We start from the raw sequence: 55,840 nt of genomic DNA, 5'->3' as shown, positions 1-55,840 counted from the left end.
CGGCGGACCGATGTGGTGGACCATCACCGGCGCCAGCGGCCCCGCGCCCACCATCACCACAGGCGACGGTGACGGCGACGGGAGCGTGGAGGTGCCGGACCTGACGGGCTCGTCGGTTCCAGTGGCCCTCGTCGAGCAGGGCCTGGTCGCCTCCGCCGTCGCGGCCGACGACCCGGCCGGCGGGGTCGTGCGCGTCGACCGGTACAGCACGCGCCCGGACCCGCCCGCGGTGCGCTACGGCGCGACGCTGGAGTGCCGCGACGGCTGGAAGTTCTTCCTGTCCTGCTACGGCACCGCCCGCTCCGGCCACACCCGCCCCGAGCAGCCCTACCAGCCCCTCAGCCACATCTGAACACCCCCGGGCCGGCCACACAGCACACCGGCCGGCCCCGGCGGCTCGACCCGATCCGAACCCTCGAAGGAGACGCCTCCCGTGGCCAGCCCGACCCAGACGCTGGAATTCCAGGCGGAGACCCGCCAGCTGCTGCAGCTGGTGATCCACTCGATCTACTCCAACAAGGACATCTTCCTGCGCGAGCTGATCTCCAACGCCTCCGACGCCCTCGACAAGCTCCGCCTGGAATCCCTCACCGACACCACCCTTGAGGCCCCCGACCCGCACATCGTCCTGGAGGCCGACAAGGACGCCCGCACCCTGACCGTGCGGGACAACGGCATCGGCATGACCCACGACGATGTCGTCGACCTGATCGGCACCATCGCCAAGTCCGGCACCGCCGGCCTGCTGGCGAAGATCAAGGAGGCCAAGGACGCGGACGCCGCGCAGCACCTGATCGGGCAGTTCGGCGTCGGCTTCTACTCCGCGTTCATGGTCGCCGACAAGGTCACCCTCCACACGCGTCGCGCCGGCACCGAGCAGGGAACCGTGTGGGAGTCCGACGGCGAGGGCACCTACACCATCGCGCCGGCCGACGGCCTGCCGGTCGGCACCTCGGTCACCCTGCACCTCAAGACCGAGGACAGCGAGGACGGGCTGGGCGACTACCTGGCCCCGTGGAAGATCCGGCAGATCGTCAAGCAGTACTCCGACTTCATCCGCTGGCCCATCCGCATGGCCACCGAGCCCATCAGTACCACTACCGACGGCGGTGCCGACGCAGGCGCAGGCTCCGACGGTGAGGCCACGGGCGAGCTGGAGACACTGAACTCGATGAAGGCCTTGTGGGCCCGCCCGCGCAGCGAGGTGACCGAGGCCGAGTACAGCGAGTTCTACCAGCAGATCAGCCATGACTGGCAGGCCCCGGCCGAGACGATCCACATGCGCGCGGAGGGTACCTTCGAGTACGAGGCGCTGCTGTTCATCCCCGCCCATGCCCCGTTCGACCTGTTCTCCCGGGACACCAAGCGGGGCGTGCAGCTGTACGTCAAGCGGGTGTTCATCATGGACGACTGCGACGCGCTGATGCCGAACTACCTGCGGTTCGTCAAGGGCGTGGTGGACGCCCACGACCTGTCGCTGAACGTCTCCCGCGAGATCCTGCAGCACGACCGCCAGATCACCGCCGTGCGCCGGCGCCTCGTCAAGAAGGTCCTTGGCGCTCTCAAGGACATGCAGACCAAGAACGGCGAGACCTACGCGAAGGTGTGGGAACAGTTCGGCCGGGTCCTCAAGGAGGGGCTGATCGAGGACCGCGACAACACCGACGCACTGCTGGAACTGGTCAGTGCCGCCTCGACCAATGACGCGGCGAAGCCGACCACGCTGCGCGAGTACGTCGCGCGGATGAAGGACGGCCAGGACACCATCTACTACCTGACCGGCGAGAACCGGGCGATGGTGGAGAACTCGCCGCACATGGAGGCCTTCACCGCCAAGGGCTACGAGGTCCTGATCCTTACCGACCCCGTCGACGAGGTCTGGACCGACCAGGTCCCCGCCTTCGAGGGCCACCGCTTCCAGTCCATCGCCAAGGGCCAGGTCGACCTCGACAACGACGCCGACGGCGAAGGCAGTGACGAGGCGAAGGCGGAGAAGGCCCAGCGCGAAGAGGACTTCGCCGCCCTCCTCGCCTGGCTCCAGACCACCCTGGCCGAGCACGTCAAGCAGGTCCGACTCTCCACCCGCCTGACCACCTCCGCGGCGTGCCTGGTGGGCGATGCCCACGACCTGACCCCCACCCTGGAGAAGATGTACCGGGCCATGGGCCAGGAAGTCCCGGCCGTGAAGCGGATCCTGGAGCTCAACCCCACCCACCCCCTGATCACCGCCCTGCGCCGGGCACACGAGACGAACGCCGACGACCCGGCGCTCGCCGAGATCGCCGAACTCGTCCACGGCAGCGCCCTGCTCGCCGAGGGCGGCGACCTGCCCGATCCGGCCCGTTTCACCCGTCTCCTGACCGACCGCCTCACCCACACCCTCTGACCCCCACCGGGGTGCGGCCCGCCGTACGACCGATCAGCCCGGCCAGCCGCACCCCGCACCGCGCTCGGCCAGCCCCCACCCGGCACACGCCGCAGGGAAGGGGTCGGAAGCGCTGCGCACGAGTCGCACCGAACCGGGCGTCCCGCCGGAGCCGACGCTGGCCCCGGTGGGACACGTGCGCTGCGCCCGGTTCGGCTTCCACGCCCCTGCGGCACCGCCGCCATCACCCGCTTCGGCAGCCGGAAACGGACCCCTGGCCACCCGGCGGCCGACCGACCGAGCAAGGAGACAGAAGCGTGTACCAGTACACCGACCGCAGGAACCGCACCCTGGCCGACCGCGTCAACGAAGCCGCCGAGCGCCGCCTCGGCCAGGGCACCGAGCAGGACAAGGGCGCCGTGACCGCCCTGCTGGCCGACATGCTCAATGCCGCCGCCCAGCACGGCATCACCCTCGATGTCTTCGACTGGGTCGCCGACCTGCCCGGAAACTGTTACGCCGCCGTCGTCTCCCCTCTGCACGCGCGAACCACCCAGTGGGCCACGGCCGGCTGAACTCGACAAGCCGGGCTACGTGTCACCGTCCCCTTTCACCGACGCTTCGCACGGGCTGCTGCGGCGCCGGCTCCTCCTGAAACGGGAGAACACGCAGCGACCCAGGACGAAACCCGTGTGCTGGGGCCCGAACTCCAGCACCCGGCCGACACCCCGCCGCAGTCCGGACGGCCAATCCTGCGCTCTCACGACCGAGGTGGACTCCGGCCCGCTCAATGCGTTCACCGGGGGTCGCCATCGCCCCGTCTGGGATCAGGTGAAATCCCTTGCGGTGAGAACCACCGCGTCAGGCGACTGCCGGAACGCCTGGCCCCCGTTGCACCGGGAAACTGCCCGGGCTGGACGCCGGCCTCCACCGGCCGCGCCCGCCACAGTTTCAGGTGAAGCGCACTGGCTCCCATTCGATCAGTGGAGGTGTTTCGCGATGCTGATGCGCACTGACCCGTTCCGCGAACTGGACCGGCTGACCCAGCAGTTCCTGGGAACCAACGGAACCTGGTCCCGGCCGGCCCCGATGCCGCTGGACGCCTGCCGTGTCGGCGACGAGTACGTGATCTGCTTCGACCTGCCCGGGGTGGACCCGGACGCGATCGACATCGATGTCGAGCGGAACATGCTGACCGTCAAGGCCGAACGCCGACCGCGCCACCAGGGCGACAATGTCAAGTGGGAGCTGTCCGAGCGCCCGCTCGGCGTGTTCTCCCGCCAGGTCATGCTGTCCGACACCCTCGACCCCGCGGGGATCGGCGCCGACTACGACGCCGGCGTGCTCACGCTGAAGATCCCGGTCGCGGAGAAGGCCAAGCCCCGCAAGATCGCCATCAGCCACAGCGGCGACCGCAGGCAGATCCAGGCCTGACCCCCCAGACTGTTCCGCGCCGCTCCTGATCCCCCCGAGAAGCGGCGCGGAACACCCCCCAACCGCCGGCCGCCCACCCGCGGAGACCGGGCAACGCCATGAACGTCCGGAGCAACCAACCCTTCGTAGTGCGGGCCAGCGGCGAGATCGACCTCGACACCGCCCCCGCGCTGCGCGGTGCTCTCACCGCCGCATTCGAGTCGCACCGGGAGGTGGCGCTCGACCTGTCGGAGGTGACGTTCATCGACTGCGCGGGCCTGGGCGCCCTGGTCCGGGCCCGCAACCAGGCCGACCGGTGCGGTGGGCGCCTGGTCCTGCGAGGGGCCGGCCGCCGTGTGGTGCGGCTGCTCGAGCTCACGGGCCCGCACCGGCGGCTGGCCGTCGAGCCCTGACCGGGCGCCGGCCGGGTTCGCACCGGCCCCGACGGAGGGAGACACATCGTGACTCTTCGATGGGAGGCGTTCCTGGAGGAGGTCCGGGAACGCGGTGAGTACGACACGCCCCGGGAGGCCGAGCGGGCGGCGCGCGTCGTCTTGGCCCTGCTCGGCGCCCACCTGGTCGGCGACGTGCGCGCCGAACTGGCCGCCCGCCTGCCCGAGACCCTCGCCCTGATCCTGCTCAACCCGCTGCAGGCCGCCGAGCCCCTCGGCCCCGAGCGGTTCGCACGCGCGACCGCGGCCTGGATCGAGGGCGCCACCGAGACCACCGCCCTGTGGGACATCGGCGCCGTCCTCAGCACGGTGTCCGACGCCGCCGGCGACGACCTCACTGAGCGCGTCCTGCTCCAGCTGCCGCCCGGCTACGACCTCCTGTTCGGCCGGCCCCGGCCCGGCCACCGCCCCTGAAAACCGTCCGCGCCGCCGCACCCGCCCGGCCGGCCCCGTCCCCTGGAAGGCCACCGCCATGACCCGGTACCGCCTCCTTCTCCAGCAGGTCCGCACCCTGGGCCGCTACACCTGCGACGAGGAGGCCGAACGCGTCCTGCACGCCGTCCTGGCCGTCCTCGGCTCCCAGTTCACCGGGGAGGAACGCTGCGACCTCGCCGCGGCCCTGCCCGAGCGCGCCCGGGCCGTCTTCGTCAACCAGATCCCGCTGCCCCAACCCGTCGCCGCACCGGCCTTCGTCGAAGCCGTCGCCCGCGGCCTGAACACCAGCCTCACTGCCGCCCGCTGGGACGTCTCCTCCGTCCTGGCCGCCCTCACCGACCTCGTCGGCGACCACCTCACCGACCGCCTCCTCGCCGACCTGCCCCGTGGCTGCGCGCTCCTGTTCGGCCGCGCCGACCTCACCATCGCGGCCTGACCCGGGACGGCACTGCCGGCGCCGGCCACCCGCCACCCAGCGTGGCAGGGCGGCCGGCGCCGGGCCGTCAATCCGGCCGACGGCGACCGGAGTACAGGCCGACGACGCAGGACCGCCACCGCCGGGCACCGGTTCGAATCCGGCGCCAGGCCGATGTACCCGCGACATCCACCTCGGCCACGTGTGACCGGCCCAGCCCTGCCGAGCAGCTGAGCCATGCTGGAGTTCGCCTCCCGACCGGGCATCAGCTCCCTCGCCCCGGCCAAGCCAGGGCGAGCGCGCTGCGCACCACGACGCCAGGCGCAGGATCGACCTGGACATCTGGTCGGGCAGGTCCGCGAGCGCGGCCCGGCAGGAGTCACCTCTGCCCGTGGGCGCCAGCTGGGCGGGCGGTGTCGAGGGCGTCGCGCAGGGCGTACAGGTCGGCGATGGTGGCCAGTTCGGCGAAGCGGGCCAGCAACCGGCGGATGGTTCGGTCGTCGCCGTCGTGCACGGCCTCGGTGATCGCCTCCACGAGGGCAGACTGCCCGTCCCGGGCGGTCTCCGGTGCTCCGGGCACCAGGTCCTCCACTCCCGCCTCCTGCGCGGTACTGCTTGCTCGTCGGCGGTGCGCGGCGGCGGCACGGGGGGTGCCGCCGCCGCGCACCGGCAGAGTACCTCACTCGCGGCGAACGCAAAATCTATGCGCGCCGGAGTAGACATTGCTCGTGGGCTGGTCTAGCGTTTCTCTCGTAGACAGCAGTCGGCGATACCGGCCAGACACGAACTGCCCGGGGTTGTTGGACAGAGTTCGCGGTGCGGTCCGGCAGTGGAGTTCCGAAGCCAGGCAGGTGCAGGACGGCGACGGGACTGGCTGCCGGACCGGCGGCCCGCAGGTATCAGGGGCCGCCGTCAGCGGTATCCCGCAGTACGCGGTTCAGTGAGTGCGGTACCAGCAGCACGAGACAGGCATGACCACGGTGAAGGCGCCCAGGCTGCGGGCGCGCGCACCGGGAAATCCGGGCAGTGGGGTTCCGAGCCGACGCAAGTGCACGACGGGCGACGGGGCTGGCTGTCGGACCGGGTGGGCCACCACGGCCACCGACCAGCAGGACGCAATACAGTCAGGTGCAGTACCGGCAGTACCAGCAGTACGAAGTGACAGTGCAGTCCAGAGGATGAATGGAGGGCGCAAGCGCCACCAGGATCGCCCGGCCCGTGAACACTCGCCCGGGCGGACACCGCAGACCCCAACGCAAGGACGGTGGTTTCCGGTCACGCATACGCGATCCCCGCACACCCCCTCCCCCGGGGCAGTGCGGAACCCAAGGACCGGCCCAGGCCGGTAGGTGGTGTTGTTCCCCTTCGGGGCCCCGGAGCCGACACGGCGCCGGGGCCCCTCGACGCGTTCTCCCCGAGAACCAGAGAGGTGCAGTGACTACAACGACCAGCCCCGACACACCCGACAAACTCGACGACGACGACTACCCCGCCTACACCATGGGCCGCGCCGCCGAGATGACCGGCACTACTCCCGGCTTCCTACGAGCCCTCGGCGAACACCGCCTCATCACCCCGCTACGCTCGGACGGCGGACACCGCCGCTACTCCCGCTACCAGCTGCGCATCGCCATGCGCGCCCGCGACCTCGTCGACCAGGGCACCCCCATCGAGGCCGCCTGCCGCATCGTCATCCTCGAAGACCAACTCGAAGAAGCCCTGCGCATCAACGAACAGCTCCGCCGCACCCAGCACGGCCAGGAACCCGCCGCCGACACCTGACGGACCGGTAGGGCTCCCGGCCTACAGTCCCCTCCAGCCGTGCGGCCGCCCGCCGCAGGCGCCAGAAAGGTGGGGGCGACCTCGCGCTGTACGCTCTGGTCGCCCCGAACGGTGGCACCGCACGCGGCACAGGACGTGGCGGCCGGAGGGCGCGGCCGGGCCGGACGCCGCCGCGGACAGGTGCTCGGGATGGTCCGCTCCGAGATGGGCCGCCTCGCCCGGGGCGTCGGCGCCTTCCGCCCGCCCGCTGCGCCCGTCGTCTCCCCGGCGGGGCCGCCGAATCTCCACGGCACCCGGACCAGCGGTCTGAACCCCGCTCAACGCGCTCGGCATCTCCTCGTTGCGGGGACGTACGACGCCAAGCCGGGCGGCCACTTGGCCTGCCGTCGCTGTCAGGAGTCGGAGTAGCTGAGGTCGCCGATGGTCCAGCTGCTGATGTCTTCGATGGCGATGCGGTACATGCCGCCGGTGTGGGGCAGCGCGAAGTCGCCCTGAAGGATCTTCGCCCGGTGGAGATGCAGATGGGTCGGCCGTGCGGGCGGGCCGTCGACGGGCGGGGCGAAGAGGGCGGCGAACGGCTTCAGGTGCTCCGAGGTCTGGAGGACCTCCGCCACCCGCTCCCACCACAGGGTCACCGGGGCAAGTCTGCCGGTGATCACCGCTCCGGGGACCACCACGGTCAGGGACATCTGGTTGCTGTGCTCGGACTCGACCATCGCCGCGATGTCGACGAGCAGCCCGTCAGGGTTCGACATGCCCACCAGAATAGGACATTGCCTCCGTGACCCACAGGCCTGGGCAGTGGTCATGGCAGCCACGGACCCCGCACCGGCCGCGCGGCCGGGGGCTACGCGGCGGCGACCTGACGTGCCGGTCGGCTGCGCCGTGGTGCGGGGCAGTTGGGGGCATCCGTGAGGGTCGGGGCATCGCCCGGATCGTGCGGGCCGGCGGTGACGAGCAGGTCGACTCCGAGAGGGGTGACGGTGAAGCCCGCAGCGCCGAGGATCTCCGACAGGGCCAGTATCAGCGCGCTGCGGATGCCGCGGAACTCGGTGCGCCCGGCGGCGTCGGCGGGATGCGGGCAGGCGTGGAGGGTGGGGCCGATCAGGTCCTGGCCCGGACTCCATCCCAATACCAGGCCTGTCTTTGGATGGTGCCGGGCGGAGAGTCCGGCGGCCTGGGGCGGTGCAGGCTCGAACCCTCGGCGGGCGAGCACCGCACAGACGGACTCAAACAGATGTTTGTCATCCACACGCCGAGTTTACTGCCCGCCCGGCCCGGAGCCGGCCATCGATGACGGCTCGTGACGTGCCCTTTCCGGCCATCGCCGGCGCCGTTCCAGAGGCGCAGTGGCGGGTGCCCGTTCGGCTCGGGTCAGAGTTTGAACATCGCGGCGTAGGGCTGGGTGACGCGGGCGCCGACGGCGAAGTGCTTGCGCGGCGCCTCGATCCGGGCCTTGAATGGGCTGGTGGGCAGGATGCGGCGAACCGCTGCAGATTTCGACATTCCCTGCAGTATGCGCCGAAAGTCGCGGGAGCGGGTCTTTTCGGCGCACGCAAGTTCAGAGCCACGACGGGAACTTCGCGTAATCCGTCCACATGGTCGTGGATGGCATCGGCGGGTTCGGTGCGGCGCGCTTTCACGGGTCTGTCTCGGGGAGGCAGGTGCGCGCCGCCCGCACGACTCGCTCTCCCCGGGAGGGCCGGCGGTCGGCGCCGAATGGGCGGGAGCATGCCCAACCAGACCTGTTTCCAGGCATGTTGGCCGCCATGTCGCCTCGTTGTCGGCGGCGCCAGGGGCGGGGTGCCGCAGAGCCGGGGCGAAATATCCGCCCGCGGCGGGCCCGGGCCTGCTAGAGTCGTCCTAGTTGCAGTAGTGGTTCCCATGAACTTTGTGTGCGCCTGCTGATGTATCGCAGGCGCCTTTTTCTTTCCCGGCTCTTCCCCGGGTGGGTGCTCATCGCAGCGACTCGGAGTACGCGCTGTGCGGGCTTCGGACAGCCCCTTGAAGGAGATTTCTTTATGGCTAATGGCACTGTGAAGTGGTTCAACGCGGAAAAGGGCTTCGGCTTCATCGAGCAGGAGGGTGGCGGCCCCGACGTCTTCGCCCACTACTCGAACATCAACGCCAACGGCTTCCGTGAGCTGCTCGAGGGCCAGAAGGTCGAGTTCGACGTCACGCAGGGCCAGAAGGGCCCGCAGGCCGAGAACATTCGTCCGCTGTAGTTTTTCTGCCACGGCACCCGCCTGGTAGCGAGGGGCCCGCACCGCGTACATGATGCCCGGTGCGGGCCCCTCGGCATTGCGCGACGCGCATCCCCGGCCGTTTCCGGCCCCCTGGCTCCGCCACCGGCGGCCATCCCCACGCGAGACGCACAGCGCCGCGTCCGGATCGGCGCCCTGCCGTGACAGTTCACGGTTCGAGGTTCTTCGCTCCCGCTCTCCGCGGTGAGCGCGGTCCTGAGGTGACGTGCCGCACGGTTTCACCGTCCACGCCCCGCCCTCTCCATACTTTCGGCCCGTTCCTCGCGATCTCCTGCCGGCGCCCGGCGCTGCGGAGCCGCCTCGCTGCGTGCCGCCCCAGGAAGGTCTCCCATGAAGCGCTCCAGTCGCTCCCCGTACCAGAACACCAACTCCCGATCCTCGGCCTCCGCCCGCTCCGGCGGTTCCCACGGGTCCCGCTCCGGCGGCAGCTCCTTCTATGGCGACCGGCCCACCGGCGGCCGGAACTCGCGTCAGGGACACTCCCTTCAGGGCGAGTTCGCAATGCCGGTGAGCACCACCCCGGCGCTGCCGGCCGTCGAAGCGTTCGACGAGCTGGACATGCCGAAGGCGCTGCTGTCGGTGCTGACCCGGCAGGGCGTCACCGCGCCGTTCCCGATCCAGGCCGCCACGCTGCCGAACTCGCTGGCCGGGCGTGACGTCCTCGGCCGGGGCCGCACCGGCTCCGGCAAGACCATCGCGTTCGGTCTCGCCGTGCTGGCCCGCACCGCCGGACAGCGTGCCGAACCGCGTCGCCCGCTGGCCCTCGTGCTGGTGCCCACCCGCGAGCTCGCGCAGCAGGTCACCGATGCCCTCACGCCGTTCGCCCACGCGGTGCGGCTGCGCATGGCGGCCGTGGTCGGCGGGATGTCGATCGGACGCCAGGCCCACGCCCTGAACCAGGGGGCCGAGGTCGTGGTCGCCACCCCCGGTCGCCTCAAGGACCTGATCCAGCGCGGTGACTGCCAGTTGGACGGGGTGGGTGTCACGGTCCTCGACGAGGCCGATCAGATGGCCGACATGGGCTTTTTGCCGCAGGTCACCGAGCTGCTCGACCAGGTTGCCGAGGGCGGCCAGACGATGCTGTTCTCCGCCACCCTGGACCGTAACGTCGACCGCCTGGTCCGGCGGTTTCTGAAGGATCCGGTCACCCACTCGGTGGACCCGTCCGCGGGCGCGGTCAGCACGATGGAGCACCACGTGCTGCACGTGCAGAACTACGACAAGGCCGCCACGATCGCGCACATCGCCTCCCGCGACGGCAGGGTGATCATGTTCATCGACACCAAGCACGGCGCTGACCGCCTGGTGGAGGACCTGCTCGCGATCGGGGTGAAGGCCGCCGCCCTGCACGGCGGCAAGTCCCAGCCGCAGCGCACCCGCACCCTGGAGCAGTTCCGCACCGGCCAGGTCACCGCGCTGATCGCGACCAACGTCGCCGCCCGGGGCATCCACGTCGACGGCCTGGACCTGGTCGTCAACCTCGACCCGCCGAGCGACCACAAGGACTACCTCCACCGCGGCGGGCGCACGGCCCGCGCCGGCGAGTCCGGCACCGTCGTCACCCTCGTCCTGCCCAACCAGCGCCGCGAGATGGCCCGCATGATGAACACGGCCGCCATCACCCCCGTCACCACCCGCGTCAGCGCCGGCGGCGACGACCTGGCCCGCATCACCGGCGCCCGCACGCCCACGGGCATACCCACTGTGATCGCCGCCCCCGTCGTCGAACGCCCCCGCCGCAGCGCGTCCACGAGCCGGGGCCGCCGTGGCCGCCCCGCCCACGCGGGAGTCGACACCCGCGCAACCGCCACGGGCCGCGACAACAAGGGCTCCTCCGGCCGCCGCCGGGCACCGCGCCGCGTCGCCCTCGCCGCTTAGCGCGTACGGGGGCTGGGACTGCCGCCGCAGTCCCGGCTCCACCGCTCACCAAGTGAACAGCATTCTCGGCCCGCTCCGGCGCACCCGCCAGCCGTCCCACCGTCAGCGTTCTGCCCACCGCCGGTCCCGGCGGTGGATACGCGAAGGAGTCCGCCCATGACCATCACCCTCGAACGCACCGAGACCACCGCCACGGTCGGCGACCTCATGAAATGCCCTGAGCTACAGGTCAGCGACGACGTCATGGTCGACATGGCGATGGACATCCTGCAGAGCTCCGGCGCCGACCACCTCTTGGTCCGCGACGACGACGGCCGCTGTGCGGGGCTGCTGACGCGCCTGCACCTCGCGCCGTTCCAGGCCCGCTCCTGGTACACCGAGCGGACCCCGGTGCGCGCCGTCGTCCTCGACCGTGCCCCGTTCGCCACCGCTGACATGCCCGCAGACGCGGCGGCCGCCGTCATGCGCGCCCGAGGCCTGGCCGTGTGGCCGGTGGTGGACCATGACGGCCACGCCATCGGCTTGCTCAGCTTCTAGGACCGTCCCGTCGGCGCCGATGCGCCGGCCATCGCCCTGTCCGCTCGCAGTATCCCTCACCGCTGCCTTCGGCCCCGTGTCTCGCCGGGGGAGGCCCTCCGGGCAGTGGACGCGCAGGTCGGTGCGGCCTCACCCGACCCCGGAATCCCGCTGCCTGGAAGCGGCTTCCGCAGGGGTGGAACTCACACCCAACACCTGGTCGACGCCGGGCGGTGCAGCAGGGCCGCGACCGGTGCGGCAGGTGCCGGGCGGCCGGAACGGTGCGCAACGGTCGTCCGGTGCACCGAAACGGCGGACTCGTCTCTGGGGCGGCCGGCGGTGCACGGCTGGCGCCCACCGCGGGCCGGTCTCGTCGCCCTGGTGGGCGGGTCAGGTGTCGGCCGCGGGTTCCTGGCCGTGCTGGGAGGCGCGCAGTTGCTCGTTGATGCGCAGCGCTTCCTCGAGCTGGTCTTCGAGGATGATGATGCGGCAGGCCGCGTCGATGGCGGTGCCCTGGTCGACGAGGTCACGGGCGCGCATCGCGATCCGCAGCTGGTAACGGGAGTAGCGGCGGTGTCCGCCCTCCGAGCGCAACGGTGTGATGAGGCCCTGCTCGCCGAGGGAGCGCAGGAAGCCGGGGGTCGTGCCGGTCATCTCGGCGGCGCGGCCCATGGTGTAGGCGGGGTAGTCGTCGTCGTCGAGGGAGTCGGGGGTATGCGGTCGGATGGTTGCCGTGGTCACTGCACCTCTTCTTGTTGTGTCGGGGGACGCGCTGAGGGGCCCCGGGGCCGTTGCGGCTCCCGGGGCCCCGAAGGGTTTTACACCATCTGCCGGCCCTGTGGCCGACTTCCTTGTGTCCGCCTCGCCCCGGGGGTGGGGGCGTGCGGGGATCGCGTATGCGTGACCGGAAACCACCGTCCTTGCGTTGGGGTCTTCGGAATCCGCCCGGGTGATGCTTCACGGGCCGGGCGATCCTGATGGCGCTCTGTCCCCTCCGTTCATCCTCTGTACTGACCGAATTAACTGCGAACTGCGGGTACTTCCAACTTCCGGGTACTGCGACCTACTCGGAACTGCTGGTACTGCGAACTGCGTGGTAGTGCCAACTATCCGGTACTGCTGTGGCGGTCCTTGCGGTCCGCCGGCTCCGGCAGCCAGCCCCGTGGCCCGTCCTGCTCAACCACTCGGCCTGGAACCCCACTGCCGGACTCCCAGCACGCGCGCCGGCAGCCTGGCGCCTTCACTGGGATACCGCGTACTTTGACTGCCGGTACTGCCTGACTCAACTTCACCTGCTGGTCATGCACTTGCCGAAATCGGTACCACTCGGTGGCGGCCCCTGATGCCTGCGGGCCGCCAGGCCCGGCCGCCGACCCTGTCGCCTTGATGGACCATCCCTGGCTTCAGGGCCCTGCAACCGTTCCTACCTGCGAACTTCTGTCCTGCTGCCCGCCAGTTCATGTCTGGCGGGTACCGCTTGACCTCGTCCACGAGAGAAACATTAACCACGGTGAGCCGCAATGTCTACTTCAGCGGGCATAGATTTTTCGATGCTGCTCGGGGAGGTATTCTCCGCCCCGCACAGGCGGGGCGGTCCGGCCGCCGCAGCCGCGCCAGGACGGAGGACGCCGCGCCAGGCGGCCGTGAGCAGGAGGCGAGCGCTGGAAGCGCGGCAGACCGCGCGGCAGGTGCGCACCCCCGACCCGCATATACAGGCGTCGCTTGTGACGGCCATCGCCGAAGCCGTCCGCGACCGGGACGAGCGGGTCCTTCGTCGGCTGCTGGCCCGCTTCGCCGAGCAGGCCGCCATCGCGGACCTGCCAGCCCTGCGCGATGCCATCGACACCACCGGGCAGCACGGTGACCGCCCGCCGGAGACCCGATAGGCCGAGCCGGTCCGCCGCACTCCCGCGCAGCGGCCGAGATCATGGACACGGGTGCTGGCGGCCCGGATGAGGCGCTCAGGGACCACCACTGAGCGCCGGCAGCGGGCCGACCCGCGGGCGGGGTGCGTCCTCTCACCGGGCCCGGGAGTGTGTCACCGGTGTCCCGTGGGTCGTGCCGGCGGGCGAGGTGCGCAGGGCGAGGACGGCGATGTCGTCGCCGAGGTGGGCGTCGGCCAGGGTCCGGCACAGGTCTTCGAGGGGCAGAGCGGCCTGGGCGGCGGCGACCTGGGCAAGGGCGGTGAGGCTGGCGTCCAGGGGGGCGGTGGGGGTGCTCGACCGGACCCTCCAGATCAAGCGTACGGACCCCAACCGGGCCTGGCGTGCGGCTGAGATCGCCAAGCAGCTGGGCCTCTCCGGCCACCGCGGCGTCAGCGCCGAACTCGGCCGCTCGGTCAAGGAGGGCATGCTCCTCAAGCCAGCCCCCGTGACCTGCATCCTTGCACCCGACTGGGCCCCGCCCGACCAGCAAGAACCGCTACACGAAGCGGACTTGCAACCTGCGGATTCACGTTAACTACGCGGCATTGGAGTACTTGCGCGGTGCTGGCACTGCTGTGGCTCTCCTTGCGCCTGGATCGTAACCCAGGCTTCAAGGACTCCACGAAGATCAGTGCAGCTCAGCGGCCCCACCAGGGAGCAGGTGCGCTCCGCCTCGGCCGCTGCTGTGGGCCTGTTCCCAGGGCATCACCAGTCAGGTCAGGCATCCCGTGGCGGCGGTTTGCTTGCCCGCCGGCTCACGCAACACCTCAAAGCGGGCACACGGCCAGAACAACCGCCGGACCGTGTTGCCCGATCCGAGCCCGGTCGGGGAGAAGGGCCACTGTCAGGGCCGCGTCGATGTCCTTCCGGGGTGCGGTCTACTCAGAGGGCGGCGCGGTCATCGGCGGCGGCCGCCGCCGCCGATGTGGCGGTCGTTGGCCAGTGCGGTCAGCGGGCCGTACTCACAGGCGAGCTGATTCCACGTCAGAACCTCGCCACACCGGGCCGGGAACGTCTTCGGGTCGAATTCGGGCATGGTCCAGGTGCCGGTGCCCCGGTCCCGCAGCCACAGGTCCCCGTCACCGTCGACCACAGTCGGCGGGGCCGGTACGGGATCGGCCTGATCGATGGGATCCCAGGTGACCCGGCCGGGGTGGGAGACGCGGCGCAGCTCGGTGGTGGCCAGCCGTGCGGCCAAGTCGCGGGTGGACTCTTCGGTGTCCTTGACCGACGCGAGCCGGTATGCGTCGTCGAGGACGGGCAGGGCTGGATTCTGGCTGCGCTTGGAACTCATACGCTGGTTACCTCCGTAGGGGGCGCCACATCCGTTATGGCACCCCGTGTAGGAACACGGTATCCGAGGCGGGAGCCGTGCCGGTCACTACCACCGTTCAGGTGAAGGAGACCGGGGCGGTGGGGCCTGGTGGTGAGCCGGTCCCGGACATGGCGCAGCCGCGGTGGTTCGTGGTGATGGCGATCCCTGAAAACGGCCACCCGGATACAGGCGTTTGCCGTCTCTGATCCCCGCAGGTGGCCGGTTGCGAGAGCGAGGAGGTCACCCGGCGCTTCAATTAGGGCACCGTCGCCAAACAGGGCGTCGAGGAAGGCGAGTTGACAATCCACTCCGAGCGGGCCGGTGCAACCCGTGGCTGGGGACCCTGGACCGGCTCGGCCTCGGCTTCGACTCCTGGCAGTTCGGCTGTTTTCCCAGCTGGAGCCGGGGCAGCAGCCGGCAAACGGGAATTTCGGGGTCATGCCGCCCGGCAGCCTATTATCGCTTCCTGGGCCTGTGGACCTGATCCTCGGCTCACCAGGTACGGAGAGGCGTCACCCGGCCTGCTGCCGATGCGTACCCGAGGAAACACGTGAGCACCGAACAGACTGTCCCCGTCCCGCAGGTCCTTCATGAGGCCGGCCGCCGACGGACCTTCGCCGTGATCAGCCATCCGGACGCGGGCAAGTCCACGCTCACCGAGGCGCTGGCGCTGCACGCGCGGGCGATCACATCTGCCGGCGCGGTGCACGCCAAGGGTGACCGGCGCGGCGTGACCAGCGACTGGATGGAGTTGGAACGCGAGCGCGGTATCTCGGTGACCTCGGCCGCATTGCAGTTCGGCTATCGCGACCACGTGATGAACCTGGTCGACACCCCCGGCCACGCCGACTTCTCCGAGGACACCTACCGGGTGCTGGCCGCCGTCGACTGCGCGATCATGCTGGTCGACGCTGCCAAGGGCCTGGAGGAGCAGACCCGTAAGCTTTTCGCGGTCTGCCGCCATCGCGGCGTCCCCGTGATCACCTTCATCAACAAGTGGGACCGGCGCGGCCGGGATGCACTCACCCTGCTCGAGGACATCGAGACGCACCTCGGGATCACCCCCGTCCCGGTCGTCTGGCCGGTCGGCAACGCGGGCAACCTGCGCGGCCTGGTCGAAGCGGGGAACACCGAGCAGATGCTGCGCTACACCAAGGTGCCAGCCGGCACGCATGCTGCCCTCGAGGAGCAGCTCACCTCCGAGAAGGCCGCCGAGCAGGAGGGCGAAGCCTGGACGACCGCGCTGGAGGAACTGGAGCTGGTGCTCTCCTCCGGCCCCGGCTACGACCAGGAAGCCTTCGAGGCCGGCAAGATCAGCCCGGTCTTCTTCGGTGCCGCGCTGACCAACATCGGTGTGAAGCCCCTGCTGGACGCCGTGGTCGACCTCGCTCCGGCTCCCGGGCCCCGCCCGCTGGCCAAGGGCGGCAGCCGCGAGGTCGGCGAGGAGTTCTCCGGCCTGGTGTTCAAGATCCAGGCGAACATGGACCCGGCCCATCGCGACCGGATCGCCTTCGTCCGAGTCTGCTCCGGCGTCTTCGAGCGCGGCATGCACGTCACCCGCGCGGCCAGCGGCCGCTCCTTCGCCACCAAGTACGCGCACACCGTCTTCGGAGCCGAGCGCACCGTGGTCGACACCGCGTACCCCGGCGACGTGGTCGGCCTGATCAACGCGAGCGCGCTGCGGGTCGGCGACACCCTCCACACCGGCAAGAAGACTGAATTTCCCCCGCTGCCTGCTTTCGCCCCTGAGTACTTCGCGGTGGCACGGCCCAAGGACATCAGCCGTTCCAAGCAGTTCCGCAAGGGCGTCGCCCAACTCGATGAGGAAGGCGTGATCCAGGTGCTGGTCTCCGACCGGCGTGGCGACCAGGCGCCGGTCATGGCTGCGGTCGGCCCGATGCAGTTCGACGTGATCCTGCACCGGATGGAGCACGAGTTCTCTTCCCCGATCGCCCTCGACCAGCTCTCCTACCGCTTGGCCCGGATCACCGACGCCGACGGCGCCGCAGCCCTGGCCAAAGCCCGCCTGACCAACGGCGAGGTGCTCACCCGCCGCTCGGACGACGTGCTGCTGGCCTTGTTCGCCGACAAGTGGCACCTGAACGCCTTCCAGCGCGCCCAGCCCGACGTCCTGCTCCAGCCGCTGATCGCCACGGCGGACTGATCACCGACCTCTCGGCACGGCGGCGCCGCTTGGCACGGCGGACGGTGCATGATGCGGCCCCTGCCGGGGGTCTTCCGGCGCGCGCCGCCCCTGTGGGTGCCGATAAGTCTGTCCGTGCAGGTCATGCGGCATGTCGGTACTCGTGGAGGGTGCCGCCGAGACGGTCGCGTCCGCGGACGTCCAGTCGGGGGATCCGCCCGGGATCGGCGATCGGGACGGGCCGTGGTGTCAGTGACGTGTCCTGGTGGAGTGCGTGATGTGGGGGCGGTGGGTGATGTAGTGGTCCTCGAACTCTCGCAGTACGTGCAGGAGATGGCGCTGGTCCCAGATCAGCGTCCGGTCGAGGAGTTCGCGTCGGCATGCCCAGCGTTCCATCAACGGGGAAATTACGGGCAAAGCGCCAGGATGATCACGGCCCGCTCACCGCTGACGAATCGAGGTCGACACCGCCATCGATTGTTGACCGAACCAACACGAAGGCCGGGCCCGTCGCACTGTGTGCGACGGGCCCGGCCTTGTTGCGTAGTAGCGGGGACAGGATTTGAACCTGCGACCTCTGGGTTATGAGCCCAGCGAGCTACCGAGCTGCTCCACCCCGCGTCGGTGACACCGACTCTACGGCACTTCCCGCACAGCGCGAAATCTCATTTTCGCCGCCGCCGAGAATATGCCTGCGGCAGGTGGCGGCCGCTGCCCAGGAATCCATCATGAGCGTCACCTGCCGGATGGCTGGTCACCAGCGGACAGCTCGTACGCAATCGCCGTCTCGGAGACGAATTGGCTGCGGGCGACCGTCGCCCTGATCGTCCACCGCATGCACGGCGACCGACGCTCAGGTCGGGCGGTTCAGCTCCCGAAAGGGGCTGGACGCTGCCATCGCGTCCCACTCCCGCGCATCCGGATTCGCTGCTCGCTGTGGACTTCTCGGCCGCCGACAACGAGCCCGTAGTTCCGATTGGACGATCGCCCGCGTGACGCGTGGGGCGCCGCCTTCGCGCCTGACGCCGGCTACGTCCTTGCCGCCACCCAGCACGAGGCCCTACGCCTGGACGCCGACGGCGCGGTGCACTGGCGGATCCCCTTCACAGCCCCGGCGAACTCCTCGATCGGGCTCGCCAACTGCGCCTTCTCACTGGATGGTTCGCGCGCATGGATCTTTCGGCCGGACGCCATGCCGGGCCGGGGCGACGGCGGAGACCGCTGGCTGGTCGTGGACGCCGCCGACGGGCGGGTGATCGCCGAGTACGCCCTGCCCACGGTCGGGCAGGGCGCCCACCAGGTGGCTCACCCCGGCGGCACCGAGCTGTGCCGCTTCGCTGTCGAGCGCTTCCTGACTCCCACGGGAGCCGACGAGGACGGGAGCGCCGATGACAACGACGAGGTTGCAGAGCCCCACATCGCGTGGAGCGGCGGCTATGTTGATGCCGCCATTGCGGTGATCACCGTCGCCGGCGAGAGCGAGGACGACGGGTGGACGAGGAGGCGAAGACGTCCCTCCTCGACAAGCATTTAGGCTGCTTCGGTCATGGGCACAGCCCACTCGATGCGAACACGCTTCTCGCCGTCGAAGCGGTAGCCCTGCCGGCCCTTCGACACCCAGATCTTGTCGATGGCGAGCCGCAGAAGTTCGCGGCGGGCCGCGGGATCGGCGTCGAGGATGAAGCGGGTGGCGTTCTCCGGCTGGCCGATGAGGAAGCCGACGTCGACGTGGGTGGGGGACAGCTCCTTGAGGTGATCACGGGCCGTTGTGAGGCGGGCTTCCGCTTCGCGGACGAGGCGCGGGAAATGCTTGCCCATCTCGCCCGCGTACAGGCCGGCGGCGCGGTCGTCCGCGAGTTGGCGCACGGGGGCCTCGGCCATGGCGATCCGCTCGCGCGCGGCCGCGGCCGCGGCGGCGTCCTGCGGGTTGTTCAGGGCGCCCCAGCGCTGGCCGACCGCCGGCACCAGCGGGTCGTCCGGGTGTGCGTTGCCGAGCATCTCGCCCCAGCAGTCGAAGACGTAGCCCTCCAGGGCCGTGATCGAGACGAGCGCGGGGCAGGGACAGAACAGCCCCGCCGCGTGGCGTGAGCAGCGGTAGTACTTCCCGCCGACCTGCATGGGACCCAGGCAGCCCGGGCATCCGGACAGACCGGTGAGTGTGTGGTGGGCTCGGCCGACGCGTGGGCCGCCCGTGTTGTGCCCGCTGAGCGCGGCGCGGGCCCGCATCACCAGTTCTTCGGGGAGCGGGGCGCACTCGTCGGCCATCACGCGGACACGGTCACCGTCGGCGTTCCGGTACTCGCGAGGCTGGTAGCGGTTGCCGTCACCGGGCATCGGCATCCAGCCGAGGTGGACCGGGTTGCGTGCGATGGCGATGACCGCGCCCGGGCGCCAGGGACCGCCTTCCGGGGCATCGATGCCTTCGCCGGTGAGTATTCGGGCAAGAGCTCGCGCGGGGACGGGCTCTTCTGCGCCGCGGATGGCACCGCCGGCCAGGTCGGTGACGATGCGCTCGACGACCGGCCACTTGTCGTCGTGACGCAGCTTGCGGTCCGTTCCGGCCTCAAGGCCGAACGGCGCGCGGCCGGACCACCGTCCGGTCTCGCGCTGGCGCGCCTTGGTGGTCTTGACGTTGTGCTCAGCCGCTGGGAGAACTCGCGGGCCTGTTCGGCGCGGTCGGTGATCCACCGACGATCGCGCTCGATCGAGCTGTCCAGGCCCTCGTAGTCGAAGATGACCCGGGCCTTGCCCAGGACCGGACCGATCTCGTCGATCCCCTTGCGGGTGAAGCGGTCCATGGCGAAGTTCCACAGGCAGGGCACCTCGCTGTTCATGACCGCGGCGAGAGCCTTATCGAACTCCGGGCGGACGACGTCCGACCAGGCGGACAGGTTGTCCACCCAGACCTTTCGCACCCGCTTGCCCTCGCGTGCCGCCCACGCGCGGCCGGCAGCCTCCTGCGCTTCCACGGAGAACAGGTCGCGCGGATCGGCGTTGCGGACGACCTGGGACTTCCGGAGATAGAGATCGACTTCCTGCACGGCAAACGGCCCTCCTCGAACCGGCCCATCTGGGGTGGAGGGGACATGTTTGCGTGTTTTCCGGCCGTCGCCGGGAACGAGACCGTCCGCAACGGCCTGCCCGGCGGCCTGTACACCCTGCTCGGCCAGCCTGAGCAGTACCAACTGCTGTGCGCGAACCCGAACCTGGTGCCCTCCGCCGTCGAGGAGATGCTGCGCCACTGGGCGCCGGTGACGGACTTCCGCCGCACGGCGACGCGGGACATGGAGCTGGGCGGCCGGACGATCCGGCGGGGCGACAAGGTGGTGGTCTACCACGCCTCCGCCAACCGGGACGCGGCGGTGTTCCCTGACCCGGACCGCTTCGACATCACCCGCAGCCCGAACGACCACGTGAGCTTCGGCCACGGCCCGCACTTCTGCCTCGGTGCCCAACTCGCCCGGCTCCAGCTGCGATCGATGCTGCGCCGGCTGATCGAGCGCCTGCCCGGGCTCGCGCTGGTGCCGGGCCGGCCGCCGCGGCACCTGGTCTCCAACTTCCAGAACGGCCTCAAGTCGCTGCCGGTCCAGTGGACTTAGAAGGGACGCGCCTCGTCGGCCGGTACGGCCGGTGCCCCCGGAGGCGCCGGCCCGGTGAGCCCTCCGGGCGGCCGGCCGCGGCCGGCGCGGCCGTTCGGCTAGGCGCGCCCTCCGGCCTGGTCGCCGTTCCCGGTGCGGGCGGTGACCAGGCCGGACTCGTAGGCCGCGATGACCGCCTGGGCGCGGTCCCGGACGTCGAGCTTGCCGAAGATGCTGGTGATGTAGTTCTTCACCGTCGACACGCTGATGTCCAGGGCCAGCGAGATCGCGGTGTTGTCGAGGCCAGTGGCGATCAGCCGCCACACCTCGACCTCCCGGGGCGTGAGGTCGTCCGTGCCGGTGGCGGCGGCCGGCGGCGCGGCGGTGGCGCCCGGAGTCCGGACGTAGGCGGAGATCAGCCGGGTGAGCAGCCTCGGAGCGACCACCGCCTCCCCGGCGTGCACGGTCCGGATCGCCGTGGCCAGCTCCTCCGGGGAGACGTCCTTGGGCAGGAACCCGTGGGCACCGGCGCGCAGCGCGGCGACCACGTACTCGTCCATGTCGAAGGTGCTGAGGGCGAGCACCCGGCAGCCGGGCAGGACGCGGGCGAGCTCCCCGGTCGCGCCGACGCCGTCCAGGACGGGCATCCGGATGTCCATCACCACGACGTCGGGGCGCAGCCGGAGGGCGGCGGCGACGGCCCGCTCCCCGTCCTCGGCCTCGCCGACCACCTCGAAGGACGGGTCGGGGAAGAGGATCAGGGACAGGCCGCGGCGGACCAGCGGCTGGTCGTCGACGATGAGCACCTTGATCGCCGGGGTCGGCCCGGCGCCGTCGGTGCCGGTGGTGGCGGCGGTGGCGTTGCCGGTGCCGTCGGCACGGCTGGTCGGGTCGGTCATCGGCCCGCCCCGCCGTGCTGGACGGCCGCCTCGGACGATTCGGCGGAGCTCAGCGGCAGCTCGGCCACCACGGCGAAGCCGCCGCCCGACTGCGGGCCGGTCTCCAGGGTGCCGCCGTGCAGGGCGACGCGCTCGCGCATGCCGATCAGGCCGTACCCCGTCCGGCCCGCACCCGGGGCGCACTCCGGCGGGGGCGCGCCGCCGCCGTCGTCCCGCACCTCGACGGTGACCCGGTCCGGGTGGTACGCCAGGCGGACGGAGGCCCGGGCGGGGCCGGCGTACTTGCGGGCGTTGGTGAGGCCCTCCTGGACGATCCGGAACACGGTCAGGCCGACGGTGGGCGGCAGCGGGCGCCGGGGCCCGTCGACGGTGAACTCGGTCGACAGCCCGGCCAGGCAGGACTCGTCCACCAGCCGGTCGAGTTCGTCCGCCCCGGGCTGGGGCAGCGGCGGGGCGGTGTCCGGTTCGTCGCCGGTCCGCAGGACGTTCAGCAGCTGGCGCATCTCGCGCAGGGCCAGCCGTCCCGAGGACTCCAGGGTGACCAGGGCGTCCCGGACCACCTCCGGCCTGCCGAGGTTGGCCCGGGCGCCGCCGGCCATCAGCTGCATGGTGGTGATGTGGTGGGCCACGATGTCGTGCAGCTCCCGGGCGATGCGGCGGCGCTCCTCGGCGACCGCGCGGTCTGCCAGCAGTTGGCGGTTGGCGGCCACCTCCCGCTGCCAGCGCGAGACCGCCAGACCGGCGCCGCCCACCAGGGCGGCGGAGAAGGGCGCGGCGACGACCCCCTCCCAGGTCAGGGAGTGGAAGTGACCCTGGCTCAGCGGCGTGACCACCGCCGTCGCCGCGCCGGCGGCCACCGTGACCCGGACGGTGCAGTTGCGGCCGACCGAGTACAGGGCGACGCTCAGGACGGCGCCGAAGCGGGTGCCGGCCGGGGCGGTGGAGAGTTCGACGGCCGTCTGGAGCACCAGGACGGCGGCGAGCGCCGGCACCGGGCGGCTGCGCCGGGCCAGCAGCGGCAGGCCCGAGAGGGCGACCAGGGTGAAGACCGGCACGGCGATGCCCTGGCCGTCGGCGATCCGACCGAGGAGCAGGTACCCGATCAGGTCGATCGTGCCGGCGCCGACGGCCACCAGGGCGTCGCCCTGGGTCCACGGCAGCCCGTCCGTCCACCGTCCCGGCAGTCCGCCGGCCCATCGCGCGGGCCGCCCGCCGGTCCACCGCCCGGGCCGCCCGTCGACGCCGTTCGCCGTCCGTTCCCCCGGCGGGCCGTCGGTACCCGCGGCCGCCCCGGCGCGCTGACGCCCGTTCATCTGGTCCTCCCGGCTGATCACTGACGCAGCCATTCTGGCATCGGCCCTCCAGCCCGGACGTGGTCCCCGCGGCCGACGCCGGGAGGGCGGACCAGGACCACGGTCCTGGTTCCGTACCGGGTGGAGGACCGCGGGCCCCGGCGCGGATCGTCCGCTGCCCGGACGCCCGGGACCCCCTCGCCCTGATGGTCTGGAGACAGGCCGGGAACCCCCGGCGCCGACACCGACGTTCGCGTCCATCAGCCGGAGGAATCGTGATCCGCGCACTGACCGGATTCTCCACCAGACACGCGTGGAAGGTCATCGCCGTCTGGGCGGTACTGGGCATGGGGCTGAGCGTCCTGGCACCGATGCTGATGTCCCGGGTGACCGGGTCCCAGAGCGGGGACTTCCTGCCGCGCAGCTACGACTCGGCCGCCGCGCTGCGCATCGCCGAGGACAACTTCGGCGTGAAGCCGGACGCCACCACGGTCACGGTGCTGGTCGCCCGGACCGACGGCGGGGCGCTCACCGCCGCCGACCAGCAGAAGGTCGAGGCCGGGGCGGCGAAGCTCGCCGAGCGCCGGGTCGTCATGCCGAGGAAGGAGGACGAGCCGAAGTTCCTCGTGCCCGACCACTCCCAGACGCCCCGGATCGCGCCCGCCATGGTGGCGCCCGACCGGACCTTCGAACTGCTCTCGGTCGAGCTGACCGGCAACGCGACGGAGGAGGGGGTGCAGGGCGTCTACAAGGCCTTCCGGGACGACGCCCGCGCGCGCTTCGCCGACCTCGGGATGCGTACCGGGTTCACCGGCGGCCTGGCCCAGGCCGCCGACAGCACCGACGCCAACCGGACCGCCGCGATGATCGGCAGCGCCCTCGTGACGGTGCTGATCGTCCTGCTCAACGTGCTGGTGTTCCGCAGCGTGCTCGCGGCCGTGCTGCCGCTGCTCGCGGTCGCCGTGATCGGCGGCGCGGCCGGCGGAGCCGTGGCGGGCGCGGCGGCGCTCGCCGGTCTGAAGCTGGACGCCTCCACCCCGGGCCTGATCTCCGTGGTCCTGCTCGGCATCGGCGTCGACTACCTGCTGTTCCTGCTCTTCCGGTTCCGCGAGCAACTGCGGGCGCGGCCCGACCAGCCCGCCCGGGAGGCGGCCGCCGAGGTGGCGGGCCGGGTGGGCACCGCGATCACCTCCGCGGCGCTGACCATCGTCGCCGCCTTCGCCACCCTGGGCGTGGCGACCTTCGGCCAGTTCCGTTCGCTCGGCCCGGCCATCGCCGTCGCCGTGCTGGTCATGCTGCTGGGCAGCCTCACCCTGATGCCCGCCCTGCTCGCCGCCTGCGGCCGCGGGATGTTCTGGCCCTCGCGCGGTCTGCGGCAGGTTCCGCGGGAGGGCGTCGCCGCCCGCTTCGGCGGCCTCGTCGCCCGCCGGCCGCTGGCGCTGCTGGCGGCCTCCGTCGCCCTGCTCGGCGCGCTGGCCGCCGGCACGGTCGGGCTCCGGATGGACTACAGCCTGGCGGACGGCTCCACGACGGCGGCCGCGGCCACCGCCGCGGAGATCTCCCGCGCCCTGCCGGCCGGCGTCTCCGACCCGACGACCGTCTACCTCGTCGCCCAGGACGGCCGCACCCTCGACACCGGCCGGTTCGACGGCCTCTCCCGGGCCCTGACCGGGGTCGAGGGCGTCGGCCAGGTGGGCCGGACCGTCCTCAACGAGGACCACCGCGCCGCCCGGATCGAGGTCTACCTGAACGCCGACCCGCAGAGCCAGCGGGCCCGCGACCTGGCCTCCGGCCCGGTCCGTGCCGCGGTCGCCGCGCACACCCCGCCCGGGACCAGCGCCCACGTCGGCGGCACGGCGGCGGTCTTCGCCGACATCTCCACCGCCGTCGACCACGACCTGACCGTGGTCTTCCCCGTCGCGGCCGCCCTGATCGCCCTGATCCTGCTGCTGCTCCTGCGCAGCCTGCTGGCCCCGGTGGTCCTGATGCTCGCCGTCGGCCTCGGGTTCGCCGCCACCCTCGGCGCCGCCACGCTGCTGTTCCAGCACGGCCTGGGCGAGCCGGGCGTCGCCTTCACGCTCCCGCTGGTGCTGTTCCTGTTCGTCGTCGCCCTGGGCACCGACTACAACATCCTCGTCACCGACCGCATCCGTGAGGAGATGCGGCGGCCCGGTGCGCCCCGCGCCGCCGTGGCCCGGGCCGTCCGGCACACCGCCCCGGCCGTCGCCACGGCCGGTCTCGTCCTGGCCGGTTCCTTCGCCACCCTGGCGACCACCCCGGGCAGCGAGCAGATCGCCTTCTCGCTGACCCTCGGCATCCTGCTCTCCGCCCTGGTCCTCTCGCTCGGCGTGGTCCCGGCCCTGGCCGCTCTCCTCGGCCGCTCCCTCTGGTGGCCCCTGCGCCCCACCCCGGCCGCCCCGACCACGACGGTGCCGGACACCGCCTCGGCACCGGACACCGTTTCGGCCCCGGTGGCCGCCCCGCGCCCGGCCCCGGACCGTCTCGGCACCCGCTGAGCACACCGGTCGCACCGGTCGCACCGGTCTCCACCGAGGCGTTCCCTCCCGGGGACCCTTCGGGCCCGGCCCCGAGCCGGGCCCGAAGGGTCCCCGGCGTCATGGCCGCCGCGGTGCCCGGCCCCTCACTCGAAGCGCGCGGGGTCGCCGGCCCCGCGTCGGACGATCTCCGGCTCGCCGCTGGAGTAGTCGACGACCGTCGTCGGCACCGTGCCGCAGTCGCCCGAATCCAGCACGGCGTCCAGCACGTGGTCGAGCCGCTCCTTGATCTCCCACCCCTGGGTCATCGGCTCGTCCTCGCCGGGGAGGAGCAGGGTGCTGGAGACCAGCGGCTCACCGAGTTCGGCGAGCAGGGCCCGGGTGACGGCGTGATCGGGGATCCGCACCCCGACCGTCTTCTTCTTCGGGTGCATCAGGCGGCGCGGCACCTCCTTGGTGGCGGGGAGGATGAAGGTGTAGCTGCCCGGCGTCGAGGCCTTGACGGCGCGGAAGACGTCGTTGTCGATGTGGACGAACTGGCCCAGCTGGGCGAAGTCCATGCACATCAGCGTGAAGTGGTGGCGGTCGTCGAGACGCCGGATCGACCGGATCCGTTCGAGGCCGTCGCGGTTCTCCAGGCGACAGCCCAGGGCGAAACAGGAGTCGGTCGGGTACGCGATGAGGTTCCCGGACCGGAGACCGGCGGCCACGGTGCCGATGGTGCGCGGCTGGGGGGACTCTGGATGCACGTCGAAGTACTTCGCCATTGGCCGACCCTACGGGATCCCGGTCGTCGACCGGTGCAGCCGTCGCGTTCCACCCCCGGTGCCCGGGGCCGCGTCCCGCCGCCGGTGCCCGGGGCCGCGCCGCCGGGCACCGTCCCGCGTCCGGCCGGCCGCCGGGGCGATCAGCCCGCGCAGTCCGGGCAGAGCCCCCGGTAGGTGACCTCCGCCTGCACCACGGCGAACCCGAAGCGCTGTTCGGCCGGAAGGTCGGAGAGCGGATTGCCCCGCGGGTGGACGTCGCGGATGGCGCCGCAGCCGTTGCAGATCAGGTGCTGGTGCGGGTGGTGGGCGTTCGGGTCGTAGCGCTTGGCGCGCCCGTCGGTGGCCACCTCGACGACCTCGCCCAGGGTGACCAGTTCACCGAGCGTGTTGTAGACCGTCGCCCGGGAGATCTCCGGGAGGCGCTCCGCCGCCCGGGCGTGCACCTCGTCGGCGGTCAGGTGCACGTGCTCGCCGTCCAGGACCTCGGCCACGACACGCCGCTGGGAGGTGAGGCGCCAGCCGCGCCCGCGCAGCCGCTCCAGCAGGTCACTCATATCGGTTCACCTATTCAGGTCAAGGGGAGGACCGGAGTTTACCAATTCACTTCCGGTGCCTTCCGGTTCCCGATCGGATATGGCTTTGGTGTCTTTCTTGACTTGGATTCCGTCCATCGTAGGATCGGCTCCGGCGCTAGCCTGGGTGGCAGCAGCACGTGACTCCCGTCACTGCCGTGCGCAACGGCGGGCAGTGACAGCAGTGGCAACACGCGGCGCGCCAGGACCAGACAGCAGCAGTAGGTGCCGTAGGTAGCAGATGAAGACACCGTGATCCGCCTTGTGAGGGAAGGATTCCCATGTCTGACAACCACGATGCAACCGGCGTAGAGGCGAACGCGGAGGGCTGCCCGGTGAACCACGGGCGGGCGCCGCACCCCACCCAGGGCGGCGGGAACCGCCAGTGGTGGCCGGAACGGCTCAACCTGAAGATCCTCGCGAAGAACCCGGCGGTGGCCAATCCGCTCGGCGGCGGATTCGACTACGCCGAGGCCTTCAAGACCCTCGACCTCCCGGCCGTCAAGCGGGACATCCAGGAGGCCCTCTCCACCTCGAAGGACTGGTGGCCGGCCGACTTCGGCTACTACGGCCCCTTCATCATCCGGATGGCCTGGCACAGCGCCGGCACCTACCGGATCAGTGACGGCCGCGGCGGCGCCGGCGGCGGCCAGCAGCGCTTCGCCCCGCTGAACAGCTGGCCCGACAACGCCAGCCTCGACAAGGCCCGCCGCCTGCTGTGGCCGGTGAAGAAGAAGTACGGGCGCGCCCTGTCCTGGGCCGACCTGATCATCCTGTCCGGCAACGTGGCCCTGGAGGGCATGGGCTTCGCCACCTTCGGCTTCGGCGGCGGCCGGGTCGACGAGTGGGAGCCGGACGAGGACGTCTACTGGGGCCCGGAGACCACCTGGCTCGGCGACGAGCGCTACACCGGCGACCGCGAGCTGGAGAACCCGCTCGCCGCCGTCCAGATGGGCCTGATCTACGTCAACCCCGAGGGCCCCAACGGCAACCCGGACCCGATCGCCGCCGCCCGCGACATCCGCGAGACCTTCTACCGGATGGCGATGGACGACGAGGAGACCGTCGCGCTGATCGCCGGCGGCCACACCTTCGGCAAGACCCACGGCGCCGGCCCGGCCGACAGCGTTGGCCCGGCCCCCGAGGACGCCCCGATCGAGCAGCAGGGCCTCGGCTGGAAGAGCACCTTCGGCACCGGCGTCGGCGGCGACGCGATCACCAGCGGTCTGGAGGGCACCTGGACGCCCACCCCGATCACCTGGGACAACAGCTTCTTCGAGACGCTGTTCGGCTACGAGTGGGAGCTCACCGAGAGCCCGGCCGGCGCGCACCAGTGGAAGCCCAAGGACGGCGGCGGCGAGGGCACCGTCCCGGACGCCCACGACCCGGCCAAGCGGCACGTGCCGATCATGCTCACCACGGACCTGTCGCTGCGCTTCGACCCGGTCTACGAGCCGATCTCCCGGCGCTTCCTGGAGAACCCGGAGGAGTTCGCCGACGCCTTCGCCCGCGCCTGGTACAAGCTGACCCACCGCGACATGGGCCCGGTGGTCCGCTACCTCGGCCCCGAGGTCCCGAGCGAGCACCTGCTCTGGCAGGACCCGCTGCCGGGGGTCACGTACCGGCCGATCGGCGCGGCCGACGTCGCCGACCTCAAGCGGCGGATCAACGCCACCGGCCTGTCGGTGTCCGAACTGGTCTCCACCGCCTGGGCGGCGGCCTCCTCCTTCCGCTCCAGCGACAAGCGCGGCGGCGCCAACGGCGGCCGCATCCGGCTCCAGCCGCAGATCGGCTGGGAGGTCAACGAGCCCGACCGGCTGGCCACGGTGCTGCGCGCCCTGGAAGGCGTGCAGCACGAGTTCGACGCGCAGGCCGGCGACAAGCGGGTCTCGCTCGCGGACCTGGTGGTGCTGGCCGGCGGCGTCGGCATCGAGCAGGCCGCCAGGGCGGCCGGGCTGGCCGTCGAGGTGCCGTTCGCGCCCGGCCGGGTGGACGCGCCGCAGGAGCTGACCGACACCGAGTCCTTCGCCGCGCTGGAGCCCAAGGCGGACGGCTTCCGCAACTGGGTCGGCAAGGGCAACCGGCTGCCGGCCGAGTACCTGCTGCTCGACAAGGCCAACCTGCTGGGCGTCAGCGCGCCCGAGCTGACCGTCCTGGTCGGTGGCCTGCGCGTGCTGGGCGCCAACCACGGCGGGTCCACGCACGGTGTGCTCACCGGGACCCCCGGCGTGCTGACGAACGACTACTTCGTCAACCTGCTGGACCTGGACACCAGTTGGAAGGCCACCTCGGAGGACGCCCACACCTTCGAGGGCCGGGACGGTTCGGGCCGGGTGCGCTGGACCGGCACCCGCGCCGACCTGGTCTTCGGCTCGAACGCCGAACTGCGGGCCGTCGCCGAGGTGTACGCGGCCGACGACGCCAAGGAGAAGTTCGTCGAGGACTTCGTCGCGGCCTGGGTCAAGGTCATGAACGCGGACCGCTTCGACCTCCGCTGATCCGCGGCGCCTGACGACGGGAGCCCGGGGCGGCAAGGCCCCGGGCTCCCGTCGCGCGTCACCGGCCCCCGGCCGGATCGGCGACGGATCCCACGCTGACCAGCCCGGTCTCGTACGCCGCGACCACCACCTGGGCCCGGTCCCGCAGGCCCAGCTTGCCGAGGATCCGGGCCACGTGCGTCTTCACCGTCGCCTCGGACAGCCCCAGCCGGGCGGCGAGTTCGGCGTTGCTGAGGCCGCGGGCGAGCAGCCCCGTCACCTCCAGCTCGCGCGGGGTGAGCGTGCCCAGCTCCCGGTGCGGGGCGGCGGCGGGGCCGGCCGGGCTCTCCGGGCGGGCGAAGCGCTCGACCAGACGGCGGGTGATCGCCGGGGCGAGCAGCGCGTCCCCGGTGCGGACCAGCCGGACGGCGGCCGCCAGGTGCTCCGGTGTGACGTCCTTCAGCAGGAAGCCACTGGCCCCGGCGGCCATCGCCGCGTAGACGTAGTGGTCGAGGTCGAAGGTGGTCAGCATGATGATCCGCGGCGGCTCCTGCGCGCCGTCCGCCAGGATCCGGCGGGCGGCCTCCAGCCCGTCCAGGCCGGGCATCCGGATGTCCATCAGCACCACGTCCGGCCGGCAGCGGCGGACGGCGGCGACGGCCTGCTCGCCGTCCTCGGCCTCGGCCACCACCTCGATGCCCTCCGACTCCAGGATCAGCCGGAACCCGGTGCGGACCAGGGCCTGGTCATCGGCGACCACCACCCGCAGCGGCTGCTCGGTCATGAACTCTCCAGGGGAATCAGGGCCTTGACGCGGTAGCCGCCGCGCGGCCGGGGGTCGGTGTGCAGGGTGCCGCCGTAGACGGCGAGGCGTTCGCGCAGGCCGAGCAGGCCGCGTCCGTTGCCGGTGGCGGCGGCGCCGGTGGGGCGGCCTCCGGTGTCGGTGACCTCCACCAGCAGCCGGTCGGGGGCGTACTCGACGGTCACCGCGGCGCGGGCGCCGCCCGCGTGCTTGACGGTGTTGGTGAGCGCCTCCTGGACGACCCGGTAGGCGGCCAGCTCGACCCCGGGCGGGACGGCGCGGCGCTCGCCGCGGACGGTCAGCTCGACCGGCAGCCCGGCCTGCCGGACGCCGTGGACCAGCGTCTCCAGCCGGCCGAGGCCCGGCTGCGGGCTGAGGCCGGCCCCGGCGGCCGGGTTGTCGGCGCTCTCCGAGTCGATGGTCAACAGGCCCATCACGTGCCGGAGTTCGGTCATCGCCGCGCGGCCGCCGGACTCCACCGCGAGCATCGCCTCGCGGGCCCTCTCCGGCGCGGTGTCCAGGATCTTGCGGGCCGCCCCGGCCTGGATCGTCATCATGCTCACGTTGTGGGTGACGACATCGTGCAACTCCCGGGCGATCCTGGCCCGTTCGAGCTCCACCGCGCGCTGCAGCGCGGCCAGCTGCTCGCGTTCCAGGGTGGAGAGCCGCTCCCGCCCCTCCTCCACCCGGCGGCGCCACATCCGCAGTTCGTACGCGACCGCGAACACCGGCACCAGGAGCAGGACGGCGATCACCCCGTTGGGGAAGTGCGGCAGTTTGGCCGCGGAGAAGAGCACCACCAGGGCGGCGGTGGCGGCCGGCAGGCCGAGCAGCAGGGCCCGGGGGCGGCGCCCGTACGCGGCGGCGCTGTACGCGGCGACGACCACCGCCACGCCCGCCGAGTACGCGATGTCCTGCGACTGGTGCCGGACCAGCAGCGCGGCCGGCAGCACCGTCCACAGCACCGCCAGCGGGTAGCGGCGGCGCAGGACCAGCGGCAGCGGGACGAGCGGCACCACCAGCAGCAGCCAGGACAGCGCCGTCCCGTGCGGGCCGCCCGCGATGGTCGCGTAGCGCCCGCCGGTGAAGGCGAGGAAGAGGGCCAGGGCCACGTCGAAGGCCTGGCCGCGCCGGGTCGGCCGGGGCGGCGGCGCGGTGCCCGGGCCGTCGGCCGGGCGGACCGCCGCGCGCAGCCGGCGCACCGTCGGATGGTTGATCACCGGGACATTGTGGGGGCCACGGGCCCCGCGGGACAGCCCCGCGGCCGGGGGGTGGCCGGTACTCCCCACGACTACATCGCAGGGATGACGCCGGCGGCCGTCCACCCGACGCGGTACGGAACCTGCGGCGCTCGGCGGACGCGGACCCGCGCCGCCCGTCCGTACCTTCGTCGCGGCACCAGACGGGAAGCGACGAGGAGCGGGGACATGAACAGCGATCCGGTGATCGAACTGAGCGGCGTGAGCCGCCACTACGAGGGCGCCCGGGCGGCCCTGGACGACGTCACGCTGAGCGTGCGGGCGGGGGAGTCGGTGGCCGTGCTCGGCCCGTCCGGCAGCGGGAAGTCCACCCTGCTGAACCTGGTCGCCGGGCTGGACCGGCCCAGCGCCGGGACGGTGACCGTGGCCGGGGTGCGGGTGGACCGGCTGGGCGAGGCGGCCTCGGCCCGCTACCGGCGCGGCACGATCGGCATGGTGTTCCAGTTCTTCAACCTGCTGGACGACCTCACCGTGGCCGACAACGTGGTGCTGGCCGGCGAACTGGCCGGCGTCCCGCGCGCCGAGGCCCGGCGCCGGGCGGCGGAACTGCTGGAGGCGCTCGGAATCGACCGCCACACCCGCGCCCACCCGGGCCGGCTCTCCGGCGGCGAGCGCCAACGCGTCGCGGTGGCGAGGGCGTTGATGAACCGGCCGGCCCTGCTGCTGGCGGACGAGCCGACCGGCGCGCTGGACTCGGCCGCCGGCGAGGACGTCAAGGAGCTGTTCCGCGACCTGCACGAGGACGGGCAGACCGTCCTGCTCGTCACCCACGACCTGGCCCTGGCCGAGGACTGCGCCAGCCGGACGGTCCGGATGCGGGACGGCCGGGTCGAGGCGGACTCGGCTTCGGGTTCGGCGGTGGCGTCATGACCGCGCTCGGCAGGGTCGTGCGCGCGGGTGTGCGCAGGCGCCGGACCCAGTCCGTCGCCGTCGGACTGGCCGCCCTGGTGGCCACCACCTGCTCCGTCCTCGGCGGCTCGCTGCTGGTCGCCTCCCGGGCCCCCTTCGAGCAGGCCTTCGACGGCCAGCACGGCGCCCACCTCACCGCACGCTTCGACGGCGCCCGGGCGAGCGCCGACCAGCTCGCCGCCACCGCGCACGCCCCCGGGGTGACGGCCGCCGCCGGGCCGTACCGCACCGTCACCGTCGACCCCGAGCCCGGCTCCGGCACGGACCTGCCGCCCGGGATCACGATGGCGCCGATGACCGTCACCGGCCGCGCCGCGGCCACCGTCGGGGTCGACGACGTCACTCTGCTCCAAGGGAGTTGGCCGCAGCAGCCGGGCGAGGTGGTGATCGAGGCCGGGTACGGCGACAAGCCCCGGCAACCGGGCGGCACCCTGCGGCTGCCCGGCCTGCCGGGCGCGCCCACCCTCAGAATCGTCGGCTTCGCCCGTTCCGTCAGCCGGACCTCGGACGCCTGGGTGACCCCGGACGGCATCGCCGCCCTCACCGCACCCGGCAGCGCCCCCGGCTACGAGATGCTCTACCGCTTCACGGACACCGGCAGCGCCGACGCCATGGCCGCCGACCGGGCCGCCGTGGCCGCGGCCGCCCCCGTCGGGGCGCTCACCGGTGCGCAGTCCTGGCTCACCGCCAAGCAGGGCTCGGACCGCAACACCGCCCTGTTCCTGCCCTTCATGGTCGCCTTCGGCCTGCTCGGGATGGCCATGTCGGTCCTGGTCGCGGGCAATGTGGTGGCCGGCGCCGTCGGCACCGCCACCCGGCGGATCGGCGTGCTCAAGGCGCTCGGCTGCACCCCCGCCCAGGTGGTGCGCGCGTACGTCGCCCAGGCACTGATCCCGGCCGGCGCCGGCACCCTGCTCGGGGTGGTCGCGGGCAACGCACTGACCGTCCCGGTGCTCGCCACCACCGGATCGCTCTACGGCACCACCGCCTCGGGCCTCTCCCCCCGGGTGGACGCCGCCGTGGCGGGCGGCACCCTGGCCGCCGTCGCCCTGGTCGCCTGGGCCGCCGCGGCCCGGGCCGGACGGCTGCGCACGGTGGACGCGCTCGCCGTCGGCCGGACGGCGGGCGGCACCCGGCGGGACGCGTTCGCCACCCGGGCCGCCGCGCTGGTCGCCCGGCTGCCGCTGCCCCGCCCGCTGACCCTCGGCCTCGCCCAGCCCTTCGCCCGCCCGGCCCGCGCGGCCGGGATGCTCGCGGCGGTGCTGTTCGGCACGGCGGCGGCCGTCTTCGCGGTGGGCATGGGCGGGACGATGGGCTGGGTGCAGCAGGCGAAGACACGGGACGCCGGGGACCTCGTGGTGCACCCGACGCGCCCGGACGGCCCGCCCGGGGCGGTTCCGGCGGGCAGGCCGGTCCCGGCCGACCGGGCCGTCGTCACCGCGGCGCTGGACGCCCGGCCCGGCACCGCCACGTACTTCGGCAGCGGCACCGAGGACGTCACCGTCCCCGGGGTGGCCGGCAGCACCACGGTGACCGCCTTCGACGGCGACTCCTCCTGGGCGGGCTACCGGATGGTCACCGGGCGCTGGTACCGGGGCCCGGGCGAGGCCGTCGCCCCGGCCACCTTCCTGACCGAGGCCTCCGTCGGGCTCGGCGACCGGGTGACCTTCACGAGCCACGGCCGGACGGTCACCGTCCGGATCGTCGGCGAGGTCTTCGACCCGCACGTGCAGACCAACGAGCTGTTCACCGACGCCGCGAGCTACCCGTCCGGAGCGGCCCCGACACCGGACTTCTGGGTCGTCGAACTGAAGCCCGGCACCGACCGGACCGCCTACGCCACCGCCCTCGGCGCCGCGCTCGCCCCGGAGCACATGACCGCCGACACCAGCGGGCCGCACGGCTCCAGCGGCTCGATCGCCGCACTGAACTCGCTCACCGCCACCCTGACCGCGCTGCTGCTCGTGGTTGCCGGGCTCGGGGTGTTCAACACCGTCGTCCTGGAGATCCGCGAGCGCACCCGGGACACGGGCGTCACCAAGGCGCTCGGCATGACCCCGGCGCAGACCGTGGGCGTCGTCCTCGCCTCGGTGGTCCCGGTCGGGGCTGTCGGCGGCGCCGTCGGACTGCCGGCGGGCCTGCTGCTCCACGGCCTGACGGTGCCCGCGATGGGACGCAGCGCCGGGCTGACCTTCCCGGCCTCCGCGCTGGACGTGTTCGGCACCCCGGTGCTGGTCCTGCTCGCCCTCGGCGGCGTGCTGATCGCCCTGCTCGGCGCCCTGCTCCCGGCCGTACGGGCGGCGCGGGCGCGCACGGTGGACGCGCTGCGGGCGGAGTGACGGCGAGGGAGCGACGGCGGGCGGAGTGACGGCACGGCCGGTGCGCTCAGGAGGCCCCCGCGCCGTCCGCCTTCCGCTCGTCGCTCTTCTGCTCGTCGCTCTTCTGCTCGTCGGCCTTCTGCTCGTCGGCCTTCTGCTCGGCCGCCCGGACCTGCTCGGCGAACTCGCGCGCGTCGATCCGCTCGACCGAGGCCCCGTGCCGGTCGGCCAGTTCGTCCGCCGGTGCGGGCGAGGACTCCCGGACCTCCAGCGCGAGCAGCGCCCCGCCGTCCGGCACCCGGGGCGAGAGCAGGATCAGCCCGGCGCCGCCCTCGCTCGCCTGGTGCTCCTCGGCCGCGTTGCCGATCGCCGCGCCGGCCGCGAAGCCCAGCAGCACGCCGACCGGCCCGCCGAGCAGCCCGATCAGGCCGCCCAGCACGCCCGAGCCGACGGTGGCCACCCCCGCGCCCCGGGTGAAGGTGTCCGCGACCTCCAGCAGCCCGTCGGCGCTGCGCTCCATCGCCGCCACCATCCGCAGGCCCGGCAGGTGCTGCGCCTCGTCGAAGGCCGGGCGCCAGGCGGCGGCGTCGGGGAAGGTCAGCAGGACGACGTTGTGCTGGTCGCTCATCGCGCTCCGATCGGGCCGGGGCCGGAGGTGGCCGGGCTTTCATCGTGACCCCCGGTGCGGGGCGCTGCCACCCCGGCGGCCTCAGCGCGGCCCGTCCGCCGGGTGGTTGAACACCGGCCCGAGGTCCGGCGGGAGGTGTTCGACCAGCAGGGCGACGGCCTCCGCCGGGGTGGCGGGCGTGCCGAGCACCTCGGAGCCGCCCGGGCGGTGGATCTGGTAGCCGCCGCCGTCCTGCGGCACGGCGAACGGCACGCCCGCGGCTGCCCACGGGAACGAGGTCGACAGGCTGAAGTGCAGGTTGTAGTGGCTGGTCCAGGGAAAGAGCCGGCGCAGCCGGGGCTCCGCGCGGGCGGCCTTCAGCAGGCGCACCAGGCCGTCGTTGCAGCTTCCGGGGCCGTGTCCGATGTCGTGCTGGAGCCATTCCCACGACAGGACGAGCCCCTCCCAGCGGGCCTCCGTGGCGGCCTCGGGGCCGATCGCGCGGGCGGCGGCGAGGTCCGGCAGGACGGGCTTGGGCAGGGCGCCTCTCTGATCATCTGATCGCATGGTGGGCAGTCTGCCCCAACAACATTTCTGACGGACCGTCGGATCATCGGGGTGGATTCCGTGCGCCGGGCGGTCGCCGTCGCCGCCGTGGGCTACTCGGCGGCGCCGCGCAGCCGGCGCCAGGTGCGGCCGACGGAGGCGAGTCCGGTGCGTCCGTCGGCGGGTGCGCCGGACTCCCAGGTGCGGGCGGCCGCAGCGAGGGTCTCCACGGTCTCGGCCGGTGCCGTCGGCGCCGCCGGCGCCTGGGGGGTGCCGGTCCGGGCGGCGCGGGCGGCGCGCAGGAGGTCCGCCGGCCCGAGCGCGCCGAGCCTCGCCCGGGCGTGGTCGAGCAGGGCGGCGCAGGCGTCGGTGATCGCGGCCTCGCCGAGCGGGCGGGCGGGCAGGCCGAGGCCCTCGGCCAACTGCCCTTCCAGGGCGGTGCGCAGGTCCTGGACGGAGAGGTCGCGGACGGTCAGCGACAGGTGGGCGGACAGCCCCCCGGCGCCGACCGCCCGGTGGGCGAAGCCGCGCGGGATGTAGAGCACGCCGCCGGGTTCGAGCACGCCGTGCAGGCGCAGCGGGGAGCGCTCGTCCTCCGGGAGCTCGCCGAGCCGCCAGTCCGCCGCCGTCGGCGCGTCGTGGACGTACCAGGTCTTGCGCCCGGCGGCCTGGAGGACGAACACGTCGGCGTCGTCGCGGTGCACCGCGAGGCCCTGGCCGCCGGCCGGGGTGACGAAGAAGAAGGCCTCCACCCGCCGGTCGAGCTCCTCGGACAGCCGCGCCACCAGCTCGCCGGTCGGGCGGTGCCACTGGTCGACGCAGCGCAGCAGCAGTGTCGCCCCGCGGTGCAGCTGGGCGAGCACCTTCGCGCGGTCCGCGAAGCCTTGGTGCGCCGTGCCGTTGACGGTGCGCGAGGTGGTGAAGGCCTCGGGCGGGATGGTCACCTTGTCGGAGCGGACCATCTCCAGGTAGGGCGTGCGCAGCAGCCCGCCGTCGAAGGCGGCGTCCAGCTCGTCGAGGTCGAACGGCGCGGCGGGCGCCTCCGGGGTCTCCGGGGCCTTCCGGGGGAAGAGCGCGGGCTCGCGCTGCCACTGGCGGGCGGTGAAGCCGTCGACGTCGCCGACCCAGTCGGCCAGTGTGGGCGATTCCATGGTGTGTCCCGTGGTGTCAGGGGTGTTCGGTGGCGCCGGGATGCCGGGATGCCGGGGCGTCAGGCTTCGACCCGCGCCTCGAACCGTACGGAGAGCAGGGAGCGCAGCGGCACCTGCGCGTCCTGCTGCGGGCTGCGGACGACCAGCCGGTTGTCCAGGGCCGCGGTCAGAAACTGCTCGGCCAGCGGCACGATCAGGTGCTTGGCCCAGCAGCGGGCGCCGTCGAAGCCGAAGGGCATGAACCCGGGCGTCTTCTCCGGGTCCGTGACGCCGTCCCAGCGCTCGGGCCGGAACTCCAGCGGGTCGGACCAGTAGTCCGGGTGGCGGTGCATCAGCAGCGGGAAGAGCGCGACGTCGTCCTCGGGCCGGATCTCGGGGTGGAGTTCGGTGTACGCCGCGCCGCCGTTGCGGTACAGCATCCAGGCGGGCGGCAGCAGCCGCAGCGTCTCCCAGAGGACATTGGTGAGGTCGGCGCGGTGCTCCGGCCGTTCCCGTTCCGGGCCCATCAGCCACAGGGCGTTGCCGGTCAGCGCGGCCACGCCGTCGCAGAGGGTGGCCGTCGCCCGCCGGTACATCGCGACGGCCTGCTTGCGCTCCAGCGGGTCGTCGGCGTCGCGGATCAGCCCGGCGAGTGCGGTGCGGCCGTCCTGGTCGGCGGAGCCGGGCCAGCGGGTCACGGCGCGGTCGACGAGCCGGGAGAGGGTGTCGGAGCGGGTGACGCCGCGCTTCCACAGCAGCGAGACCGGCAGCGGGTCGGCGGAGAACAGCCAGCGGCGCAGGTAGGAGGTGCCGGCGTAGGGCCAGGAGCCGGACATGCCGCGCGCCGGCGGCGGGGGCTTGCGGATTCCCGCCATGGCGTCCTGCCCCAGTGCGCGGATGGTGCGCGTCGCGCTGTCGTGGGGGATGTCGGAGCCGGCGGCGGGCTTGTAGACCGAGCGCTCGTTGGAAAGGACGGGGCGGGCCGCGACGATTTCGGCCATCAGTCGGGAGTCCGAGACGCCGACCTTCGCCGGGTCGATCCGGAACACCTTCTCGTCCCTGGCCAGCAGCTCCTGAATCCTCGGGGCGAACACGATGGAATGGCTGCGCGCGGTTGCCGTCGCCATTTCTTCCACGGGAATCCGGCCTCCAATGCGAAATGGCTGGTAGTGCGTTCGGTGCGGCGCGCGGGGGAATCCCGGACGCGCCGTGGCGCCGGCGGGGGCACGGCCGACCCGGGCCCCCGCCAGCGGCTGGCCACGTTAGATAACGTGCAGCACCCACGCGTGGTTCGCGAGGTCGTCGTTCTTCTTGAACTTCTTGACGAGCGCCTTGACCATCTTCATGACTAACTCTCCATTCCGGGGATTGGCGGGAACGGCGAGAATGCCGCACCCGAGCTGTCAGAACTATTCGGCATTCCGTTGCCGGAGGCCGAACCGGTTGATCTGTTCATGGACACTAACCGAAACTTCGCCGTCCGGACACCCCCTCGACAGAGGAATATGCGATCTCTTACGGGGTGTTGACGATCTATTCGATGGTCGAATCGTTATAACCCCTGGATATTCGCGGCGGGGGCGGGGGCGGGGGCGGGGGCGGGGGCGGGGGCGAGGTAGGGGAGAGGGGGGACGGGAACGCGGAAGGGCCCCGCGAAGCCGCGGGGCCCTTCTGTGCGTACGGTGCGCGCGTACGGTGCGTACGGCGCCTGTGACGCGGTCGGTCAGTTGTAGGTCGTGGTGACGGTCGCGCCGCCGAAGCCCTGCTGGGCGTAGAGGCTGAAGAAGACGTAACCGGCCGGCGGGTTGGTGATGGTCAGGGTCTCACCGTTGCCGCTGGTGGTGGACTTGGCCGTGTAGGAGCCGGTGGTGGCCCAGGAGCCGGCGTTGTAGTAGAGGTCGGCGTTGCCGCTGCCCCCGCTGGTGGTGATGGTCAGCTGCTTCACGCCGGCGGGCAGGTTCAGGAAGCTGTAGCTGTAGTTCCCGGTGGTGGCGGCCACGTTGTCGCGGCGGCAGTTCTTGTCGAACTGCCGGGTGTCGGCGGCGGTGCACAGGGGAGCCTGGGTGGTGGGCAGCGAGCCGCAGTTGTCGGCGCCGCACTGCTTGAGCCAGGTGGCGAAGTCGGCGTCGTACGAGGTGCCGATGGTGGTCTTCAGCAGGGTGCGGGCGCCGTTCCAGTCGCCGGCGCGGTACTTGGCGAGCAGCGCGTCGACGTCCTGCGGGTGCGACTGGAGCATGTAACGGACGGCCAGGTAGCCCCAGTTGTAGACGCGGGTGGAGTCCGCGTTGTCGTAGGTGCTGTCGAACAGGGTGCTCAGGGTGTAGGTGCCCTTGGCGGCCTGGGCGACCGCGGCGTCGTAGTGCTCGCCGCGGTAGCCGTAGGAGACGTACTCGGCGAGGCCCTCGACCCACCAGATGGTCGGGGTGGTCATGCCGGCCTCGAAGTCGCCGTACATGTCGTAGCGGCCGTCGAGGTAGTGGGTGTACTCGTGGTTGAGGTTCCAGATCTGGAACTGGGGGCGCAGCCAGGAGGCCTCGTGGGCGATGAAGCGGGCCTGGTTGCCGGCCTTGGCCGGGTCACCCTCCTCGTACATGCCGCCGTTGTCGACCTCGATCTTGTACATCTCCCAGGCGTACAGGCTGTAGTTGTAGTAGTCGTCGAAGACGACGACCTCGAGGTTGGTGTTGTTGTCGTTGGCGACCGGGCCGCCGTCCTTGACGATCTTGTGGAAGTACGCGTCCTGGTTGATCAGGCTGGTGCAGGTGTCGGTGAGCTGCTGCGCGGTCATCTCCTGGGCACGGATGCGCAGGTTGGCGTTGCAGGTGCGCTCGATGGGGAGGACCAGCGGGACCAGCTTGGCCGGGATGTCACAGGTGCCGTAGAGGGAACAGTTGTCCTTGTCCTTCTTCTCCGCGAACCAGAGCAGGTTCATGGTGAGCGGACCGGTGTTGCCGACCAGCGGGTAGCGGTTGATCAGGTCCTTGAGGATCGGCCGGCCCTGGGCGCGCGTCGCGTCGTTGGCCACCAGGTTGCCGAGCTGGATGCCGATCTTGGTGACCAGGTCGCCGCCGTTGATCAGGCCGCTGTTGCGGGTGACGAAGGACGCCGCGGTGGTGGCGAAGGACGGGTCGGCCTGGAGTGCGGAGACGAACTCCGGCAGGTCGAAGCCGCGCTCGATGACGGTCTCGGTGTTGGCGACGGCGGTGGTCATCGCCGCGGGCCAGCTGCCGGTGTAGTCGTTCAGCAGCCGCTTGACGACGCCGGTGTAGCGGGCGTTCTCCTGGGCGCTGTCGATCAGGGTGACGGCCTCGGCGAGGGTGGCGCCGTTGGCGTCGGTGGCGTCCTTGCTGTGCGGGGCGGCGTAGAAGGCGTCCAGCGCGCCGCGGATGGCGTTCTTGAGGCCGTCGCCGTACGGGCCCACGACATCCTTGTTGTACCACTGCACGTAGTAGCCGGCCCGCAGGAAGAGCACCAGCTGCCCGGCGGAGGTGGAGTTGTCGCCGGGGTAGGTGGCGGCGGTGTCGCGCAGGGCGTTGGCGACGGTGACCATCTGGGCCTCGTTGAAGGCGCCCTTGGCGTCGTTGCCGGTGACCTGGAACAGCGTGTTGACGCAGTCCAGGCCGGACGACTTGACCTGCTGGACCAGCGCGGCACCGGACTTGCCGGTGAAGGCGGAGACGTCGCAGGCGGCCGCGGCCGAGAACTGCCGGGCCGACTTGGCGGCGCCGACGGAGCTGCCCGCCGTCGGGGCGGTGGCCTTGGCCCGCGGGTCCGAGGCGAGCGGGCGGGCGTCCTCGGGGGTGTCCGGGGACTTGGGCACGGGGATCGTGCGCGGCGCGGCCTTCCCGGCCGAGGCGGCGGGTGCGGCCGGGGCGGCCGGGCTCCCGGCCGGCGCGGAGCCGGGGGTGCCGGCGGCCTGGGCGGCCGGCGCGAACAGACCGAGCGAGAGGAGAAGGGCGGTGCCGAGCGCGGGCAGTCTGCGCGCGGCGTCCTTCGCTATCGAGGAGGGACGCATCTGTGGGGGCCTCCGGGGCCGTTGAGGGTGGGGGAGCCGTGCTGCGTGGGGCACACGGGCCTTGCTGTGTGACATGTAAAATGGCACAACGGAGAACGCGGAGGGAAGCCCCGGGAAAGGATTGCCGGGCGGCGAGACCGAAACGTTGTCAGGTCCGCCCCGGCTGCCGGGTGCCGGGTCCGTGGAGGCTCCGGGTCCGACCGGGAGTCGCGCGCGGGCCGGGGATCGCACGGGCGTCAGGCCCGCATCACCCGCCGGGGGCCCGGCGTCGCCGCCGCCCCGCCGCAGTCGCCCACCCCTCTCCGACCGGCGCGCCGAACCGCGGCCATTGTGCCCGACGGGGTGTGAGGAATAAGCAGGAGCCCATGCTTCGTTCTTGCAACTGATACGCAATAGTGTTGTCCCGGCACGATCACCGCAGCACCACCGCACCACCACCACCGTTCAACCCGCCGAAAGGGGCCGTGTCCTGATGGGCACCTACACGCTTCCCGACCTGCCGTACGACTACTCCGCGCTGGAGCGGGCGATGTCGGCCGAGATCCTGGAGCTGCACCACTCCAAGCACCACGCCGCGTACGTCAAGGGCGCCAACGACACCCTCGACCAGCTGGCCGAGGCCCGCGACAAGGAGCAGTTCGGCGGCCTGGTCGGCCTGCAGAAGACCTTCGCGTTCCACCTGTCGGGCCACGTGCTGCACTCGCTGTTCTGGCAGAACCTCTCGCCCGAGGGCGGCGAGCGCCCCGAGGGCGAGCTGGCCGACGCCATCACCGAGCACTTCGGCAGCTTCGAGGCCTTCAAGAAGCAGCTCACCACCGCCACCACCGGCGTGCAGGGCTCCGGCTGGGGCATCCTGTCCTGGGAGCCGCTCGGTCAGCGCCTGATCGTCGAGCAGGTCTACGACCACCACGGCAACGTCGGTCAGAACACCACCCCGCTGCTCGCCTTCGACGCCTGGGAGCACGCCTACTACCTGCAGTACCGCAACGTCCGCCCGGACTACGTCACCCGCCTGTGGGACGTCGTCAACTGGCAGGACGTCTCGGACCGCTTCGCGGCCGTCAAGAGCGCCTGACCCGCAGTGGGTGAGGGAAGGCCCCGGACCGGTCGGGCGGTCCGGGGCCTTCCCCTTGCGCCCCAAGGGGCCGCCCGTGCGGGCGGGTTGCCGTCGGACACGGTCGACGGACCGATGGATGCACCGATCCGCTCGCTCGATTCAACCCGGCGTTCGCCCACGGGTCGCATACGGTCCGTATGCTCGGGCCACTGTCGGTGACCGGCGGTCGACGGCCTCCCGGCCCGTCCGCTCCTGAGCGAAAGGGCGCCCGATGGCCCCGCGTCTCTCCCTCGTCGTCCCGATCTACAACGTCGAGCGCTACCTCGGGGAGTGCCTGGACTCGATCGCGGCCCAGACGTTCGAGGACTTCGAGTGCGTCCTGGTCGACGACGGCTCGACCGACGACGGCCCCGCCATCGCCAAGGAGTACGCCGAACGGGACCCGCGCTTCCGACTGGTCCAGCAGCGGAACCAGGGCCTCGGCGCCGCCCGCAACACCGGCTGGCGCCACCTCACCCCCGGCACCGAGTACCTGGCCTTCGTCGACAGCGACGACACCCTGCCGCCGCACGCCTACCAGCTGATGATCGGCACCCTCGACGAGACCGGCTCCGACTTCGCCGCCGGCAACGCGCTGCGCCTGCGCACCACCGGCCTCAGCCCCTCGCACGGCCACCGCCGCCCGTTCCGCGAGACCCGGCTGCGCACCCACGTCGGCGAACTGCCCGCGCTCGTCACCGACCGCACCGCCTGGAACAAGGTCTACCGGCGCACCTTCTTCGACGGCGCCGGCCTGCTCTACCCCGAGGGCATCCTGTACGAGGACGCCCCGGTCAGCGTGCCCCACCACTTCCTCGCCGAACGCGTCGACGTGCTCGCCGACCCGATCTACCACTGGCGGGTGCGCGAGGACGGCGACCTCTCCATCACCCAGAAGAAGACCGACCCGCGCGGCCTGATCGACCGCGTCCGCTCGATGGAACTCGTCCGCGAATGGCTGCTCGCCCGCCCCGAGCCGGCCTTCGCCGACCACCTGCGCGCCTACGACCGCAACTGCCTGGTCGAGGAGATCCCGATGTTCTTCTGGACCCTCCCGGACGGCGACCGCGCCTACCGCGCCGCCTACCAGCAGCACGTCACCCGCCTCCTGCGGGCCATCGGCCCCGAGGCGCAGAGCGGCCTCAGCCCCCAACTCCGCCTCAAGTACCGCCTCACCCAGGCCGACTCCATGCCCGCCTTCGTCGCCGTCCAGCGCGCCCACCGCCTCGCCCGCCGCACCCGCCAGGCCGTCCGCCGGGGCTGACCAGGACGTCGTTGCGGGATCATGGGTCCTGTTCGGGGGCGGTTCCACGACGTTCTGAGGTGCGGGGCACATGGGTGTGACGGCAGCGATTCTGAGTGCGTTCCCCGAATCACTGAAGGGGGCGGTCGGCCTGACCCCGGAGCAGATCTCGCTGATCGAGGAGGATCAGGGAGTCGCCCTCCCCGAGGACTACCGGGAGTTCCTGGCACTCGCCGGCGGCGGCGGGTTCTCCGCGCTGCGGGGAGAGACGTACGCGTTCCCGGAGATCCTGGGGATCAAGGATCACGCCCGGGAGATCCTGAAGGAGTCGGCTCCCGGGCAGTCGCTCGACGGCTGCGTCGTGTTCATGGCCCATCAGGGGTACATCTACTCCTTCATCGGCCCGGCGGAGGAGGGCGGGAAGACCTACGAGGTCGCCGAGGGCCACGACGGAGTGCACGAAGGCGCGGCCTCCTTCGCGTCGTTCATCCACGGAACGCTGCGTGCCTTGTACAAGTGACCCGTCCGAGCCGCCCAACTGTCGTCGCGCAGGACAGCAGCGCCCAGGACCCCCTATCACATCGTCCCGTCGCCCCGGATGCCGTGCACGATGCGCTGGGCGGTGGCGTAGCCGTTCGCAATGGTCTCCGGAACCCACTCCACGCCGTCCCACCGCAGAATCAGACGAGGTGCGGACGGGCTGACGTGCGAGGCGACTTGTCGGCCGTCCAGTCGGACCGCCTTCAGCTCGCCGACCGGACGGCGGAGAGCCTCCCGGCAGGCAGCCCACAACTCCAGCGGCTCGTCCCACTCTCCCACGAATCACTCCAGCGCTGAGGCACGCTCATCCAGGTCCTTGACGCCGCCTCCCACACGGGGCTGCGGATCGTTCCTTGCTTCTTGAGGCGGGCGACGAGCTTCACCCGCAGACCCTCGGAGGTCATGTGCGTCCCCGGATCCTCCAGCGTCGGAACGTTGGAGGAGTACGTCTTGGTGCCGCCAGGCCAGTCGCAGGAGCGTTGCGCCGGCGGGCTGCATCGGCTCGGAGCAGGCGAGGCGATCCACCTGATCCGCGGTGAAGGGAATGCCGGTTGAGCGTCCCGTGGCGACTTCCAGCCCGATTCGGTGGCCTTCGTCGTTGGTGGAGAGGATCCGCTGGAACATCTCGTCGAACAGCTCGGCGTCGAATCCAGTGCCGGCGGGCGAGCAGAGGGGGCCGGGAGCAAGCGGCCGGATGGGCTCTCGACCAGGATCCGCGTGGTTGACGCGAAGCGGTGATTGTTGAGGAGGGCCCGAACCTGTTGGCACTGTTCGGCTGTCGTCGACTCACCTTAGTGCTGAGGCTCGTTCGTCCAGCTGATCGTCTGTGCTTGCGGAGTCACGGTGATTTCGAAGCACTCCAGCGGTGGTGCGCCGTCGGTGTACCACTGCGAGAGGTACTTCTCGATGTCGTCCCACAGCCGGTCCGGGCCGCCCTGACGGACCATCCAGCCGCCCGCCGCCGGGGAGAGCACCGCCCACGATCCGGCTCCGACATCGATCAGGAGGTATTCGTCCAGGCCGTCGCGGTGCAGCATGAGCTTCTGAGCCCGGGGCGCGGCGATCTGGGCGACGAAGCGAGCCGTCCAGTCGTCCAGGGCCTCCGGCCCGTACGTGGCGTCCCGGGCAACACCCGAGTCCAGGTCCGGCAACAGCCCGAGGGGCGGCGGCTGGTGGGGCCGGGCGAACATGAAGGAGACCTCGCCCCCGAGGAACCGGCCGACAGCCGTCCCGTCCTCCTGGACCGTGAGCCGGGCCAGCTCCGAGGAGTGCATCCAGCCACCCACGGTGGCCAGGATCACGCCGCCAGACTTGGTCTGCTCGATCCACTGCATCGGGATGGTGTGTACCTCGCACGTCGCGATCAAGCGGTCGTACGGCGCATCGACCGGGTGGCCTACGAGTCCATCGCCGACGACGAGGTTCGGCCAGTAGCCGAGCCCTCCGAGAGCCGCGCCGGCCCGCCCGGAGACGTCCGGGTCGACTTCGATGGAGGTCACCTGCTCGTCACCGAGGAGGTGCGTCAGTAGGGCGGTGGAGTAGCCAGTCCCGGTGCCGATTTCCAGGACTGACATGCCTTCCGACACCTGGAGGTCCTGAAGCATGCGGACCACGAGGCCCGGCATGGTGGAGGAGGACGTGGGCGCTTGCAGAAGGCGTCCGTCCAACTGGAACGGAAAGATCACACCACTGAGTTGAGTCACCAGGCTGTCGTCCTCGTACACGCGCCGGATCAGTCCCGGCTCGTCGGTGAGCGAGGCGGACCGGTACCACCCGCCATCGTCGTGCTCGAACCACCCGCCCGCGAGGAACGCTTCACGTGGGACGGCCAGCATCGCCGCCTCCCATTCGGGGCTACGGATCACCCCCTCCTCCTTGAGCTGGGCGACGAGCTTCGCCCTCAGACCCTCGGACGGCACGTCGATCATGCGGCCTCTCCATTCTCCAGAAGGTCGGCAATCGCGGTCGTGATCGGCAGCTGGGCCGCATGCTCAAGCCATGCCCACTGGCCATTGGGGTTGCATTCCAGGAACCACCACTCGCCATCGGCGGTCACCGCGAAGTCGAACGCGCCGAACTTCAGGCCGAATTCGCGGAGGAAGAGCAGCAGAGCCGACCGGACCGATTCAGGGCACTCAACCGCCTCGTAGGTGAGGTGACGGTACGCGCTGCGCCAGTCCACCACGCCCTCCGGGGCCCTGATCAGCGAGCAGAACACCCGATCGCCCACGACCACCGCCCTGACGTCGGAGACCTTGGCCACCTGCTCCTGGAACAAGTGGGTACAGCCGGTCACCCGGTTGTCGATGTCCACCGGGTCGACCACTGCTGCCCAGATACCCGCAGATTCACCGCCGACATGGTAGGGGCCGGCATGGAGGGGCTTGTAGATCGTAGGCCGACCGGATGCGAACGACCTCGCCGTGACTGGATCATTGGTGATCAAGGTTTCGGGCACGGGTAGCCCGAACCGTGCTGCGACGGTAAGTTGTTCGGGCTTGTACTCGGCTCGGGCGATGGCCTGTGGATGGCTCAGGTAGAGGCATTCAGGCAGTGCCGCGAGCACGCCGCCCAGGCCTCGGCGCGTTTCGTTCGCCGCGAAGCGGTCGGCCTGATCTTCGGTGCCGGGAAGATGAGGACTCGGCCGGCGGTGGTAGAGCGCGCGCACCCTGCCGAGTTCGGCCGCTCGGTCGCCGGCGCGTAGCGTCCCCGTCAGCCCGCCGGCGCCGAATCGAGCCGCGAGGGTGGCGATTCCGGGGAGGTCCTTCCCGGGGTCCAGCCGCAGAACGGGCACCCGGCGCCGGTTCAGCTCCGCGATGACGAGATCGGCCGTCGGGTCCTCGTGCTCGGTGGAAACGAGCACCGGGTGTCCGTTCATGGTCCTGCCTCTCAGTCCTGCGAAGCGTCGTGGCCGGAGTCGCCGTCCACCTTGCCGTCCTTGCCCTGCTGGGTCGGCGGGTAGGTGTTCACGGACGTGCCGTGCTTACCGAGTTCGGCAGGGGTCATGCTCCCGTCCTCGCCGAACCACCGGCCGGTCTGGGTCTCCGGGTCCAGGCCCGCGTACTGCCACCGCGACGGCTCGCCGTTTCGCAAGGGCATCATGCGCCCGAAGCCCCAGGGGGCGATGGGTCGGAGATCGGTAATGATGCTCAACTTTCCTCCTGTGTATTGTCGTTGGGAGGATTTACCGCTCTGGCATGCAAGACGCTACAGAGTCGAGATCAGGCCGTGAAGTGACCGCCGGTACGGGTAGCCGGCGCGAATTCCCGAAGTTGGGGGCTTTCATGAGGTCGACCCCAGGTGCATCCCTGACTGGCGGTCAGGGAAGGCCTCCGTGCTCGCGCGCGGTCAGCATCGCTGGGTACGTCTTCCGGGTGATACGAGAGCAGCTCGGCTTTACCCAGGAGGAGTTCGCAGTGAATCTGACGGTCTCGGCAGACACGATCGCGGGGTGGGAGAGTGGGCGACGTCCGCTCACGGCCGTGCCTGTCGGTCAGGTGCTCATGCTTGGCCGTCGGCTTCTGCGCATGGGCACGGCACCCGTGCTCATCCAGACATTGGAGCGGGCGTTCGAGGCCGACATGCTCCTGGCCGACATGCTCACGGAGGAGACGTATGCTCGGGAGAGTCTGATCGGATCAGTGGTGATGCGACGGGACCTTGTCGAGATCCTGGCATGGCCTCTCAGTGGGTTGGCGCCGAAGGCAATTCACTCGCTTCCGAAGCCGCCACGTGCACGAAGGGGGCCGGTGCCGGTCGGGCCGGAACTCTCCGCAGAGGACCGCGCGCGGTTCTTCACGAACATCCGGCGTACCGCTGCCGAAGCTCGGGGAGCGGACCAATTCCTCGTCCGCCGCCAAGCGCTCTACCTTGCGGGGTACGACGATCGAACCGACACACGGGAGTGGGTCGCTCAGCAGCAGTTGAACGAGCAACCTGGCGACTGGCTGGCCCGCTGGCTCAACGCTCGCTCCGTAGCCATGGTGTCCGCTCGCCACGGGGACCGGGACCGCATCAACCACTTCATCGACACAGCCCTCGCCGATGAAGCCGGCGCGATCGCGAACCTCAACTACTGGGCGTACTGGATCGGCGAAGTCGCGTACCTCGAACTCTCCGACGACTTCATCGGTGCGCCGAAGCCGGGCCCATGGTCGGGTGACAAGCTCCTGGCACACCTTGCCGAGGGCCTCGCACCTCAGCATGGATACGTGGAGCTCAACGTCCACACCGTGTGGTCCCTGCTCCAGGTTCGACCGAACCTGCTGCGCTTCGGAACCGCGGCTAACGCCCTTCGCGAGCGGCTGCCCATGATGTTGGATAGCCAGGAGGTCTCGCGACGCGGGCGACGAGAACTCGAAAGCATTCACTATGCGATCCGCCTTGCCGAGGCGTGAGAGGAGCCGGACAGTGACGGAGGACCTGAACGCGGTGGCGAGGTTCCTGTTCGAAGCCGGGACGCTCAAGCAGACCAAGCGCACAGGCTGGTGGATGGCCGGTGTCCGCGACCCCGAGTCGGTCGCCGAGCACTCCTGGCGGACCGCCCTGATCGCCTCGGTCATCGCCAAGCTCGAAGGCGCCGATCCGGCGCAGGCCGCGTTCCTGGCGGTCTGGCACGATTCCCAGGAAGCGCGCACCGGGGACGTCAACCACCTGGGCAAGAAGTACGCGCCGAGTGCGGATCCGGTGGCGGTGACGGCCGACCAAGTCGATGGAATGCCGGACGTCCTGGCCTCGACCATTCGGGATCTCGTCGCGGAGTACGAGTCGAAGGAGTCGTTGGAGGCGGTCTGTGCCCGGGACGCGGACAAGCTGGAGTGCATGATCCAGGGTGTCGAGTACAAGGCGCAGGGTTATGCGAACGCGCAGCGATGGATCGACAACAGCCGTGGCCGGCTCACCACGAAGACCGCGAATGATCTTGCCGATGCCATCCTGGCCACTGATTCCCTGGACTGGCTGCGGGCCGTTCTTGGCGAGAAGCCGATGTGACACGGTTGGCGGCAGGTTCCCTCCGGCCAGACGATCTCGACCGGCACGCCACGACTCCGAGCGAGGGCGACGACGTCTGCCGTCCCGCCCTGGCCGCGAGCCGGCAGGCCGTCCCAGACGGCAAGGAGCTTGTGGACGTGGTGTACGCCACGGCGTGAGGGATCCATGTCGGACCTTCCGATCGACATCAGATCGGACAGCACGCCATGGCTGTGTCCCGTCCCGTCACTGGAACCGAAGCCGGTCTCCTCGGGCGTCACCGGGCGCCTGAGTCGACGTGAGCAGGCCTCCCGGACGACCTCCTGCACCTCGGCCCGGGGATCGTGCCGGAGGCCCAGTAGGAGATCGCGGACTTGTCGTTCGAGTACTCCGCAACCGACGAAGCGCCGTGCCCCACGCAGGGTGGGGCACGGCGCTCAATCTCCACACTCTGGGTCAGGCGAAGAAGGCGTCCAGGATCTGCTGGGCGGCGAGCCCTGCCGGGAGGGTGCCGGCGCGGACCTGAGTTTCCAACTCGGGTGACAGCCGCCGCACTTCGGGGTTCTCGTGGAGGCGGGCGTAGAGCTGGTCGTGCACCATCGCCCAGGTCCACTCGACCTGCTGTTCCCGCCGCTTCGCCGCTAGGGCGCCCGTCGCGTCCAGCACCTTGCGGTGCTGCTGCAGCCGTTCCCACAGCACGTCCAGCCCCGCGCCGTCGCGGCCGCTGCAGGTCAGTACGGGCGGGGTCCACGCCGCGTCCGCGGGCTGCAACAGCCTTAGCGCGCCCGCGAGTTCGCGAGCGGCCGCCTTGGCGTCGCGCTCGTGCGGGCCGTCGGCCTTGTTGACGGCGATGACGTCCGCCAGCTCCAGCACGCCCTTCTTGATGCCCTGGAGCTGGTCGCCGGTCCGTGCCAGGCTGAGCAGCAGGAAGGTGTCGACCATCCCCGCCACCGCGGTCTCGGACTGTCCGACGCCCACCGTTTCGATGAGGACGACGTCGTAGCCCGCCGCCTCCATCACCACCATGGACTCCCGGGTGGCCTTGGCGACTCCGCCGAGCGTCCCCGAGGTGGGGGACGGCCGGACGAACGCGGCGGGGTCGACGGCGAGGCGCTCCATCCGGGTCTTGTCGCCGAGGATGGAGCCGCCCGTCCGGCTGGACGTCGGGTCGACGGCGAGGACCGCGACCCGGTGGCCCTGGCCCGTGAGCATGGTGCCGAAGGAGTCGATGAAGGTCGACTTGCCGACACCGGGCACGCCGGTGATGCCCACCCGGACGGCGCCGCCCGCGTGCGGCAGCAGCCGTTGGAGCAGCTGCTGCGCGAGTACGCGGTGGTCGGGCCGGGAGGACTCGACGAGGGTGACGGCGCGCGCGATCCAGGCGCGCGAGCCGTCCAGGACACCCGTCACGTAGCTGTCGAGGTCGATCGTCCGCGGAGGCATGGGATCAGGCGATCACAGCTCGTGGCCGAGATCGGCCGCCAGGGACTTCAGCAGGTCGTACGCCGCGTCCGGGATGACCGTTCCCGGCGGGAAGACCGCTGCCGCGCCGGCCTCGTACAGGGCGTCGAAGTCCTGCGGCGGGATGACCCCGCCCACCACGATGGTGATGTCCTCCCGTCCTGCCGCGGCGAGTTCGGCGCGCAGCGCGGGCACCAGGGTCAGGTGCCCGGCGGCCAGCGACGACACGCCGACGATGTGGACGTCCGCCTCGACGGCCTGGCGGGCGACCTCGGCCGGGGTCTGGAACAGCGGGCCGACGTCCACCGTGAAGCCGAGGTCGGCGAAGGCGGTGGCGATCACCTTCTGGCCGCGGTCGTGGCCGTCCTGGCCCATCTTGGCGACCAGGATGCGCGGTCGGCGGCCCTCGGCCTGCTCGAACCGCTCGACCAGGTCGCGGGTGCGCTGAAGGGAGGCCGACGGGCCCGCTTCGTCTCGGTACACACCCGAGATGGTACGGATCTGGCCGGAGTGGCGGCCGTACACCTTCTCCAGGGCGTCCGAGATCTCGCCGACGGTGGCCTTGGCGCGGGCCGCGTTGACGGCCAGGTGCAGCAGGTTGCCGTCCAGCGAGCCGCCGCGCTGCGGACCGGCCTCGGCGGCCGCCGTCAGTGCGCGCAGCGCATCCTGGCACGCGGTCTCGTCGCGCTCCTCGCGCAGCCGGCGCAGCTTCTCGATCTGGCGGGCGCGCACCGAGGAGTTGTCGACCTTGAGCACGTCGATCTGCTCGTCGTTCTCCACCCGGTACTTGTTGACGCCGATCACCGGCTGGCGGCCGGAGTCGATCCGCGCCTGGGTGCGGGCGGCGGCCTCCTCGACGCGCAGCTTGGGGATGCCCGCGTCGATGGCCTTGGCCATGCCGCCGGCCGCCTCGACCTCCTGGATGTGCTCCCAGGCTCTCGCGGCGAGGTCGTGGGTCAGCTTCTCGACGTACGCGGAGCCGCCCCACGGGTCGATCACCCGGCAGGTGCCCGACTCCTGCTGGAGCAGCAGCTGGGTGTTGCGGGCGATGCGGGCGGAGAAGTCGGTGGGCAGCGCGAGTGCCTCGTCCAGGGCGTTGGTGTGCAGCGACTGGGTGTGGCCCTGGGTCGCCGCCATCGCCTCCACGCAGGTGCGGGTGACGTTGTTGAACACGTCCTGGGCGGTGAGCGACCAGCCCGAGGTCTGCGAATGGGTGCGCAGTGAAAGGGACTTGGGGTTCTTCGGGTCGAACTGCTTGACCAGTTTGGCCCACAGCAGCCGGGCCGCGCGCAGCTTGGCGACCTCCATGAAGAAGTTCATGCCGATCGCCCAGAAGAACGACAGCCGCGGGGCGAAGGCGTCCACGTCCAGGCCCACGTCCAGGCCTGCGCGCAGGTACTCCACGCCGTCGGCGAGGGTGTAGGCGAGCTCCAGGTCGGCCGTCGCACCGGCCTCCTGGATGTGGTAGCCGGAGATGGAGATCGAGTTGTACCGGGGCATCTTCTGCGAGGTGTACGCGAAGATGTCCGAGATGATCCGCATCGACGGCTGCGGCGGGTAGATGTAGGTGTTGCGGACCATGAACTCCTTGAGGATGTCGTTCTGGATGGTCCCCGCGAGCTTCTCCGGCGGTACGCCCTGCTCCTCGGCCGCGACGATGTACAGCGCGAGGACCGGCAGCACGGCGCCGTTCATGGTCATCGACACGGACATCTTGTCCAGCGGGATGCCGTCGAACAGTTGGCGCATGTCGTAGATCGAGTCGATGGCGACGCCCGCCATGCCGACGTCGCCGGTGACGCGCGGGTGGTCGCTGTCGTAGCCGCGGTGGGTCGGCAGGTCGAAGGCGACCGACAGGCCCTTCTGGCCGGCCGCGAGGTTGCGGCGGTAGAAGGCGTTGGACTCCTCGGCGGTGGAGAAGCCCGCGTACTGGCGTACGGTCCAGGGCTGGTTGACGTACATGGTCGGGTAGGGCCCGCGCAGGTACGGGGCGATGCCCGGGTAGGTCTCCAGGAAGTCCAGGCCGGCCAGGTCGGCGCCGGTGTAGAGCGGCTTGACGCCGATGCCCTCGGGGGTGTCCCAGAGCAGCTCGCCGACGTCCTTGCCGGTGGACTGCCGCCAGGCGGCCTGCCACTGGTCGTCACTGACGGCGCCGTCGGCGGTGCCCGCGCCGTCGTCCAGCCCGATGCCGGTGAAGTCGGGGATCATCGGGCCGCCACCTTGGTCTCGTCGGTGCCGTCCGCACCGGTGATCTGGTCGAGGAGGGAGGTCAGGACGGCAATCGCGTCGCCCCCCGCGAAGATGAACTCGTCCACTCCGGAGGGGAGTTCGCCGAGCCGTCCGGCGAGCAGCACCCGCCTGGCGCCGGCCGCCTTCAGCGCCTCGGCCACGGGCGCGGCGTGCTCGGCGTACAGTGCGTCGCTGGAGCAGAGGCAGGCGACGGTGGCACCGGAGGCCCGGAACGCCTCGGCGAAGGCCGCCGGGTCGACGGACTCGGCCGAGGCCGTCGCGATGCCGCCCGCCTGGAACAGGTTGGCGGCGAAGGTGGTGCGCGCGGTGTGCGCGGAGGCGTTGCCGATCGAGGCGAGGAAGAGGGCCGGGCGGGCGCCGTCGACGGCGACCCGGGCGTCCGAGCGGTCCCGCAGCGCCTCGTAGGCCTCGGCGCGGCGCACCCGCGGCAGCCCGCCGCCGGGCGCGGCCGGGGCCGGTTCGCGGACCAGCGGCTGCTCGTCCAGGTGCGGGAACTCGCTGACGCCGGTGATCGGTTCGCGCCGCTTGGCGAGCCGCACGGACCGCTCCGCCCAGGTCGCGGCGATCCGCTCGCCGATGAGGCCGGCCTCCAGGGCGGCGCGCAGGCCGCCGGCCCGCTCGATCTCCTGGAACCAGGCCCAGGCGGCCCGCGCGAGCTCCTCGGTCAGTTGCTCGACGTACCAGGAGCCGCCGGCCGGGTCGATCACCCGGGCCAGGTGGGACTCCTCCAGCAGGATCGCCTGGGTGTTGCGGGCGATCCGGCGGGCGAAGGCGTCCGGCAGGCCGAGCGCGCTGTCGAAGGGCAGCACGGTGACGGAGTCGGCGCCGCCGACCCCGGCGGCCAGGCAGGCGATGGTGGTGCGCAGCATGTTCACCCACGGGTCGCGGGCGGTCATCATCACCCGGGAGGTGACGGCGTGCTGACGCTGCGCCGAGGCCGCCGTGCCGGCCCCCGAGACCTCGGCGACCCGGGCCCAGAGGCGGCGCGCGGCACGGAACTTGGCGATGCCGAGGAACTGGTCGCCGTCCGCGGCGTAGCGGAATTCCAGCTGGCCGAGCGCGTCGTCGACGGAGAGTCCGGCGGCGGTCAGCGCGCGCAGGTAGGCGACGCCGGTGGCCAGGGAGCAGCCCAGCTCCTGGGCGGGGGAGGCGCCGGCCTCGTGGTACGGGAGGGCGTCCACGGTGAGCGCGCGCAGGCCGGGGTACCCGGCGGCGCAGCGGGCGGCCAGCGTCGTGGCCTCGGTGAGCAGCGTCCCGGTGCGGGCGCTCTGGCCGGTGCGGGCCTGGAGGCCGAGCGGGTCGGCGCCGAGGTTGCCGGCGGCGGCGCCGGGGGAGACCTCGCGCTCCTCGTACAGCCGGAACAACTGCTCGGCGGCGTCGGTGAATTCGGCTCCGGCGTCGAGCGCCACGGCGGCCAGGTCCAGGTACACCCCGGTCAGCGCCTCGGGCAGGGCGTCCACCGGGAGGCCCGCGCCGCCGAGTTCCAGCCAGAGCGAGCTCACGCCGTGCTCCAGGTCGGCCAGCACGGCCTCGTTGGTGCGCCGGCGGTCCGGGTCGGCGTGCCGCTGGCGGACGTCCCACCCGGCCACGGCGGAGCCCTGCGGCCGGCTGCCGCGCACGAAGGGCGGGAAGCCCGGGTAGCCCGGGGCGGCGGCGGTGTCCTCGGCGGTGTACAGCGGGTGGGCGCTCAGCCCGTCCTGGAGCCGGGTGGTGAGCGCCTGCTCGGCGGCGGGGCCGTCCTCGGGCTCGGCACCGGACTTGCGCAGCACGCCCTGGACGAGCTGCTGCCACTGCTCACGGTGCGCGGCCGGGAACTCGGCTGCGAGGGGGAGCCCTTCGGGCGGGACCTTCATGTGCGCAGGTTAGCGCCCGTTCGCTGGGCCGCAGGAGGGGGATTCCGTGTGACCTTTCCCTCGGTCGGGCCGATTTCGGGCACTCGCCGGGGCGGGGAGTGTCATGGGGTGTCGGCGCAGGTGACGCCAGGGGTGGGAGGGGTGGGAGGGGGTGTCGTGACGGGTGGCAACCGGGGACGGCCGGGGAGCGACCAGGGAGCGGAGGGGCGGGGGAGGTGGTGGCGGCGGCCGGTGGCCGGTGGCCGCGGCGGGCGGGGTGGCCCGGGCCGTCGTCGGCGGGCGGCGGCGTCCGAGGTCAACGCCGATGGCACGGAACGCGATCGATGTCCCGTCATGCCGTCAAATCGTCATGATCAGGGGGATTGCGGAACCCGGGCCCTCATCTATTAAGTTACTTCGAAGAAGGTGGGCGGGGCAGCACCCCCCCGTTGCTCGCCCTGCCCGCCTTCGCTGTCCCCGGTCCCGGCCGAGCCGACTCCCCGCCCCGTCCGGACCGTCCCCAGATTCCCCCGAAGGAGGGCGACCGTCATGGGAAAGCGTCGCAAGCCCAACCCGCCGAGCCGGGCCCGCATGGCGGTCCTCACCACGGCCATGGCGGCCGGCGGCGCGGTCCTCGCCTCCGGCACCGCCCACGCCGAGCCGACCCCGAGCCTCGCCTCCGTCAAGGAACAGGTCGACCAGCTCAACGAGGACGCCGAGCAGGCGATCGAGAAGTTCAACGGCTTCCAGGAGAAGCAGCAGAAGCTCCAGGGCGAGGCCAACCTGATCCAGGAGAAGGTCGCCCGCGGCCAGGAGGCGATGAACGAGCTGCGGACCCGGCTCGGCGCGGTCGCCGCCGACCAGTACCGCAGCAACGGCATAGACGCGTCGGTCCAGTTGATGCTCGACTCCGACCCGTCCGCCTACCTGGAGCGCGCCGCGGTGCAGAGCCAGGTCTCCGAGTCCCAGGCGAACCTGCTCAAGCAGGCCCAGGACGAGCAGCGCAAGCTCGACCAGGACCGCGCCGAGGCCACCGCCACCCTGGCCGCGCTCGACTCGGTGGGCACGCAGCTGGCGGAGCAGAAGAAGGACATCCAGGGCAAGCTGGCCCAGGCCCAGGCGATGCTGAACAAGCTCAGCGCCGAGGACCGCGCCAAGATCAACGCCCAGCAGAACGCCGAGAAGGCCAAGGCCGAGGCCCAGCAGGCCGCCACCGCGGCCGCCAAGGACCGCGCCTCCCGCTCCGCCGACCGCCCGGACATGAACGCCCCGGTGCCGGCGGCCAGCGGCCGGGCCGCGACCATCATCGCCTTCGCCCAGGCCCAGCTCGGCAAGCCCTACGGCTGGAGCATGACCGGCCCCAACAGCTTCGACTGCTCCGGCCTCACCGGCGCCGCCTACCGCGCGGCGGGCGTCAAGCTCTCCCGGATCTCCCAGGACCAGTGGAACGACGGCCCGCACGTCGACCGGGCCAACCTCCAGCCCGGCGACCTGGTCTTCTTCTACGACGACATCCACCACGTCGGCCTGTACATCGGCGACGGCAAGATGATCCACGCCCCGCGCACGGGCAAGAACATCGAGGTCCTGCCGATCTCCGCGATGCCGTACAAGGGCGCCGTCCGCCCGGCCTGACCGCCGCGCCACCACCGGCCCGTTCCCGCTTCGGCGGGGGCGGGCCGTCGTCGTTGCGCGGGCATCGGACGGGACGGGCCGCCGTCGTCGTGGCGGCGCCGGTCGGGACGGGCCGCCGTCGTGGCGGCGCCGGTCGGGGGACGGGCCGGTCAGAGCGCGGCGAGCCGCTGCAGCAGGTGCGCCGGGTCGGTGAGGCCGCAGGCCCGGCGGACGGCGGCGTCGTGGGCGGCGGCGAGGGCGTCG

Annotated in this window: 53 protein-coding genes, 1 tRNA gene and 1 pseudogene (2 of these 55 cut by a window edge); 25 read left to right on the top strand and 30 right to left on the bottom strand. The window is 71.7% G+C overall.

The features are described 5' to 3' along the window. The 7 genes from ACFVUY_RS28535 to ACFVUY_RS28505 all read left to right on the top strand — a co-directional run. Positions 1-352, top strand: partial view of a hypothetical protein gene (locus ACFVUY_RS28535; RefSeq protein ID WP_387734589.1) — the 3' portion only. 119 nt of this gene lie to the left of the window's left edge; the window shows 352 of its 471 coding nt (coding positions 120-471); the start codon falls outside the window, past its left edge; the stop codon is at positions 350-352. Between the two features lie 81 nt (positions 353-433). Next, positions 434-2,386 (top strand): molecular chaperone HtpG, encoded by a 1,953-nt coding sequence (gene htpG / locus ACFVUY_RS28530; RefSeq protein WP_387734586.1) that lies wholly within the window; start codon positions 434-436, stop codon positions 2,384-2,386. Between the two features lie 296 nt (positions 2,387-2,682). Further along, on the top strand, positions 2,683-2,940 hold the full coding sequence (locus tag ACFVUY_RS28525) for a hypothetical protein (protein ID WP_387734584.1): 258 nt from the start codon (positions 2,683-2,685) through the stop codon (positions 2,938-2,940). 424 nt (positions 2,941-3,364) lie between these two features. Beyond that, positions 3,365-3,799: an Hsp20/alpha crystallin family protein gene (locus ACFVUY_RS28520; RefSeq protein ID WP_387734582.1), complete on the top strand. Its 435-nt coding sequence runs from the start codon at positions 3,365-3,367 to the stop codon at positions 3,797-3,799. Positions 3,800-3,897: 98 nt separating this feature from the next. Next, entirely contained in the window at positions 3,898-4,191 is a 294-nt protein-coding gene (locus ACFVUY_RS28515) for an STAS domain-containing protein (RefSeq protein WP_387734580.1), read from the top strand. A 48-nt stretch (positions 4,192-4,239) separates the two neighbouring features. Next, positions 4,240-4,644, top strand: a complete 405-nt coding sequence (locus ACFVUY_RS28510; RefSeq protein WP_387734578.1) for a DUF2267 domain-containing protein — start codon at positions 4,240-4,242, stop codon at positions 4,642-4,644. A gap of 58 nt (positions 4,645-4,702) precedes the next feature. After that, on the top strand, positions 4,703-5,101 hold the full coding sequence (locus ACFVUY_RS28505) for a DUF2267 domain-containing protein (RefSeq protein WP_387734575.1): 399 nt from the start codon (positions 4,703-4,705) through the stop codon (positions 5,099-5,101). 358 nt (positions 5,102-5,459) lie between these two features. On the opposite strand, the gene ACFVUY_RS28500 is transcribed toward ACFVUY_RS28505, so the two are convergent. After that, positions 5,460-5,672, bottom strand: coding sequence for a hypothetical protein (locus tag ACFVUY_RS28500; protein WP_387734572.1), 213 nt, complete (start codon positions 5,670-5,672; stop codon positions 5,460-5,462). Positions 5,673-6,580: 908 nt separating this feature from the next. Here ACFVUY_RS28500 and ACFVUY_RS28495 point away from each other — a divergent pair. Continuing rightward, the gene (locus ACFVUY_RS28495) at positions 6,581-6,862 is read left to right on the top strand and encodes a MerR family transcriptional regulator (RefSeq protein WP_387734646.1); all 282 of its coding nucleotides are present in this window, start codon (positions 6,581-6,583) and stop codon (positions 6,860-6,862) included. A gap of 392 nt (positions 6,863-7,254) precedes the next feature. On the opposite strand, the gene ACFVUY_RS28490 is transcribed toward ACFVUY_RS28495, so the two are convergent. The 3 genes from ACFVUY_RS28490 to ACFVUY_RS28480 all read right to left on the bottom strand — a co-directional run bounded on the left by ACFVUY_RS28490 (position 7,255) and on the right by ACFVUY_RS28480 (position 8,368). Beyond that, positions 7,255-7,617 (bottom strand): hypothetical protein, encoded by a 363-nt coding sequence (locus ACFVUY_RS28490; RefSeq protein ID WP_387734569.1) that lies wholly within the window; start codon positions 7,615-7,617, stop codon positions 7,255-7,257. A gap of 92 nt (positions 7,618-7,709) precedes the next feature. Beyond that, positions 7,710-8,114: a hypothetical protein gene (locus ACFVUY_RS28485; RefSeq protein ID WP_387734567.1), complete on the bottom strand. Its 405-nt coding sequence runs from the start codon at positions 8,112-8,114 to the stop codon at positions 7,710-7,712. Positions 8,115-8,236: 122 nt separating this feature from the next. Next, the gene (locus tag ACFVUY_RS28480; protein ID WP_387734565.1) at positions 8,237-8,368 is read right to left on the bottom strand and encodes a hypothetical protein; all 132 of its coding nucleotides are present in this window, start codon (positions 8,366-8,368) and stop codon (positions 8,237-8,239) included. A gap of 515 nt (positions 8,369-8,883) precedes the next feature. Here ACFVUY_RS28480 and ACFVUY_RS28475 point away from each other — a divergent pair. The 3 genes from ACFVUY_RS28475 to ACFVUY_RS28465 all read left to right on the top strand — a co-directional run bounded on the left by ACFVUY_RS28475 (position 8,884) and on the right by ACFVUY_RS28465 (position 11,541). Then, the gene (locus ACFVUY_RS28475; protein ID WP_030918248.1) at positions 8,884-9,087 is read left to right on the top strand and encodes a cold-shock protein; all 204 of its coding nucleotides are present in this window, start codon (positions 8,884-8,886) and stop codon (positions 9,085-9,087) included. A gap of 369 nt (positions 9,088-9,456) precedes the next feature. Continuing rightward, a complete protein-coding gene (locus ACFVUY_RS28470) occupies positions 9,457-11,004 on the top strand; it encodes a DEAD/DEAH box helicase (protein WP_387734563.1) in 1,548 nt (515 codons plus the stop codon). A gap of 156 nt (positions 11,005-11,160) precedes the next feature. Beyond that, positions 11,161-11,541, top strand: a complete 381-nt coding sequence (locus ACFVUY_RS28465; protein WP_387734561.1) for a CBS domain-containing protein — start codon at positions 11,161-11,163, stop codon at positions 11,539-11,541. A 369-nt stretch (positions 11,542-11,910) separates the two neighbouring features. Here ACFVUY_RS28465 and ACFVUY_RS28460 read toward each other — a convergent pair whose 3' ends face one another. Next, a complete protein-coding gene (locus ACFVUY_RS28460) occupies positions 11,911-12,192 on the bottom strand; it encodes a MerR family transcriptional regulator (RefSeq protein WP_094745409.1) in 282 nt (93 codons plus the stop codon). A gap of 1,052 nt (positions 12,193-13,244) precedes the next feature. Here ACFVUY_RS28460 and ACFVUY_RS28455 point away from each other — a divergent pair. Beyond that, complete coding sequence (locus tag ACFVUY_RS28455; RefSeq protein WP_387734559.1) at positions 13,245-13,406, top strand: hypothetical protein; 162 nt, start codon at positions 13,245-13,247, stop codon at positions 13,404-13,406. Positions 13,407-13,538: 132 nt separating this feature from the next. Here ACFVUY_RS28455 and ACFVUY_RS28450 read toward each other — a convergent pair whose 3' ends face one another. Both ACFVUY_RS28450 and ACFVUY_RS28445 read right to left on the bottom strand, forming a co-directional pair. Next, entirely contained in the window at positions 13,539-13,760 is a 222-nt protein-coding gene (locus tag ACFVUY_RS28450) for a hypothetical protein (protein ID WP_387734557.1), read from the bottom strand. A 583-nt stretch (positions 13,761-14,343) separates the two neighbouring features. Next, on the bottom strand, positions 14,344-14,739 hold the full coding sequence (locus ACFVUY_RS28445) for a hypothetical protein (protein WP_387734556.1): 396 nt from the start codon (positions 14,737-14,739) through the stop codon (positions 14,344-14,346). Positions 14,740-15,310: 571 nt separating this feature from the next. On the opposite strand from ACFVUY_RS28445, the gene ACFVUY_RS28440 reads away from it, so the two are divergent. Beyond that, a complete protein-coding gene (locus ACFVUY_RS28440) occupies positions 15,311-16,924 on the top strand; it encodes a peptide chain release factor 3 (protein ID WP_387734553.1) in 1,614 nt (537 codons plus the stop codon). Between the two features lie 228 nt (positions 16,925-17,152). Here the strand turns inward: ACFVUY_RS28440 and ACFVUY_RS28435 are convergent, their stop codons facing one another. Continuing rightward, positions 17,153-17,299, bottom strand: a complete 147-nt coding sequence (locus ACFVUY_RS28435) for a hypothetical protein (protein ID WP_387734550.1) — start codon at positions 17,297-17,299, stop codon at positions 17,153-17,155. 151 nt (positions 17,300-17,450) lie between these two features. Beyond that, positions 17,451-17,524 (bottom strand) — tRNA-Met (locus tag ACFVUY_RS28430). Between the two features lie 355 nt (positions 17,525-17,879). On the opposite strand from ACFVUY_RS28430, the gene ACFVUY_RS28425 reads away from it, so the two are divergent. Beyond that, positions 17,880-18,437: a hypothetical protein gene (locus tag ACFVUY_RS28425; RefSeq protein ID WP_387734547.1), complete on the top strand. Its 558-nt coding sequence runs from the start codon at positions 17,880-17,882 to the stop codon at positions 18,435-18,437. Here the strand turns inward: ACFVUY_RS28425 and ACFVUY_RS28420 are convergent. Continuing rightward, positions 18,434-19,171 (bottom strand): hypothetical protein, encoded by a 738-nt coding sequence (locus ACFVUY_RS28420; RefSeq protein WP_387734653.1) that lies wholly within the window; start codon positions 19,169-19,171, stop codon positions 18,434-18,436. The genes ACFVUY_RS28425 and ACFVUY_RS28420 overlap by 4 nt on opposite strands. Before the next feature lie 81 nt (positions 19,172-19,252). Next, positions 19,253-19,591: pseudogene (locus tag ACFVUY_RS28415) on the bottom strand (hypothetical protein); the annotation flags it as partial. A 398-nt stretch (positions 19,592-19,989) separates the two neighbouring features. Here ACFVUY_RS28415 and ACFVUY_RS28410 point away from each other — a divergent pair. Beyond that, positions 19,990-20,502 carry a cytochrome P450 gene (locus ACFVUY_RS28410; protein ID WP_387734544.1) on the top strand — a complete coding sequence of 171 codons (513 nt, stop codon included), beginning with the start codon at positions 19,990-19,992 and terminating at the stop codon, positions 20,500-20,502. A 98-nt stretch (positions 20,503-20,600) separates the two neighbouring features. Here the strand turns inward: ACFVUY_RS28410 and ACFVUY_RS28405 are convergent, their stop codons facing one another. Beyond that, positions 20,601-21,380: a response regulator gene (locus ACFVUY_RS28405; RefSeq protein ID WP_387734541.1), complete on the bottom strand. Its 780-nt coding sequence runs from the start codon at positions 21,378-21,380 to the stop codon at positions 20,601-20,603. Beyond that, complete coding sequence (locus tag ACFVUY_RS28400; protein ID WP_387734538.1) at positions 21,377-22,693, bottom strand: sensor histidine kinase; 1,317 nt, start codon at positions 22,691-22,693, stop codon at positions 21,377-21,379. The genes ACFVUY_RS28405 and ACFVUY_RS28400 overlap by 4 nt, the downstream gene beginning before the upstream one ends. Before the next feature lie 254 nt (positions 22,694-22,947). Between ACFVUY_RS28400 and ACFVUY_RS28395 the strand changes: the two genes are divergently transcribed. Further along, on the top strand, positions 22,948-25,188 hold the full coding sequence (locus tag ACFVUY_RS28395) for an MMPL family transporter (protein ID WP_387734536.1): 2,241 nt from the start codon (positions 22,948-22,950) through the stop codon (positions 25,186-25,188). Positions 25,189-25,313: 125 nt separating this feature from the next. Here ACFVUY_RS28395 and ACFVUY_RS28390 read toward each other — a convergent pair whose 3' ends face one another. Then, complete coding sequence (locus ACFVUY_RS28390) at positions 25,314-25,934, bottom strand: L-threonylcarbamoyladenylate synthase (RefSeq protein ID WP_387734534.1); 621 nt, start codon at positions 25,932-25,934, stop codon at positions 25,314-25,316. Positions 25,935-26,074: 140 nt separating this feature from the next. Next, positions 26,075-26,488, bottom strand: a complete 414-nt coding sequence (locus ACFVUY_RS28385) for a Fur family transcriptional regulator (protein ID WP_387688511.1) — start codon at positions 26,486-26,488, stop codon at positions 26,075-26,077. Between the two features lie 299 nt (positions 26,489-26,787). Between ACFVUY_RS28385 and katG the strand changes: the two genes are divergently transcribed. Further along, positions 26,788-29,004 (top strand): catalase/peroxidase HPI, encoded by a 2,217-nt coding sequence (gene katG / locus ACFVUY_RS28380; protein ID WP_387734532.1) that lies wholly within the window; start codon positions 26,788-26,790, stop codon positions 29,002-29,004. Between the two features lie 58 nt (positions 29,005-29,062). Here the strand turns inward: katG and ACFVUY_RS28375 are convergent, their stop codons facing one another. Both ACFVUY_RS28375 and ACFVUY_RS28370 read right to left on the bottom strand, forming a co-directional pair. Continuing rightward, positions 29,063-29,767 carry a response regulator gene (locus ACFVUY_RS28375; RefSeq protein ID WP_387688507.1) on the bottom strand — a complete coding sequence of 235 codons (705 nt, stop codon included), beginning with the start codon at positions 29,765-29,767 and terminating at the stop codon, positions 29,063-29,065. Next, a complete protein-coding gene (locus tag ACFVUY_RS28370) occupies positions 29,764-31,002 on the bottom strand; it encodes a sensor histidine kinase (RefSeq protein ID WP_387734643.1) in 1,239 nt (412 codons plus the stop codon). The genes ACFVUY_RS28375 and ACFVUY_RS28370 overlap by 4 nt, the downstream gene beginning before the upstream one ends. A 210-nt stretch (positions 31,003-31,212) precedes the next feature. Between ACFVUY_RS28370 and ACFVUY_RS28365 the strand changes: the two genes are divergently transcribed. Beyond that, positions 31,213-31,914 (top strand): ABC transporter ATP-binding protein, encoded by a 702-nt coding sequence (locus tag ACFVUY_RS28365; RefSeq protein WP_387734530.1) that lies wholly within the window; start codon positions 31,213-31,215, stop codon positions 31,912-31,914. Beyond that, on the top strand, positions 31,911-34,292 hold the full coding sequence (locus tag ACFVUY_RS28360) for an FtsX-like permease family protein (protein WP_387734527.1): 2,382 nt from the start codon (positions 31,911-31,913) through the stop codon (positions 34,290-34,292). The genes ACFVUY_RS28365 and ACFVUY_RS28360 overlap by 4 nt, the downstream gene beginning before the upstream one ends. Positions 34,293-34,338: 46 nt before the next feature. Here the strand turns inward: ACFVUY_RS28360 and ACFVUY_RS28355 are convergent, their stop codons facing one another. The 5 genes from ACFVUY_RS28355 to ACFVUY_RS28335 all read right to left on the bottom strand — a co-directional run bounded on the left by ACFVUY_RS28355 (position 34,339) and on the right by ACFVUY_RS28335 (position 40,569). Next, positions 34,339-34,899 carry a hypothetical protein gene (locus tag ACFVUY_RS28355; RefSeq protein WP_387734525.1) on the bottom strand — a complete coding sequence of 187 codons (561 nt, stop codon included), beginning with the start codon at positions 34,897-34,899 and terminating at the stop codon, positions 34,339-34,341. Positions 34,900-34,980: 81 nt separating this feature from the next. Continuing rightward, the gene (locus ACFVUY_RS28350; RefSeq protein WP_387734523.1) at positions 34,981-35,445 is read right to left on the bottom strand and encodes a DUF6193 family natural product biosynthesis protein; all 465 of its coding nucleotides are present in this window, start codon (positions 35,443-35,445) and stop codon (positions 34,981-34,983) included. A gap of 92 nt (positions 35,446-35,537) precedes the next feature. Next, a complete protein-coding gene (locus tag ACFVUY_RS28345; protein ID WP_387734520.1) occupies positions 35,538-36,575 on the bottom strand; it encodes a JmjC domain-containing protein in 1,038 nt (345 codons plus the stop codon). A gap of 59 nt (positions 36,576-36,634) precedes the next feature. Next, positions 36,635-37,681: a cytochrome P450 gene (locus tag ACFVUY_RS28340; protein ID WP_387688495.1), complete on the bottom strand. Its 1,047-nt coding sequence runs from the start codon at positions 37,679-37,681 to the stop codon at positions 36,635-36,637. Positions 37,682-38,277: 596 nt separating this feature from the next. Continuing rightward, positions 38,278-40,569: a M9 family metallopeptidase gene (locus ACFVUY_RS28335; RefSeq protein ID WP_387734517.1), complete on the bottom strand. Its 2,292-nt coding sequence runs from the start codon at positions 40,567-40,569 to the stop codon at positions 38,278-38,280. Positions 40,570-41,041: 472 nt separating this feature from the next. Here ACFVUY_RS28335 and ACFVUY_RS28330 point away from each other — a divergent pair, with 472 nt between their 5' ends. The 3 genes from ACFVUY_RS28330 (at position 41,042) to ACFVUY_RS28320 (ending at position 43,428) form a co-directional block, all read left to right on the top strand. Continuing rightward, positions 41,042-41,644 (top strand): superoxide dismutase, encoded by a 603-nt coding sequence (locus tag ACFVUY_RS28330; RefSeq protein ID WP_380349579.1) that lies wholly within the window; start codon positions 41,042-41,044, stop codon positions 41,642-41,644. A 253-nt stretch (positions 41,645-41,897) separates the two neighbouring features. Further along, on the top strand, positions 41,898-42,929 hold the full coding sequence (locus ACFVUY_RS28325) for a glycosyltransferase family 2 protein (RefSeq protein WP_387734515.1): 1,032 nt from the start codon (positions 41,898-41,900) through the stop codon (positions 42,927-42,929). A gap of 70 nt (positions 42,930-42,999) precedes the next feature. Next, complete coding sequence (locus ACFVUY_RS28320; protein WP_387734513.1) at positions 43,000-43,428, top strand: SMI1/KNR4 family protein; 429 nt, start codon at positions 43,000-43,002, stop codon at positions 43,426-43,428. Positions 43,429-43,484: 56 nt separating this feature from the next. Here the strand turns inward: ACFVUY_RS28320 and ACFVUY_RS28315 are convergent, their stop codons facing one another. The 4 genes from ACFVUY_RS28315 to tgmA form a co-directional block, all read right to left on the bottom strand. Then, positions 43,485-43,727: a DUF6087 family protein gene (locus ACFVUY_RS28315; RefSeq protein WP_387734511.1), complete on the bottom strand. Its 243-nt coding sequence runs from the start codon at positions 43,725-43,727 to the stop codon at positions 43,485-43,487. A 512-nt stretch (positions 43,728-44,239) separates the two neighbouring features. After that, positions 44,240-45,376: an ATP-grasp peptide maturase system methyltransferase gene (gene tgmC, locus ACFVUY_RS28310; RefSeq protein WP_387734509.1), complete on the bottom strand. Its 1,137-nt coding sequence runs from the start codon at positions 45,374-45,376 to the stop codon at positions 44,240-44,242. Beyond that, complete coding sequence (tgmB, locus tag ACFVUY_RS28305) at positions 45,373-46,326, bottom strand: ATP-grasp ribosomal peptide maturase (RefSeq protein ID WP_380553567.1); 954 nt, start codon at positions 46,324-46,326, stop codon at positions 45,373-45,375. The genes tgmC and tgmB overlap by 4 nt, the downstream gene beginning before the upstream one ends. Before the next feature lie 11 nt (positions 46,327-46,337). Next, entirely contained in the window at positions 46,338-46,601 is a 264-nt protein-coding gene (tgmA, locus tag ACFVUY_RS28300) for a putative ATP-grasp-modified RiPP (protein ID WP_380553570.1), read from the bottom strand. Between the two features lie 119 nt (positions 46,602-46,720). Between tgmA and ACFVUY_RS28295 the strand changes: the two genes are divergently transcribed. Beyond that, positions 46,721-47,845, top strand: coding sequence for a helix-turn-helix domain-containing protein (locus tag ACFVUY_RS28295; protein ID WP_359898861.1), 1,125 nt, complete (start codon positions 46,721-46,723; stop codon positions 47,843-47,845). A gap of 13 nt (positions 47,846-47,858) precedes the next feature. Continuing rightward, positions 47,859-48,440, top strand: coding sequence for an HD domain-containing protein (locus tag ACFVUY_RS28290; RefSeq protein WP_359898752.1), 582 nt, complete (start codon positions 47,859-47,861; stop codon positions 48,438-48,440). Between the two features lie 435 nt (positions 48,441-48,875). On the opposite strand, the gene meaB is transcribed toward ACFVUY_RS28290, so the two are convergent. Genes meaB through mutA form a run of 3 tightly spaced genes read right to left on the bottom strand, consistent with a single transcriptional unit; the run spans position 48,876 to position 53,983 of the window. Then, a complete protein-coding gene (gene meaB, locus ACFVUY_RS28285) occupies positions 48,876-49,862 on the bottom strand; it encodes a methylmalonyl Co-A mutase-associated GTPase MeaB (protein ID WP_387734507.1) in 987 nt (328 codons plus the stop codon). Positions 49,863-49,874: 12 nt separating this feature from the next. Continuing rightward, positions 49,875-52,088, bottom strand: coding sequence for a methylmalonyl-CoA mutase (gene scpA / locus ACFVUY_RS28280; protein ID WP_387734504.1), 2,214 nt, complete (start codon positions 52,086-52,088; stop codon positions 49,875-49,877). Next, entirely contained in the window at positions 52,085-53,983 is a 1,899-nt protein-coding gene (mutA, locus tag ACFVUY_RS28275) for a methylmalonyl-CoA mutase small subunit (protein ID WP_387734502.1), read from the bottom strand. The genes scpA and mutA overlap by 4 nt, the downstream gene beginning before the upstream one ends. Positions 53,984-54,511: 528 nt before the next feature. On the opposite strand from mutA, the gene ACFVUY_RS28270 reads away from it, so the two are divergent. Further along, a complete protein-coding gene (locus tag ACFVUY_RS28270; RefSeq protein WP_359898744.1) occupies positions 54,512-55,597 on the top strand; it encodes an NlpC/P60 family protein in 1,086 nt (361 codons plus the stop codon). A 149-nt stretch (positions 55,598-55,746) separates the two neighbouring features. On the opposite strand, the gene ACFVUY_RS28265 is transcribed toward ACFVUY_RS28270, so the two are convergent. Then, positions 55,747-55,840: the end of a MarR family winged helix-turn-helix transcriptional regulator gene (locus ACFVUY_RS28265; protein WP_387734500.1), read on the bottom strand. It continues 437 nt past the right edge of the window; 94 of the gene's 531 nt are visible here — the last part of the coding sequence; its start codon lies beyond the right edge, outside the window — the gene reads right to left on this strand; its stop codon occupies positions 55,747-55,749.

Origin of the sequence: Kitasatospora sp. NPDC058063 (assembly GCF_042885395.1) — a bacterium.
GTDB lineage: Bacteria > Actinomycetota > Actinomycetes > Streptomycetales > Streptomycetaceae > Kitasatospora > Kitasatospora lactacystinica.
This window is presented reverse-complemented; position numbering and strand designations above follow the sequence as displayed.

Coding starts and splice junctions, on each gene's coding strand:
- ACFVUY_RS28465 (WP_387734561.1), top strand. CDS start 11,161: ATGACCATCACCCTCGAACGCACCGAGACCACCGCCACGGTCGGCGAC.
- ACFVUY_RS28390 (WP_387734534.1), bottom strand. CDS start 25,934: ATGGCGAAGTACTTCGACGTGCATCCAGAGTCCCCCCAGCCGCGCACC.
- ACFVUY_RS28335 (WP_387734517.1), bottom strand. CDS start 40,569: ATGCGTCCCTCCTCGATAGCGAAGGACGCCGCGCGCAGACTGCCCGCG.
- ACFVUY_RS28400 (WP_387734538.1), bottom strand. CDS start 22,693: ATGAACGGGCGTCAGCGCGCCGGGGCGGCCGCGGGTACCGACGGCCCG.
- ACFVUY_RS28385 (WP_387688511.1), bottom strand. CDS start 26,488: ATGAGTGACCTGCTGGAGCGGCTGCGCGGGCGCGGCTGGCGCCTCACC.
- tgmC (WP_387734509.1), bottom strand. CDS start 45,376: ATGATCGACGTGCCGTCCGAGGGTCTGAGGGCGAAGCTCGTCGCCCAG.
- ACFVUY_RS28460 (WP_094745409.1), bottom strand. CDS start 12,192: ATGGGCCGCGCCGCCGAGATGACCGGCACGACCCCCGGCTTCCTGCGC.
- ACFVUY_RS28490 (WP_387734569.1), bottom strand. CDS start 7,617: ATGTCGAACCCTGACGGGCTGCTCGTCGACATCGCGGCGATGGTCGAG.
- ACFVUY_RS28445 (WP_387734556.1), bottom strand. CDS start 14,739: ATGAGTTCCAAGCGCAGCCAGAATCCAGCCCTGCCCGTCCTCGACGAC.
- ACFVUY_RS28480 (WP_387734565.1), bottom strand. CDS start 8,368: ATGTCGAAATCTGCAGCGGTTCGCCGCATCCTGCCCACCAGCCCATTC.
- ACFVUY_RS28320 (WP_387734513.1), top strand. CDS start 43,000: ATGGGTGTGACGGCAGCGATTCTGAGTGCGTTCCCCGAATCACTGAAG.
- ACFVUY_RS28435 (WP_387734550.1), bottom strand. CDS start 17,299: ATGGAACGCTGGGCATGCCGACGCGAACTCCTCGACCGGACGCTGATC.
- scpA (WP_387734504.1), bottom strand. CDS start 52,088: ATGATCCCCGACTTCACCGGCATCGGGCTGGACGACGGCGCGGGCACC.
- ACFVUY_RS28350 (WP_387734523.1), bottom strand. CDS start 35,445: ATGCGATCAGATGATCAGAGAGGCGCCCTGCCCAAGCCCGTCCTGCCG.
- ACFVUY_RS28405 (WP_387734541.1), bottom strand. CDS start 21,380: ATGACCGACCCGACCAGCCGTGCCGACGGCACCGGCAACGCCACCGCC.
- ACFVUY_RS28505 (WP_387734575.1), top strand. CDS start 4,703: ATGACCCGGTACCGCCTCCTTCTCCAGCAGGTCCGCACCCTGGGCCGC.
- ACFVUY_RS28360 (WP_387734527.1), top strand. CDS start 31,911: ATGACCGCGCTCGGCAGGGTCGTGCGCGCGGGTGTGCGCAGGCGCCGG.
- meaB (WP_387734507.1), bottom strand. CDS start 49,862: ATGCCTCCGCGGACGATCGACCTCGACAGCTACGTGACGGGTGTCCTG.
- ACFVUY_RS28495 (WP_387734646.1), top strand. CDS start 6,581: ATGGGCCGCGCCGCCGAGATGACCGGCACTACTCCCGGCTTCCTACGA.
- ACFVUY_RS28520 (WP_387734582.1), top strand. CDS start 3,365: ATGCTGATGCGCACTGACCCGTTCCGCGAACTGGACCGGCTGACCCAG.
- ACFVUY_RS28330 (WP_380349579.1), top strand. CDS start 41,042: ATGGGCACCTACACGCTTCCCGACCTGCCGTACGACTACTCCGCGCTG.
- ACFVUY_RS28365 (WP_387734530.1), top strand. CDS start 31,213: ATGAACAGCGATCCGGTGATCGAACTGAGCGGCGTGAGCCGCCACTAC.
- katG (WP_387734532.1), top strand. CDS start 26,788: ATGTCTGACAACCACGATGCAACCGGCGTAGAGGCGAACGCGGAGGGC.
- ACFVUY_RS28355 (WP_387734525.1), bottom strand. CDS start 34,899: ATGAGCGACCAGCACAACGTCGTCCTGCTGACCTTCCCCGACGCCGCC.
- ACFVUY_RS28410 (WP_387734544.1), top strand. CDS start 19,990: ATGTTTGCGTGTTTTCCGGCCGTCGCCGGGAACGAGACCGTCCGCAAC.
- ACFVUY_RS28345 (WP_387734520.1), bottom strand. CDS start 36,575: ATGGAATCGCCCACACTGGCCGACTGGGTCGGCGACGTCGACGGCTTC.
- ACFVUY_RS28325 (WP_387734515.1), top strand. CDS start 41,898: ATGGCCCCGCGTCTCTCCCTCGTCGTCCCGATCTACAACGTCGAGCGC.
- tgmB (WP_380553567.1), bottom strand. CDS start 46,326: ATGAACGGACACCCGGTGCTCGTTTCCACCGAGCACGAGGACCCGACG.
- ACFVUY_RS28470 (WP_387734563.1), top strand. CDS start 9,457: ATGAAGCGCTCCAGTCGCTCCCCGTACCAGAACACCAACTCCCGATCC.
- ACFVUY_RS28515 (WP_387734580.1), top strand. CDS start 3,898: ATGAACGTCCGGAGCAACCAACCCTTCGTAGTGCGGGCCAGCGGCGAG.
- ACFVUY_RS28375 (WP_387688507.1), bottom strand. CDS start 29,767: ATGACCGAGCAGCCGCTGCGGGTGGTGGTCGCCGATGACCAGGCCCTG.
- ACFVUY_RS28340 (WP_387688495.1), bottom strand. CDS start 37,681: ATGGCGACGGCAACCGCGCGCAGCCATTCCATCGTGTTCGCCCCGAGG.
- ACFVUY_RS28270 (WP_359898744.1), top strand. CDS start 54,512: ATGGGAAAGCGTCGCAAGCCCAACCCGCCGAGCCGGGCCCGCATGGCG.
- ACFVUY_RS28475 (WP_030918248.1), top strand. CDS start 8,884: ATGGCTAATGGCACTGTGAAGTGGTTCAACGCGGAAAAGGGCTTCGGC.
- mutA (WP_387734502.1), bottom strand. CDS start 53,983: ATGAAGGTCCCGCCCGAAGGGCTCCCCCTCGCAGCCGAGTTCCCGGCC.